Below are 44,073 nucleotides of genomic sequence, written 5' to 3'. Positions count from 1 at the left end.
CGGATTGCGCTTGTGCGGCATGGCCGACGAACCCTTCTGGCCAGGCGAGAAGAATTCCTCCACTTCCAGCACTTCGGTGCGCTGTAGGTGGCGGACTTCGGTGGCGAGGCGCTCGACCGAGGAGGCGATGACGCCGAGGGTGGCGAAGAACATGGCGTGGCGATCGCGCGGGATAACCTGGGTCGAGACCGGCTCTACCGCGAGGCCCAGCTTTTCAGCGACGTATTCCTCAACCGACGGATCGATGTTGGCAAAGCTGCCGATGGCGCCGGAAATGGCGGCGGTGGCGATTTCGGCGCGGGCATTGACCAGCCGGGTGCGGGCGCGAGCGAACTCGGCATAGGCCTCGGCCAGCTTGACGCCGAAGGTCGTCGGCTCGGCGTGGATGCCGTGGCTGCGGCCGATGGTGATGGTGTTCTTGTGCTCGAAGGCGCGGCGCTTGAGCGCGGCGAGCAGGGCATCGATATCGGCCAACATCAGGTCGGCGGCGCGGGCGAGCTGGACCGACAACGTGGTATCGAGCACGTCGGACGAGGTCATGCCCTGGTGCACGAAGCGGGCTTCGGGGCCGACGATTTCGGACAAGTGCGTGAGGAAGGCGATGACGTCGTGTTTGGTGGTGCGCTCGATCTCGTCGATGCGCGCGACATCGAAGTGATAATCGCCGAACTCGGCCTTGCGGGCGTTCATCACGTCCCAGATTTTCTGGGCGGACTCGGTAGGGACAACGCCCAGCTCGGCCAGCTTGGTGGTGGCGTGGGCCTCGATCTCGAACCAGATGGCGAAGCGGGTTTCAGCCGACCAGATGGCCACCATTTCGGGGCGGGAATAGCGCGGAATCATGGGCTTAGGCCTTGTGGTTCAGAATTTGAGTCAGGCGGTGACAGTCGAGGCGGCAGTGCGGATAGCGACGATGCGGGTGGCATAGGTGGAGACGTCGTTGCCGCCCAGAATGGCGGTGCCAGCGACGAAGATATTGATGCCAGCGGCGGCGAGGGCGCCGGCATTGTCGGCGCTGACGCCGCCATCAACTTCGAGATCGATGGGGCGGCTGCCGATCAGCGCATTGGCCTGGCGGATTTTTTCCATGGCGTGGGGAATGAAGGTCTGGCCACCAAAGCCGGGATTGATGCTCATGACGAGCAGCAGATCGATATCGTCGAGGATGTGCTCGACCGCCGAAAGCGGCGTGGCCGGATTGATGGCGACGCCAGCGCGCTTGCCCTCGGCCTTGATGGCCTGGAGGGAGCGCTGCAAATGCGGACCGGCCTCGGCATGGACGGTGATGCTATCGGCGCCGGCCTTGGCGAAGGCGGCGATATAGGGATCAACCGGGGCGATCATCAGGTGGACGTCGAAGACCTTGGTGGTCAGCTTGCGGATCGACTGCATGACCATGGGGCCGAAGCTGATATTGGGGACGAAATGGCCGTCCATGATATCGACGTGGAAATAATCGGCGCCGGCAGCGTCGAGCGCCCGCACTTCCTCGCCCAGGCGGGAGAAATCGGCAGACAGGATCGAGGGGGCGATGCGGATCGGTCTTGTGGTCATCGGGCCCTCACTGGCGGGAAATGGGCACCGGGCGGACCGGGCCTTCGCTGCCCCTGCCATAACGCCAAGTGTGTGCATTCGCAACTGGAAGGCGGCTAACCGGCTTGAGCGGCGAAGGCTTCACAAACCGGCGATGCGACGGGAGCGCGCATTGCTTTGTGGGTGGCAGGGGATACATAGGGCGGGCAATTGCGGGGAGCGTCGCGTTGGAGTTTTCGCTGATTACCGTGTTCGGGGCCGGGGTGTTGAGTTTTCTCAGCCCCTGCGTGCTGCCGCTGGTGCCGCCATATCTGACCTATATGAGCGGGGCGAGCTTCGACCAATTGCGTACCGAAGGCGCGAGCGCCGGCGCGTTGCAGCGCAAGGTGATGGTCACTTCGCTGTTCTTCATTTTGGGTTTCGGCGTGGTGTTCGTGACGCTAGGCGCGACGGCGACGGCGTTCGGGCAGGCGTTCCGGCAGTTGCTGCCAATCCTGACGCCGATTGCCGGGCTGATGATCATCGCGATGGGTCTGCATTTTCTCGGCGTGTTCCGGATTGCGCTGCTGGACCGGCAGATTCGGCATAATGGGCCGGGCGTGGCTAGCGGGCCACTGGGCGGGTTCCTGCTGGGGCTCGCTTTCGCCATCGGCTGGACGCCGTGCATCGGGCCGGTGCTGGCGGCGGTTTTGTCGGTGGCAGCGAGCAAGAACACCGCGCTGGAAGGCGCGTCGCTGCTGGGGGTCTATTCGCTGGGGCTGGGCGTGCCGTTCTTTCTGGCCGGCATCGCCATCGGACCATTCCTGACGTTCTTCAACACCTTCAAGCGGCATTTGCGGACCGTCGAGCGCGTGATGGGCGCGCTGCTGGTGGTGGCCGGACTGTTGTTCCTCACGGGCAATTTCAGCCGGATGTCGTACTGGTTTCAGGAGACGTTTCCGGTGCTCCAGAGTTTTGGGTAGGAGTGCTGGCAACAGCGAGCTGCCAGTTTTCCCCCGTCGCTTTCCATACCACCGGTCTTCCCGCGGGCTTGACCCGCGGGCCATTGGCCGCTTGTGCCGTGCTGATAGTGGCCCGCGGGTCAAGCCCGCGGGAAGGTCGGTGGGTGGGGTTGGATCAAGCTAAAGCTGAAGCCAGAACCAAAACGGTGGCAGGGGCAAGCTGCCGGCCGAACGTCCTAAAGCAGCTTTAGCCCCCGCAATGACGCATGCCCAGATTTGCCGATGATGATGTGATCGTGCAGCGTGATGCCAAGGGGCTTGGCGATGTCCGTAATTTCGCGGGTCATGCGCACGTCGGCCGAGGACGGGGCAGGGTCACCGGAGGGGTGATTGTGCACCAGGATCAAGGCCGTGGCGGAATGTTCTAACGCCCGCTTGATGACTTCGCGGGGGTAAACCGGGGTATGGTCGACGGTGCCGGTCTGTTGCACCTCGTCGGCAATCAGGCGGTTCTTCTTGTCGAGGAAGAGAATGCGGAACTGCTCGATGCTCTCGTAGGCCATCTGGGCGCGGCAGTAGTCGATCAGTTCGGACCAGGACGACAGCAGCGGCTTTTCCAGTTTGATGCGGTCGCGGCCGAAACGGACGGCGACAGACTGGATCACCTTGATGTGCGCCACCGACGTATCGCCCAGGCCATCGATCTTGGCCAGGCGCTCGGGGGCGGCGGAGAAGACGCCGGAGAACGAGCCGAATTCCTTGAGCAGGGCCTTGGCGAGCTTCTTGGTATCACGGCGCGGCACGACCAGCTGAAGCGCCAGCTCCAGCAGTTCATAATCCTCGAAAGCGTCGCCGCCCAGCTTGAGGAAGCGCTCGCGCACGCGCTGCCGGTGGCCGGCATTGTCGACCTCCGGCTTGGGGGATACATCGGAAATGGGATTGAAGGGGCTCTCGCCCAGGCTGCCCGGCGGCGTCTCCGGACCGGGCGCCATCAGGCGGCTTTCGCCGGCTGCATCGGGTTGAAAATGCCCCCCGGCGACAGGGTGAAAACCTCGTGGCCGGTTTCGGTGATGCCGATGGAATGCTCGCACTGGGCCGAGAGCGTGCGGTCGCGGGTCACGGCGGTCCAGCCGTCGGAGAGGATTTTGACGTGCGGCCGGCCCAGATTGATCATCGGCTCGATGGTGAAGATCATGCCGGGGCGGAGCGGCACGCCGGTGCCGGGGGTGCCGAAATGCATGATATTGGGCTCGTCGTGGAACAGCTTGCCCACGCCATGGCCAACGAAATCGCGGACCACGCTGGTGCGTTCGCCCTCCGCATAGGTCTGGATGGCGGCGCCGATATCGCCGGTGGTGTTGCCGGGAACGGCGGCGGCAAGGCCGGCCGCGAGGCTTTCATAGGTGACTTCGATCAGCCGCTCGGCCTTGCGGGTGATTTCGCCGACCGGATACATGCGGCTGCTGTCGCCATGCCAGCCATCGACCACCAGGGTCAGGTCGATATTGACGATGTCGCCTTCGCGCAGCGGGCGATCGTCTGGAATGCCGTGGCAGACGACGTGGTTGATCGACGTGCAGAGCGAGTGGCGGTAGCCCTTGTAGAACACCGTCGCCGGGACGGCGCCGTGATCGCGGGCGAATTCATAGGCAATCTTGTCGATGGTGGCGGTGGGCACGCCGGGCTCGACGAAGGGGGTCAGCACGTCGAGCGCCAATGCGGTCAGTGCGCCAGCCTTGCGCATGCCGGCAAAGCCTTCCTCGCCATGCAGCGGGATGACGCCGGCGGTGCGGCGGGCTTTGGCGGGGGCTTCGACATAGGTGATCATGGCAGACTCCGGAGCGGCAAAGCCAAAGGTAATCGCTGCGCGCGGCGATTGAAAGAGCCTGGGCAGGCACATGTCCTTGAATGCAGGCTCTAAAATCGGCGTGCCTTGCTTGACGGCGCGGGTTGGCGCGGGCATCCATTGGGCACCTCCTCAAAACGGCAACATCATGACCTCCTCCCCATCGGTTACCGCGGGCCTGCTCGTTATCGGCGATGAAATCCTGTCCGGGCGCACCAAGGACGTGAACATCGGTGCGACGGCCGATTTCTGCACCGATCTGGGGATCGAGCTCAAGGAAGTGCGGGTGGTGTCGGACGAGACCGACGACATCATCGCGGCGGTCAACGCGCTGCGCGAGCGCTATACCTATGTGTTCACCACCGGCGGCATCGGGCCGACGCATGACGACATCACCGCCGACGCCATCGCCAAGGCGTTCGGCGTGGCGCTGCCGATCAATGCGCAGGCGCGGGCCATGCTGGAGGCGCGCTGGAAAGAGACCGGCACCGAGGTCAACGAGGCGCGGCTGCGCATGGCGCGCATTCCCGAGGGCGCGGACCTGATCGTCAATTCGGTGAGCGCGGCGCCGGGTTTCCGGATCGGCAATGTGCATGTGATGGCCGGGGTGCCGGTGATCATGCGTGCCATGCTGGAGGCGCTGGCGCCGACATTGCAGGGCGGCAAGAAAGTATTGTCGATCACCGTCAAGGCGGCGGTGGGCGAGGGCACGGTCGGCGGGCCGCTGGGCGAATTGCAGAACCAGTATCCGGACGTGAAGATGGGCAGCTATCCGCAGATGGGCAAAGGCCGCCTGATGACCGAGCTGGTGCTGCGCTCGTCCGATGCGGTGCGGCTGGAGGAAGCGGCCGGGAAAGTGCGCGCCATGGTGGCGGCAGCGCATGAAAAGGCGGGGATTGCACCGCCCGAAGAGTAAGCATTTGGCGGCGGGCGTTGAGTTTGCTATGAGCCGTTCTTCGCCGGTGGGGGCGACTGCAGGAGACACGAGCGTGAACAATCCGAACCAGAAGTCGTTTCCGGTCAGCTGGGACCAGTTCCACCGCGATAGCCGGGCCTTGGCATGGCGGCTGACGGGGATGGGCTCGTTCGATGCCGTGGTGGCGATTGCCCGCGGCGGGCTGGTGCCGGCAGCCATCGTGGCGCGCGAACTCAATATCCGCACCGTCGAAACCGTGGCGGTCAAAAGCTACGACCATCAGAGCCAAAGCGGCATTCAGGTGCTCAAGCCGATCAGCCAGCCGATCCTCGACCTCGCCAAAAAGGGCGGCAAGATCCTGATCGTGGACGATCTCGTCGACACCGGCTCGACGGCCCGTGCCGTGCGCGAAATGCTGCCGGGCGCCCATTTTGCCACGGTCTATGCCAAGCCGATGGGGCGCGAGCTGGTGGATACATTCATCACCGAAGTCAGCCAGGACACCTGGATTTTCTTCCCGTGGGATTTGGACGTGGCGTACGCGGCCCCGATCGGTGGCGGCACCGACTAGGGTTCGGAAACTAATCCCACGCCGAAAGCGTGAACGCTTCCGTTCACGCTCTCTGTCGCCCACGGGGACGGCTAGATTCCTGGGATTCGTTAGTGCGCTGCTCGCCACGTCTAGAACGGGCGGGCAGCGGGCCGTCGGCTTTGCGAGCACAGTTTGCCAAGCGGCTCCCATTTCACCACGCAGGCCCACGTGGTGTACGTTCCAGATGCTATTCTGTTGTGCAGGCGACTTCCCCCTGCCGCTTATAATCGGCTTGGAAAGTGGGAATGCTGCCCTCACGGCCGCTTAAGTCCATATCGTCGGACCCCAGGGCCAGATACAGATAGGGCGTCTCATTTTCGGTCGTGACAAGACCAAGTTCCAGTTTCTTCTTGGCCTTTCCCCACCTGCCATGGCCAATTAGCTCTTCATCGGCCGTATCGGTGGTTAAAAATCGAAAGAGAACTTTACCGCACGAATTATCGTCGGCAACAGAAACGCCGCATAGATCTTGGCCACACGGGGAAAAATCGATTGTCTTATAGAGAATGCCTTTGGATGAATAAGCGGGCTTTTTATCGCTGACAGTCCAGCGGCCATAATATTGGTCGGTTGTTGCTGCATGTGCCAAGTTTCCGCTCAAGCAGAGGGCTAAGCCGACGGTAAGGGCTCTAATAATGTGGATGCGATGAGCCATCATGAACTCCGATTTGGATAAAGTTAGCCCGCGGATTGTGGCCGTTTGGCGATGGCTAATGCTAGCGCCTCTCGGTGTTTTTGTCATGTATGTTGCGGTACGCGGAATTTTTGAGAGTTTCGACAATGAGGGCTTTCCCGAAGCACTGGCGGTAAAACTAGAGCTCCTGCCGATTATTTTTCCCGTTCACATGGTGACAGGCGGGTTGGCGCTATTGCTGGTGCCGGTGGTTTTGTATTTGCGCGGCACGAGATGGCACCGTTTATTGGGGCGCATCGCGGCGATAGACATTCTTATCGCTGGTATCACCGCTATCCCAGTTGCCGTGATAATGCCGGTGACGAGCATTTCGGCGGCGGGGTTTGTGGCCCAGGGCATCACATGGATAGTGCTGCTGGGCCTAGGCATTTGGAATATCAGGTGTGGGCGTGTTGCTTCTCACCGCGCCTGTATGTTGATGTTGGCGGCGGTTACATCGGGGGCGCTGTTCTTTCGGGTTTATCTTGGCTTGTGGAAAGTGTTTGGCGCGTCAAAATATTTTGAGGCGTTTTATGCGCTTGATGCTTGGATAGCTTGGGGCTTGCCGCTTATCGGGATGGCAATTTGGCTGCATCTTTGTGCACCTCGCCGCCTATCCGCATGACTATCGAGGAGAAGGGCGCTCCTCCGCAAATGTCCTTGATGGGGTGGATTGCGGACTGTCCGGTTCTGGCATCCTGCCTGGGCCGACGCAGGGCTAGGGACCATCGGCACCATAAATCATCTCACGGCGAGGTTTCTTCGTCACGCTCCTTGCACTGATGCAGCGCCCGGACCATCGTGCTCGCATGAGCGAACTCATTTTCAGATACAGGCATGATCCCAGCTTCTTCGACAAGGACGCTGCTCCCGACGACTTTGGATATCTGACGATGTCGGTAACGACAGAGCGGTTCTCTGGCTGCGGCTCCTTCTGGGTTCAATGGCAAGACGTAGTCGAGTTCGGGCAGAGCCTTGCGACATTTCCCATACAGCTCGAGGCCCCCTTGGGCGGCAAATGGGGCGTCATGGATCAGGAGGGTGACAACCTCGCATTGGCAGTGCAGATAAAGCCCGCTAATTCGACTGGCGATCTACTTGTGACAGTAGAAATTGGCGAACTCCAACATAACGGCGACCGCGCCCGAATATCGTTCCTGACGAACTATCCGGACATTGAGAGATTTGCTCGGTCCCTTGCCCGTTTGATGGACGGTAAGATCGAGCAAGCAGTGTTGACCGGACAGTAACTTCCAATGTCCGCTTTTGGTTAGCAACCTCATTCGTTGTTCCGGCCGATATGGGGTCGAAAACAACTTTGCGCAGGTCCGATACGAAGCAGCGCCCCGGGTTTACAGTGGAAGTAACATTCATCCGCCGTTCAACCGAACCAATCTAGGCGGGAAGCTTCACCCGGATTGGAATGCCCATGTCTTCGATTCTTCTACTGCGCCTAACCTCCGTGACGTGGGGTCTGCTTTCCCTCTTGCTGGCCTTCATGCTCTTCACCGGTCTCTCGATGCTCGGTTTTCCAGATGGCTACATATCGCCATATGACACCGCAACCAGACAACTTCAGGAGGTCTTGGCTTGGCTCGTTGTAGCCCAAGGCGCGTACTTCCTGTTGATCGGGGTGGTTGCCAAGTGCCTGCGCCCGGCTGGTCTGTTACTACAAATTCTCGTCACCGGGACGCTTGTTTTCGTGCCGATAAATGTCGTGGAGTCCTGTCCCCGATGGGATAGTTGCACCAGCGCCTATCAGGCAATAACAGGCAATTTTATGGATGACGGGACTGGGGGTTAGCACTCGCTTGAAGGGTAGTGGATCTGCTAGCCCCGCTGATCTCGAAAAACTCGCTATCGCAGGTGCGCTTTCAGTCTTCCCCTGCCGACCTCTCAAATGGCCGAAATGGGGTCGGTAGCGGACGAGCGCATTATGACAAAATCGGCTGTACCCACTCAGTTCGGTACCTTTTCTCGAACTCTGTGAGCACCATTTCCAGTGTTGCCTCGAAAGCGCCTCGATCGAACATCGTCGATTTAGGCTCATGGATATAGCGCCAATCGGTAAACGCATCTTTGTGCTGATACAGCACGTGACGAATGCTGTAGTCGCTGTAAAAGCCGCTGGGATAGTACGGGGCTACGGATCTCTTAAACTCGGCGTCGAGCTTCTCCTGACTTTCGGGCTTAAGCTTGTCAAACAGCTTAGCGAGGTCGTGTGATTTGGCGACTTTCGGATCATCGAAGTCAAAAACGAACCAGGCTTTGAGTGCCAACTCCATCGAAAGCGCCAGAAGCATCGGTTCAACGCCCATATCTCTCATGTCGCGCCAGGCTTCACGCTCCGCCAACTCTCGGTCGGGAAAGCTCTGAGTCTTTCGCAATACCGCCCTTGCTGTGTCTCCAATCCTAATGGCTGTCGTTAAACGAGCACTCATTCCTGGCCCCTGAATTGATGTGGACTGACTCTGGAAGCCAAGGGAAGCCATGGCAAGAACGCAATCGGCAAGACCGTGGCCGGAGCGCCCCAAGCTTATGATGTCGCCCACTGAGACGATAGTTCGCTATCAGTTGGACCCAGAAAGTCGATGGATGACCAACGTGGGGTCGGAAACGGACCTATTGCGAGCGGCTCGATTGAATGCAGGGGGCGTGGTCAGGTCATGGCTGGAGCGGGTGGAGGCATTCGGCTCTCTTTGCTGAGAACTTATCCCCGCACCTTGCTCCCCGATTATCATACCCCCATTCCCGCCGCTCACGTGGCACCGACGAAGTGCTGGGCGGGGAGCTGGCTGCATGGGGTCGCCCAGGCACGAGCGTGATGCTGACAACCGGCCGGACGTAATCGTCCAACCCGAAAGGGCGGCCGCTCGATGTGCGCGCGGGAAACCCAGATCGTGTGAAGCGGCTTTCGCCTCTTCAACTAACCAATTGGGGCGCAAGCCCTCGGGGCGAAAGCCGCTTTACACCGTGTCTCCGCGACGCCGCAAGGCCGGGCGGCGCGTTCTGCTGTCCGAACCGCCGAAGACGTTGGCAGGCGACGGGAGGCATGCTAAGCGCCACTGCGCTGCGGGCGTGGTGGAATGGTAGACACACAGGACTTAAAATCCTGAGGGGGTATCCCCGTGCGGGTTCGAGTCCCGCCGCCCGCACCAGATTTCGGCCTGTGCGTCAGGCCCGCCCACTCAGCACCGCGAACCGCCAGGCTTTGAACGTGCAGTCGACCTGGCTGAGGCCGGCGGCGCGCATCCAGAGGAGTTGGTCTTCGACGGAGGCGCAGCGGTCATGGGACATGCGCTCATGGGCCTTGGCGATTTCGGCTTCGGGGACTCCGGCGGCTTTGATCTGGTCGAGCCAGATACGGGCGTAGCGGTTCTGGGTGACGGGATCGCGGGCGATGACTTGCTCGGCGTTGACGAACAGGCCGCCGGGACGCAGGGCGGCGCGGATGCGGGCGAAGAGGCCGCGTTTGTCGTCGTCGGCGAGATGGTGGATCGCGAGGGCGGAGATGATCAGGTCCCAGGGGCCGGCGAGATCGGCACTGGCCATGTCGGCAATGCCGTAGGTGATGGCCGGATTGTGGGCGAAGCGCTGGCGGGCCTGGTCCAGCATCTTGTCGGAGGCATCGACGAGGTGGATTTGGGCGTGGGGGTGGCGGGTGAGGACCATGGCGGAGAACAGGCCGGTGCCGGCGCCCAGATCGAGCACGCGCAGGGTTTGCGGCGGTTGCCACTCGTCGATCAGGTCGAGCGCGGTGCCGTAGAACATGTCGAAGCAGGGGATGAGGCCGCGGCGGATGGCGTCGTAGCCGGCGGCGTCGCGATTGAAGGCGGGGGCGGAGGAAACGTTCAGATCGGCCATGATGGGTTCCGGCTTGCCATATCTGCCAAAAGGCATGGCGCGATTTAGGGCGGAATCGGGTCGGGCGTCGATGGCCGTTGCGTTGGAACAGGCGTTGGTCGCGGCGATTGACCGGGCAAAGCGCGGCGTGCCATGACCGTGGCAGGGCTGTTGGGGATTTGGATGATGGCGCAAGAGCTTAAATATCGGCTGGGTGGCGCGGTGCTGCTGGCGGTGGGGCTGGGCGTAGCGTGGTTTTTCCTGTTGGGGCCGTTGCAGGAAGCGCAAAGCGGGGCGCCGGAGGTGAGCTATCAGCTCAAGGCGTTCGTGCTGGTGCCGCTGTGCGTGGTGTTCGGCTTGGGCTTTCTCGTCGCCGGGTCGCGGCTGGAATACCGGACGGCGGACCACAAGAATTTCACCGTCGTTGGATGGGTGCTGTTCATTGTTGCGGCGGCGTTGACGGCGGCGGGGTATTTCTGGTTCCAGCAGCAGTTTGCGGCGCTGGGCTATGTCTGAGGAGCGCGGCATGATCGAGCGGATCGAAACGGGAATTGCGCCATCGTCGTCGCCGGTGAACGACGCCATTCGAGCCGGCAAGCAGGTTTGGCTGGTGGCGATCGCGGAGGACCCGGTGACGGGCGATATCGTTGACGGCGATATCGGTGTGCAGACGCGGCGGACGGTTCAGAACCTCGATATTGCCATTCGGGCGGCGGGCGGAACGCTGGCCAATATCGTGCAGGTGCAGGTGTTTTTGATCGACAAGGCGGATGCGAAGGGGATGAACGCGGTTTATGCCGAATTCTTCAAGCCGCCTTATCCTGTGCGGGCGACGGTGGTGGTCAAGGAACTTTTGGCCAGCGGCTTGCGGGTGGAAATGCTGGCGACGGCGGTACTGGGCTAATTTTCGCGGATCAGGCGAGTGAGAGCCTCGCTCGCCAATGTGTCCGGGGTTCCCAATTCGAGCACGATGCTCATGTGATTGGCGCCGGGCAGGGTTGTGACCGGGCCAGCGTTCAGACGCTGCGCCAGTGCGGCTGCCTGAGCGTGGAATGGCGCGGTCTCGGCTTCGCCAACGAGGATGGCGGTGTGTGTCGTTGTTGTCAGGCCGAGATGCAGGGGCGAATAGCGGGCGACTTCGGTATCGGTGAGCCCGATTTCGGCTTGCAGGAATGATGTTTGCAGGGGCTTGAGATCATAGACGCCGCTGACGAGCAGGGCGGCTTTGATTGGCGCTGACTGTGGGTTGAGCAGGAAGCAGCAGAGATGGGCGCCGGCGGAGTGGCCGGACATGGTGAGGCGGGTCGCGTCGCCGCCGAAATCGTCGGCATTGTCGGCGATCCAGGTTGTGGCGCGGCGGATCTGGTCGATGATGGTGACCATGCGCACGGCGGGCATCAGGGAGTAGTCGATGATCGCGGCGATGCCGCCGGCGGCAGTGACGGGGTCGGCGATGAAGGAATAATCCTCCTTGGCGAACATGCGCCAATAGCCGCCATGGATGAAGATGTGCACGGGGGCGGGGCCGGACTGAGTTTCGGGGAAGAACAGGTCCAGGCGCTCGGTGGGGGCATCGCCATAGGCGACGTTGATCTGCGAGCGCAGCGTCGCGCGGGTGGCGAGGCTGCGGCTGGCGTATTCGGTCCTGTAGCGTTCGAAATCGGGCACGAAATTGCGCGTGCGGAACAGATCGATCTCAGTCATCAGAATGCCGTCGCGATGTATTTGGCTTCCCCGAGGTCGCCGGTGAGGGCGGCATGCAGCAAGAGGTCACGCGGCATCCGTAGGGCGGCTAACAGGCTCATGGGCGATATCCTGGCGGTATGGACGCAGGCCAGTATAGGCCTCTGCGAGAGCGGAGAGAAAGGCAAGTTGAACAGCGCCGCGGCGGTGGAAAACCGGATCGGCGGTTGTGTCGCGTTTCGGGCGGCGGCATGGTGCGGGAAATTGATCCGGGGCCAGGCTGATGCTGCTGAAACGCGAACTTTTGGAAGAGATCAAGGCGGGGAAAGTCGACGTAGTCTTCCGGCGCTGGAGCCGGCCGAGCGTCAAGCCGGGCGGAACGCTCAAGACCAAGGTGGGGCTATTGGCCATCAAGGCGATGGACGAGATGTCGCCCGATGACGTCAGCGAGACCGATGCGAAGCGGGCAGGATTTGCCGATGTGGCGGGGTTTCGCAAGTGGCTCGATACGATGAAGGCCGGGGAGTATTTTCATCGGATCGAGGTGGGGTATTTGGGGGAGTCTTAAAACGGCACCGGCGCCGTGAAGTGGCAGAGTTCGCCCGTCGTCGGGTGGGTGAAGCTGAGTTCGGCGGCGTGCAACTGCAATCGGTCAGCGGCCGCGAAGGCCTCGGGATCGGCGTAAAACGCATCGCCCAGAATCACATGGCCGATGGCCTTCATGTGAACCCTGAGCTGATGCGTGCGGCCGGTGAGGGGGATGAGGCGGAGGCGCGTGGCATTGCCTTCGCGCTCCATGACGCTCCATTGCGTCTGGGCGGCACGGCCGGTCTCGTAGTCGACCTTCTGGCGGGGCTTGTTGTCCCAATCGGTGGCGAGGGGAAGATCGACCAGGCCCTCGTCGGCCTCGACATTGCCCCAGACGCGGGCGATGTAGCTCTTTTGCGTCAGGCGATTTTCGAACTGGGCGCCGAGCTTTCCATGGGCGCGCTTATTGAGCGCCATCAGGATGATGCCGGAAGTGTCCTTGTCGAGGCGATGCACCATTTCGGCGGTCGCCCACTTCTGGCGGGCGCGGTGGCGAATGCTGTCCCAGAGCGATGGGTCCTTGCCGGGCACGCTGAGCAGGCCGCTGGGCTTGTCGAACACCAGCAGGTCGTCATCGCCGTAGATGAGATTGAGATAGGGCTCGAGGGGCGGAAAATAATCGAGCAATGTGGGCATGGGACCGGGCATGGCGCCTGTTAGCAGGTTTGGGGCAGGTGGCCAATTTGTAATGCAACGTCCGTCGTGGTGGCCCGTTGATGGTGCAGCACAGGCAAAGGAGTTTTGCGATGCACAAGGACGAAGTTAAAGGCGCCGGCAAGCAGGTCAAAGGCGCAGTCAAGGACGCGGTTGGCGGCCTGACCGGCAATGAACGCCTGCAGGCCGAAGGCAAGATCGACAAAGCTGCCGGCAAGATCCAGCAGAAGGTCGGCGAGGCCAAGGATCGCACACGCGACGCGCTCAAGCATTAGTCGATCGCAGATCGAGAAAAGAGGCCGCCCTTCGGGGCGGCTTTTTGTTTGGCTCAGCCGAAGCGATAATGCAGGCGGGCGCAAACCGAGCCGATGGCCTGGGCGGAGATCAGTTTTGGGCTGAGGCGCGCGCCAGTGGCGGGGAACAGAGGAATGCCGCCACCGATGATCTCCGAGATCACGTAGATTTCGATTTCGTCCAGCGCGCCGCGCCTCATGAATTCCATTTGTAGCTTGCCGCCGCCGAGCATCCAGACGTCACCGTCTTCGAGCGCGCGCAGTTCGGCGATCAGGGCGTCGACGTCGGAGCGGGTTTCGAGCGGGCCCTTGGGATTTTTGATTGGGCGCGAGGTGACGACGATGACGCGTTTGCCTGCATATTCCCAGGCGCCGTCGTAACGGGCGATCCAGTCATAGGTGCCCCGACCCATAACCACGGTTTGGACGCGGTTGATGAATTGGCGGTAGTCATGCTCGCCCAGATCGAGCTCCGGCTGCTGGGTTAGCCAATCGAGGCTTTCATCGGTGGTAGCGATGAAGCCGTCGAGGCTGGTGGCAATATATCCGAGGATTCTAGCCATTGGGGATCTCCTTTGGTAAGGTGGTCAAGATATATAAATGAACGTTCGTTTACAAATGGACTTTGCATGGCGCGGCCAAGAACGGTGACCGATGAAGCGATCCTTGATGCTGCCATGGCGTTGATGCATCGCGAGGGTCCGGAGGCGCTGACCTTTGCTGCGGTCGGTAAGGCGGTGGGGCTGGCGCCGGCGACGCTGGTTCAGCGCTATCCCAGCAAGGAGGCGTTTTTGCGGGCGGCGTTGTTGCGGGCCTGGGATGGGCTGGATGCGCTAACCGCGACGGCGGACCGGGAGGAGCGGGTGACCGTCGAGGGCGCCATCGCCATGCTGGTGCGCATGTTTCCGACCGGGACGGGCGAGACCGATTATGCCGAGGGGCTGCTGATCCTGCGCGAGGACATGCGCGATCCGGTATTGCGGGCGCGGGGCACGGCGTGGGGCGAAGTGCTGGCGCTGGCGCTGGGCAGGCGGCTGACGCAGGACTGGGTGGACCAGATGCGGCTGGGCCGGCTGATGGCCAGCCAATGGCAAGGCGCGCAAATCTGGTGGGCGTTTTCGCGGCGTGGCGATCCGGCTGTGGTGATCGCGGAAGAATTGCGCGATTGGTGCGCGGTGGTTCTGAAGCCCAGGGCTAATAAATGATGTTCTTGTTTTGTTTGCATTTGGTGTAGCATCGGCGTAGCTTTTCCATAGCTGGAACTGCCGCGAGGATGACGTGGGACAACGGGCGGGAAGTGCCGATCTGCCGCTGCATAATGGGCTGGTGCCGAAATGGCTGGCCGACCGGATGACCAAGCTCGGCACCATCATCAGCGAAGCCATCGTGCTGGAATATGGCCGCGACGAACTTTTGGCGCGGCTAGCGCATCCGTTCTGGTTCCAGTCGTTCGGCGCTGTGATGGGGATGGATTGGCACTCCTCGGGCATTACCACCAGTGTCATCGGGGCGTTGAAGCGCGGGCTGACGCCGCTGGCGGGGGAATTGGGCATCCATGTCTGTGGCGGGCGCGGCAAGCATTCGCGGCAGACGCCGGCGGAATTGCTGCGGGTCGGCGAAAAGGTGGGGCTGGATGGCGTGGCGCTGGGGCAGGCCAGCCGGCTGGTAGCCAAGGTCGATAGCGCGGCGGTGCAGGATGGGTTCGACCTCTATCTGCATAGTTTCATCGTCACTGATGACGGCAAATGGGTAGTGGTGCAGCAGGGCATGAATGGCGATAGCCGAGTGGCGCGGCGCTATCACTGGCATTCGGAAGGGCTGACCAGTTTCGTCAATGCGCCGCATGCGGCCATCGAAGGCAAGGGCCAGGGCAATATCGTCAACCTGACGGATCGGCGGGCGGACGCGTCGCGCGTGGGGCAGCTTGATCTGCTGGCGTCGCTGGGCCCTGACGGGATTGCGCGCGAGCTTGGCAAGATGACCCCGCAGGCCGCGGTCGAGGAGCTGGCGCAGATGGCGCTGCCCTATCTGGTGATGCCGGCGCATCACGATGTGCGGCCCAAGGATGTGATCACGCGGCGGCTGCATGGGGCATTGGCGGCGGCGGCGGATCGGGGGCCGAAGGATTTCGCGGAGCTGCTGATGGTGCCGGGCGTTGGCGCACGGACTGTCGAGGCGCTGGCCATGGTGGCCGAGGTGGTGCATGGCGCGCCCTGCCGGTTCAGCGATCCGGCGCGGTTTTCCTTCGCCCATGGTGGCAAGGACCGGCATCCGTTCCCGGTGCCGATCAAGGTCTATGACGAAACCATCGGCATCCTGAAATCGGCGGTGCAGAAGGCTAAACTCGGCCAGAGCGAGGCGCTGGACGCGATGAAGCGGCTGGATGATCAGTCGCGGCTGATGGAGCCTTACGCAAAGGGACCGTCGGTGGAGTCGTTCATCGCGCAGGAGCGCTGGCGCTCGCATGGCTATGGCGGGCGGAGCGTATTCGGCGAGGAGCCACCGCCGGAGGATCTTGCGGCGGCGATGCACGAAGGGGTGCGCTAGTTCGGCGCGTCAATATCGGGTTGTCCGGGGCGGGCGAAGGAGGGTAAGCCGGACGAATGCAGATCTGTGTTTTTGAAACCGAGCTTGGCGTGTTCGGCCTTGGCTGGACCGAGGCAGGCATTGCGCGGGCGCATTTGCCGGGGCTGTCGGGCGAGACAGTGGAGGCGCGGCTGCTGCGGCATGGGGCGGAAGTGGCCGAGCCGCCGGCGGCGATCCAGGGCGTGATGGCGATGGTGCGCGACTATGCGCGCGGTGTCGCAGTGGATTTTTCGGGTGTGCCGCTCGATCTCGAGGGACTGCCGGAGTTTCATCGCCGGGCTTATGAATTGCTGGTGCAGATCGGCTATGGCGAAACGACAACCTACGGCGCGCTGGCGCGGCAACTGGGCGATGTGAGCCTGTCGCGGGCGGTGGGCCAGGCGATGGGCGCCAATCGCATCCCGCTGATCATTCCCTGCCATCGGGTGCTGGCCAGCGACGGCAAGCCGGGCGGGTTTTCGGCACCGGGCGGCGCGGCATCCAAGCTGCGCATGTTGGCGCTGGAGGGTGTGCAGGTCGGGCCGCCGGATACCGGGCAGCAGTCCTTCGCGTTTTAGGGTGCGATCGACATTCGGGTTTGCGGGTGTGGGAGGGCTCCGGTTGGCTCTCTGCCCTTTGATGGAGCCGAAGCAACCGGAGGAGGCAAGCCACTCCAGTGGAGCGATTTGCGTGCCGGACGATCGAGCGGCGAGGGCTGGAGTAGGGTTTTGCTCGCTTCGAAACCCAAATTGGTGAGCGTGCGCTGGACCTTCAGAACCCTTCGGCCTCAATCGCCATTTGAGCGTAGCTCCGATGGCCTCCTTGCTTAAATCGCTTGCCGAAGTGATTTGTCTCCATGCGCCGCCCGGCAGCCGCGCAAGGGAGGCGGCGGCGGTGGTAGGGCGACGACAGATTTGAATGCCGCTTGGTGCTGCTCCTGGTTGTCGCAGGCGCGTTGGCGAAATGGTCGGTAGGTCCTTTTGGCGGCTTGCGTTAGTGCGTGGGGGCTGCAACCGATCATCGGGGTGAAGGTTTGCCCTTGTTGATTCTGACACGGAGAGGTCGGATGTCGTTTGCCTTCGAGACGGACGATGGCAATGTCGAGCGCGGCCTGCGCCGGATCGCCATCGAGCAGATCGACAAGGCGCTGCTTGAGGCATCGGCGTCGCAGGCGGAATTCGACGACACGGTGCATCAGTTGCGCCGGCGCTGCAAGAATTTGCGCGGCCTGTTGCGGATCGTGCGGCCACAGTTGAAGGCGTTCAAGGCTGAGGACGGCGCGGTCGCGAGTGCGGCTTCGCAGCTATCGCATGCGCGCGATGCGGCGGTGATGGTAGCGACATTTGATGGCCTCGTGGCGAAGAGGCAAGATGCCGACGAACTGCAGCAATTGCGCAATATGCTGACCGAACGCAGCCGGGGGCTGACGCTGCATATCGACGAGCAGGCCTTGCTGCGTGAGTTCTGCGAGGCCGTGCTGGCGATGCGCGAGCGGGTGGGCGGCTGGACGCTGAAGCGCAAGAAGTTCGGGGCGATCGCGGGCGGCGTGGAGGACACGTATCGGCGTATGCGGCAAAGCATGCGCGAGGCGGCGAAGGATGGCTTGCCGGAGACACTGCATGCGTGGCGCAAGCAGGCCAAATATCATCGTCACCATATGCTGCTGCTGCGCCGCCACGCGCCCGACATGCTCGATGGGCGTAGCAAACTATTGGCGGAACTCGCCGATCTGTTGGGCCAGCATCACGATCTGGCTGTGCTGGTCGATGTACTCAGTGGCCGGGTCGCCGGCGCATCGGCGGCGCTGAATTCGATTATCGAGCTGGCGAACGAGCGGCAGCATAACCTGCAGGAGCAGGCCTTCGCGCTGGGCCGGCAGATCGCGGCGGAGAAGCCGGGCGCGTTGACCGAACGCCTGCAGCGCTATTGGACGCTGGAGGGCGTATAGCGATGGCCAAGGAAATCGAACGGAAATTCCTCGTGCATTCGGACGCCTGGCGGGCCGCCGCCAGCGGCAGCGAGGGGATTGTGCAGGGCTATCTGACGCGCGGGGGCGGAGTGACCGTGCGGATCAGAATTTTCGACGACGCGCGGGCGGTGCTGACCATCAAGGCGGGCGGGACGGCGCTGTCGCGCGACGAATATGAATACGAGGTGCCGCTGGCCGATGGCCGCGAATTGCTGGCGCATGCGGGCGGGCAGGTGCTCGAGAAGCGGCGATATGGGGTGCCCTATGGCGGGCGTGACTGGGAGGTCGACGTGTTCGAGGGCCGGAATGCGGGGCTGGTGCTGGCCGAAATCGAGATGGAAAGCGAGGACGCCAAGGTCGACCTGCCTGACTGGGTGGGCGAGGACGTGACAGGCGACCCGCGCTATTACAATTCGAGCCTGGCGGGCGCTTGACCCTGACGCGACGTCAGAGCGTATCGCAATGTCCATGCGGAGACGTGGACGGATGAAAACCTATACGGTCAATCAATTGGCGCAACTGGCCGGCATCTCGGTGCGGGCGTTGCATCATTATGATGAGATTGGCCTTCTGAAGCCCGCGTTCACCGGCGACAATCGCTATCGCTATTACGGGGACGAGGAGTTGCTGCGGCTGCAGCAGATCCTCATTCATCGGGAGCTCGACATTCCTTTGGGGGAAATCGGCGCGCTGCTCGATGCCCCGGGATTCGACCGGCTCAAGACGCTGCAGCAGCAGCGCGAGCGGCTGGCCGAGCAGGCGGAGCGGTTTGCCGGCATGGTCAGGACGATCGACCGCACGATCGCCCGATTGCAAGGAGATCGCGAGATGAAAGACGCGGATTTGTACAGCGGCGTGGTGTCGCCGAAAAAGCAGGCGGAATATCACGCCTGGCTGGAGCAGCGCTTTGGCGAGGGGGCGCGTGAGAGCATCGCGGCCGAGAAGAAGCGGCTGGCCGGATTGGCCAGGCACGACAGCGAGGCCGAGATGGCCGAATTGCGCGAGATCGAGCAGGGATTGGCCGAGGCGATGCGGCTCGGTGTGCCGCCGCAGGCGGCGCAGTTGGAGCCGCTGATCGAACGGCACGCGCAGTGGGTCGGCGGCCGATGGGGGCGGACGGTGACGCCGGAGGCCTATCTGGGCCTGACTGAGATCTATCTCGGCCATCCTGATTTCGTCGCCCGCTACGAGCAGATCGAGGCCGGCTTCACCGATTACCTGGCCAGCGCGATGCGAAGCTGGGCTCAGCGGCAAGACTGACCGATGGGGGCGCGTCCGAAGCGGCGCGCCTCCGCCTACAAGTCGAGGGTCAGCATGCCTTCGGATTCGCCATCGACTGGGTCATCGGACCACGGGCGCGTCATTGGCAGTTCGAGCGTAAGCGGCTGAGGGGCCAGGCGTTCAGCTTCGGCAGGTTTGAGATCGGCAATCATCCAGGCCGGCAGGTTCGGCGCCGCGGGGCGGCCGGAGCGGGCATCGGTCGGGATCGTGCGAGAGAGCTTGCTCATGTCACATCCTCGATTGGCGGCCGGGTCTTGCCGGCCATACCAATAGTAAGCGCCGATCGGCCTAACCAATCGTGAACGGCGCGTTCAGGAGCGCTATTGCCAGCGCTTGAAGGTCTTGAGGTGGTCGAGTTCCTTGACCACCGAGACGGTGAGTTTCTCGACTGGATCGGTCACCGGCAGGACGAGGACATTCTCCGTGGCGGGGTTGGGCGGCTCAAGGGTGGCGAACTGGCTGTCGAGCAGGCTGGTCGGCATGTATTCGTGATGGCGGCGGGCCATGCGCTCGGCGATGACTTCGCGCGTGCCGGAGAGATGAACGAATAGAATCGGTTCGCCGGCTTTGTTCGTCAGATACTCGCGGTAGCTTTGGCGCAGGGCGGAGCAGGCGCCGACGGCGGCGCCCTTCTTGTCGGCGGCTTCGTGCAGGGCCAGAGCCAGGCGTTCCAGCCAGGGCCAGCGGTCCTCGTCGGTCAGGGGAGTGCCGGCGCGCATTTTCTCGACATTGGCGGGCGGGTGATAGCCGTCGCCGTCGAGGAAGGGCACGTGCAGGCGGCGGGCAATCGACTGGCCCACCGTGGATTTTCCCGACGAGCTGACGCCCATGACGATGATGATGCGGGCGGGGATCAAGCTCATTGATGCCTCCTACACCGTCGCGGTGAACGCGCCATCGACATAGAGGATGTGGCCGTTGACGAATTTGGCCGCGTCGGAGGCGAGGAAAATGGCGGCGCCGCCCAGTTCGTGCGGCTCGCCCCAGCGGCCCATGGGGGTGCGGGTTTCAATCCAGGCGTTGAACTTTTCGTCCTTGGTCAGGGCTTCGTTCAGTTCGGTGGCAAAATAGCCGGGGGCGATGCCGTTGACGTTGAGACCGTGCTTGGCCCAATCGACCGCCATACCGCGTGTCAGGTTGGCGACGGCAGCTTTGCTGGCGGCGTAAGGGGCGATCGAGGGGCGGGCGAGCTCGGACATCAGCGAGCAAATGTTGATGATCTTGCCGGCGCCGCGGCTGATCATGTGGCGGGCGACGGCCTGGCCGACATTGAACACCGAGGTGACATTGGTGGTGATGAGCTGGTCGAATTTTTCCGGCGGAAAGGCTTCGAGTGCACTGCGGAACTGCATGCCCGCATTGTTGACCAGGATATCGATGGGGCCGATTTCATCTTCACAATAGGCGATAGCGTCGTTGACGCTGTCGCGGCTGGTGACGTCGAAGGCGACGGCCTTGACGCGGGCGCCGGTCGCAGCCAGTTCGCTGGCCGCGGCGCCTAAAGCGACGTTGTCGCGGGCGTTCAAAATGATGGAGGCGCCGGCATCGGCGAGGGCCGCGGCGATGGCAAAACCTAGCCCGCGGCTGGAGCCGGTGACCAGGGCGCGCTTGCCCGTCAAGTCGAACTGAGAAAGCTTGGCCATGGGGTCCTCCGGCAATCGGCGCGACCGTATTCCAAGGCGGGGTGATCCGGCAATACAATCTGCCATACAAGAGGCCGTCATGCTCAAAAAGCATGCTTATACGACTTCCGTCTAGCCGCGGTTTGTGGTCATGTGCGCCCGCGACGACAGTAGCATGCGGCGACTTGACGCATTAGATTTCTCGGAAGGACTTACGGATGTCGACAGCGGATATCGGCCTTATTGGCCTTGCGGTCATGGGCTCGAACCTGGCGCTGAATATTGCCGAAAAGGGCTACACTGTCGCAGTGCATAACCGCAGCGCGGGACGCATCGACGAATTCGTGGCGATGGCCAAGGAGCAGGGTCTCGACGGCAAGGTGATCCCCAAGGCGGACCTGGCCGAGTTTGTTGCGGCGGTGAAACGCCCGCGCTCGATCATCATCATGGTCAAAGCCGGCGCACCGGTCGATGAAATGATCGAACACCTGCTGCCGCATCTGGAACAGGGCGACGCGATCATCGAGTGCGGAAACTCCCTTTTCACTGACACACAACGCCGCTTCGACTACCTCAAGCCCAAGGGCATTGGCTATCTCGGCGTCGGCGTTTCGGGCGGCGAAGAGGGCGCGCGGCACGGGCCATCGATCATGGTGGGCGGCTCCAAGGAGCAGTGGCACAATGCCGAGCCGGTGCTGACCGCGATCGCGGCGCAGTTCAATGGCGAAAGCTGCTGCGCTTACCTGGGCGAGGGCGGCGCGGGCCACTTCGTCAAGACCATCCACAACGGCATCGAATATGGCGACATGCAGATGATCGCCGAAGTTTATGGCGTGATGCGCGATGGTCTGGGGATGAGCCCCAAGCAGGCGTCGGACGTGTTCAAGGAATGGAACAAGGGGCCCCTCAATTCCTATCTGATCGAGATTACCGGCCATGTGCTGGCTGCGGTCGATAGCGAATCGGGCAAGCCGCTGGTCGAGCTGATCCTCGACAAGGCGGGCCAGAAGGGTACCGGCGTGTGGTCGGCGATCGCGGCCCAGCAGATGGGCGTGCCAGCAACGGCGATCGAGGGCGCGGTGGCGGCTCGCTCGATCTCCTCGCGTAAGGACGAACGCGTGGCGGCCGAGGCCATCTATGGCAAGCGCAATGCGACCAAGGCCAACATCACGCTGGCGGACCTCGAAAAGGCGCTGCTGGCTGGCAAGATCGTCAGCTATGCGCAGGGCTTTGCGGTGATCGCCAAGGCATCGGACGAGAACGGCTGGAACCTGCCGTTGTCGACCATCGCCAAGATCTGGCGCGCCGGCTGCATTATCCGCTCGCGCTTCCTCGATCAGATGGCGGCAGCCTATTCCAAGGGCGGCAATACCAATCTGCTGGTGGTGCCGGACTTCGTGACGTTGATGAAGGACAGCCATCCGTCCCTGCGCAAGGTCGTGGCGGCGGCGGCGGTCGGGGAATTCCCGATGATTTGCCTGTCGGCGGCACTGAGCTATTTCGACAGCTTCCGCCAAGCACAGGGCACCGCGAACCTGATCCAGGGGCAGCGCGATTTCTTCGGTGCGCATGGTTTTGAGATCGTGGGCCGCGGTGGTGACCTGCACGGCACCTGGCCGAGCACCCTGGGCAAGTAAGGTCTGCTAGATGCGCGATTTGGCGTAGATCACTTGATCTGCGCCAAATCGGATCAGTCTTTGAACAGGCGTCATGCCTATTCGCAAGAGCATGGCACAGGACCGCTGGTTCGCGGCCTGTGTTTCGGCGACGATCCTGTCGAGTTCCGGATGAATCTCAAAGCAGCGGGCGATTGCGGCAGCGACAATTTCGGCGGCAAGGCCTCGGCCCCGGTATTCCGGCAGCAAGAGGTACGATACTTCGGTGTCCCTGCCATCGTGGTGGGGCCCGAAAAGCACTATTGCAATCGGATCCTGATTTTCCAGTAGTGTCGCCACGTAGGCCGCAACCGCGCTGTCGGCCAGGAGCGCAGCAAAATCGCGCTTCATGCTATCCAGGCCATGCGTTCCGCCCAAAAACTGCCTTACCTCGGCGTCACGATTCAGAGCCGCAAACAGGGCAAAATCGTTCTGCGTTAGCATGGCTAACCGGCAACGATTGGTTTGGAACGGCATGGTCAAAGCGTTTTGTACATCACGTAGCTGTCCACATAGCCGTGGGACGGGTGGCTGAACGCGCCGGGCAATGTGCCGACGATGTCGAAGCCCAGCTTTTGCCAGAGGGCCACGGCGCGGGTATTGGTGGAGACGACGTGGTTGAACTGCATGGCGCGGAAGCCGCGTTCGGCGGCGCGCAGCAGCGAGTGCTCGCACATGGCACGGGCCACGCCTTTGCCCTGAGCGGCTGGCGCAGTCATGTAGCCGCAATTGGCGACGTGGGCACCGCCACCGGCCTGGTTGGCCATCAGATAGTAGGTGCCAAGAATGACGCCGTCGTCCTCGGCGACGAAGACTTCGTGACTGGGCGCGAACCAGTAGGCGAGGGTTTGCGCGTCAGTGAGGTCGTTTGCAATCGCATAGGTTTCGCCAGCGCGCAGGACTGGCGCGACGATGGCGAGGATGGCGGCGTGATCGGCCTCAGCGGCGGGGCGAATTTGCATTGGGGTCATCCGGGATGCCATCGCCGTCTTCGTCGGGGAAGGGGATATCGATCTGGCCTGGTGGGCTCATATCCGGGCGCATCGGCTTGTTGGCGATGCTGGGGCGATGCGCCAGATCGAACTTGAAGGCCGCAACCACAAAGATCACCAAGGCCAGGACCACCGAAGCGGCTGCCGCGACAAAAGGGGCGCCGGGGAAATAGCCCGGCGAGGCGGGTGCGTTGGTGAAGTAGGAAAAAATCTGGGTGGCGGCGAGCGGGCCGATAATGGTGGCCAGCGAATTGGCGGCGTTCACCGCGCCCTGCAGTTCGCCCTGGGTATTGTCGGGCACCTGGCGCGACAGCACGCCATTGATGGCGGGAGCCGCAAGGCCGCTGACGGCCCCGATCATGATGAAAAGGTAGAGGTAGTAAACCTCGCTGGTGAAGGCGACGCCGGCGAAGGCGGTGACCGCAGCCAGCAAGCCCAGGATGACGACCGGCGTTTCGCCGAGCCGCTTGACGAACGGGCCGACAAGGAAGGCCTGGCAGATGGCGAAGCCGACGCCGAAGGCGCCAAGCGAGCGGCCGATATTGGAGGAGGTGAAGTGGAACACCTCGACGGTGAAATAGCTGAACACGGAGGGTAGCGCCTGGGCGGCCAGCGAGAAGGCGAACAGCACGCCCAGCAGCCACAGCACGATGGGATATTTGCGCAGTGCGACCACGGCGCCGAAGGGATTGGCGCGGCGAATGTCGAACTTGCGCCGATTGGCCCTAGGCAGGCTTTCGGGCAGCACGAACAGGCCGAACAGCAGATTGGCGAAGGCCAAGCCGGCGGCGGCAAAAAATGGCGCTCGGGGTCCCAGTTCGCCCAATTCGCCGCCGATGACCGGGCCGATGATGAAGCCGAGCCCGAAGGCGGCGCCGATCAGGCCGAAGCGGTGAGTGCGCTTATGGGGCGGGGTGATATCGGCCATATAGGCCGTGGCGGTGGCGACGGCGGCGCCCGCGATGCCGGCGATGATGCGGCTGACGAACAGGTACCAGACGACGGGCGCTATGCTCATCATCAGGTAATCGAAAGTCAGGCCGGCCAGCGAGCAGAGCAGCACCGGGCGGCGGCCGAAGCGGTCGGAAAGGTTGCCAAGCACAGGCGAAAACACGAATTGCATGAAGGCATAGGCAAACACCAGATAGCCGCCGATGACCGCAGCCTGGGCCACGCCGCCGCCGGTCAACTCTTCCAGCAATTCGGGCAGGACCGGCACGATGATGCCGACGCCGATCATGTCGAGGAGAATTGTGACGAGGATACAGGCGAGGGTCAGTCGTGAGCGTGTCGCGGCTTGCATAGAGTGGTCGCTACCCTTTCAATCTGTCGCGCAGTTGACACAGGCGCACCAGCCAAAGCAAGGCCGGAGGGTGGTTTGTGTGCTGGAGGATTTGCCTTTGAAGCGCGAATTCCAGCTATCGATCAAGGGCTTGCAGCGCGGGGACGAGAGATTGATTCAGGATGAAGCGGGGAATTTGCCGCGCATCGTGGCCGCGGCGTCGTAGCCGTAGAGCCAATCGAGACGCTTGAGATGGGCGCGGCCGCCCTGCGCCGCGATCACCAGGTTCCGCGCAGTGCTGAACGGCCACTTCATGTGGAAGATAGCGCCATTGGTGTGCGAGAGCTTGGCGACGCGCTCGACGCGGGGGCGGCGCAGGGCTTCGAATTTGGCGAAGGCGGCCTCGGCATCGGGGTTGGCGATCAGCAGTGGGGCGAGAATTGCGGCGTCCTCGATACCCATGGCGGCGCCTTGCGCCTGGAAGGGCTCCATGGCGTGGGCGGCGTCGCCGATGAGGCCGATATTGCCGCGGTGCCAATGCGGGGCCTGCACGGTGTAAAGTGGCCAAGGGGTCCAGGACGTGCCGGCGGCGGCCAGAATCACGTCGAGACGCGGGCTGCGGCGAAGCGGCCTGGGCAGGGCCAGTTTTGCGTCGTCGGAGCGGGACGTTGGGCCTTTGGCGAAGAGCGCAATATTGACCTGGCGGCGGTGGGGCAGCGGGTAGCAGACCATGTGGTAGGCGGGGGCGAAGAACACCGAGACCCGATCGAGCGCGACCTGGCCGGCCATGACATCGAAGGGGAGCAGGGTGCGCCAGGCGGCTCGGCCGCGGTAATCGGCGGCTGGGCCATGGAGTAGGCTGGTGCGGATGGTGGAGTGGACGCCGTCGGCGCCGATCAGCGCGTCGGCGCGGCCGGTGCGCGATTGGCCACTGGCGTCCTCGATGGTGACGGACACGCCACGGTCGCTGGGGACGGCGTTCCAGGCGCGGACGCCGAACAGCATGTCGATATTGGCGAAGCGGCGGCAGGCCTTGTAGAGCGCATCGGCGAGATCGGCGCGGTGCATGACGGCATAGGGCGCGCCGAACTTCTCGCGGATGGTGGCGCCGAGCTCGAGAGTGACGAGCGGGTTGGGGCGGCGATAGGGGTAGATGTCGATACCGGAGGGCTCGAGGCTATGGGCGGTCAGCGCCGCGTCGAGGCCGAGGTCGTTCAGCACATGGCGGGCATTGGGGCTGATCTGCAGGCCGGCGCCGAATTCGGACAGCACCGGGCTGCGTTCGAGCACCACGACATGGGCGCCGAATTTGGCGAGCGCCAAGGCGAGGGTGAGGCCGGAAATGCCGGCCCCCACGATATAGTAGATGTGGCCCTTACCGGGCATGGCGAAAACCCGTCAGGCGGCGTCGGCCTGGAAGACGGCGGACAGCGGGTTGGCGGTGCCGGCGGCGAGGCGAGAATTGAACACGAAATGGGTGGAGCAATAGGGGCAAACCGCTTCGTTGTCCTTGCCCATATCGATGTAGATGTGGGGATGATCGAACGGGGGCAGGGCGCCAACGCACTGGAATTCCTTGGAGCCCACCTCGATCTGGCGAAGACCCTCGGTATTGTGGAAATGGGGCGTTGTGCCGTGAGCCATGGTGCAGACCTGCGTAGGTGGAGTGATTTGGGGCGGACCTTATCCAAATGGGGGGGGATTTGGAAGGGCGTCGGGGGGCCGGTACTTCATTCGCCCACTCTCTGTCCTTCCCGCGGACTTGATCCGCGGGGCGCTCTCGGCGAACGCGTGGGTCAGGGGCGTGGTGAGGGGCCCGCGGGTCAAGCCCGCGGGAAGGAAGCGCCCGGATGTGGGTGGGGCGAGACTGGGGTTCCGCAACGGCGCTTGGCGTTCTAAAAGCCGGTGCATCACTACATGAGGTTGTCGCCTTGCCCACATTCCAATCCGATGGCCTGACCCTGGCTTATGAGGTGTTCGGCACGGGCCAGCCGGTCCTTTGCATTCATGGCTTTGCCTCGAGCGGCAAGGTGAACTGGATCGATACCGGGTGGGTGGAGACGCTGACCGGGGCGGGATACCGGGCGATCCTGATCGACAATCGCGGGCATGGGGATTCGGACAAGCCGTATGATCCGGAGCGCTACCATCCGCAGGACATGGCACGGGACGCGGTGCGGCTGCTCGATCATCTGGGGATCGAGCGGGCGGCGCTGCTGGGCTATTCGATGGGCGCGCGGATTGCGGCTTTCGTGGCGTTTCAGGTGGAGGCGCGGGTGGCTTGTGTCGTGTTCGGCGGCATGGGGATGAACCTGATCAACGGGCTGAGCGACGGCAATGACATCATCGCCGGGCTGCGGGCGCCGACGTTGGCGGAACTGAGCCATCCGACGGCGCGGCAGTTCCGGATTTTCGCCGACCATACCAAGGCCGATCGGGAAGCGTTGGCGGCCTGCATGGAGACTTCGCGCGAGCCGATGGCGCGCGCAGACGTGCGGCGAATCGCGGTGCCGGTGCTGGTGGCGGTGGGCGAGGCCGATACGATGGCCGGGCCGCCCGAGGCGCTGGCTGACCTTTTGCCCCAGGGCGAGGCCTTCGTCATTCCCAAGCGTGATCACATGCGCGGCACCGGCGATCCCAAATTCAAGGCGGCAGCGCTGGAGTTTTTGAGCAGGAATTTCGCCGTGGTGAGATGAACGTGAACCAAACAAGCCGTTGGGGCTTTGTTTTGGAGCATGGGATAGCTTATATCGACGGACTTGAATGTGGGAGTGACGTGCCATGAGCGCGAACGCCAAGAAATCCGCCAGCGTCCAATCGATGGATCCCGTATGGGATGCCGTGCGGGCCGGAGCGCGACAGGTCATCGCCACTGAGCCATCGCTGGCCAATCTGGTGATCTCGGCAGTCCTCAATCACGAAACCTTCGAGCAGGCTTTGGCGCACCGCATTGCGGCGCGGCTGGATCATGAAGACGTGTCGGCCGATATCATAAGGCAGACTTTTGCCGAAGTGATCGCCGATACGCCGAAGATCGGCACGGATGCGCGGGTCGATCTGGCGGCAACGCTGGAGCGCGATCCGGCCTGCCACCGCGCGGTCGAGCCGCTGCTGTATTTCAAGGGCTACCAGGCGATCCAGACGCATCGGTTTGCCCATGCGCTGTTCCTGGCGGGGCGGCGCGATTTTGCGCTCTATCTGCAGAGCCGGGCCAGTATCGTATTTCAGGTGGATATCAATCCGGCCGTGCGGATCGGGCAGGGTATCATGCTCGATCACGGCACGGGGCTGGTGATCGGCGAGACAGCGGTTGTCGGCGATAATGTGTCGCTGCTGCAGGGCATCACGTTGGGCGGCACCGGCAAGGCCGACCAGGACCGGCACCCCAAGATCGGCAATGGCGTGCTGATCGGCGCGGGCGCCAAGGTGCTGGGCAATATCAAGGTGGGCGATTGCTCCCGCATTGGCGCCGGCTCGGTGGTGCTCAAGGAAGTACCGCCGCGCACCACGGTCGCCGGGGTTCCGGCCAAGGTGATCGGCGAAGCAGGCTGCGCGCAGCCGGCGCTGGTCATGGACCAGATGATCCTCGTGCACGACCTCGAAACTACGCCTTCCACTGCTAATTCGGACAGCCCAGGGGTTGCCCCAAGCGCCTGAGGCCCTACATTGCGGCCTTAGCCAAACAATAGGACGCGTGACAGTGAATCAGCCCGAGATCCTCAAGCTGCAGAAGTTTTTGCAGGTGAAGTTCAACAACAAGAACATCGACGTGCGGCCGCGCCACAAGCTCAACGATTCGGTGGAAGTGTTCATCGGCGATGAATCGGTCGGTCTCATCCACCTCGACGACGAGGACGGCGACAAGTCATATATCTTCAACATGTCGATCTTGGACATCGACTTGGAAGACATAGGCTGAAAACTACTCTGCTGAGCTTTGGGGCGCGCCCTCGTGGTTCGAGGCTCGCAAAGGGCTCGCACCTCACCATGAGGGCTACTGCTCGACTTGGGGTTTTTAAGTAGTCCTCATAGTGAGGTGGCAGCGGAGCGACCCTCGAACCACGAGGGCGTGCCACCATGCCTAGGTTGGCCGGGGTCAATGGCCCCTACCAAGCCCCGATCTGACCCAGCCATTTTTGCATTTCGGAATCGAACTGGCGCCAGGATTGCAGGGCGCTGGCGTCGAAGGCGTAGACCGCCGCGATGCCGCTGGGCAGGAACACCGTGCGCAGGCATTGCACCGGCTCATCCTTGCGGACGGGCGCCAGGCATTTGGCGACGAATGGATTGGCTGCCAGCGCATCGTACCAGACGCTTTCGCCGGTAAAGCCATCGCCATCGTGCAGCGGCTTGCCGACTAGGCCCGCGACACCGCTCAGGGTGTCATCGTCAAATTGATGTAGATAGACGCCATCGAGCAGGATGGCGCTCGGGCGGACGCGGCTACGCGGCAGCAGCGTCACATCGACCGGTATGGCGCTTTCGCCCAGCAGCACGTGCAAGTCGATCTGGTTGACGAATCCGCCGCGCAATTGCTCGCCGTAACGAAACCATGATGACGGTATCGTCAGTTCCTTGCCGGCAACAGCAATGGCGACGGTGTTTTTGTCAGTGAGGCTCGGCGGCGCGGCGCGGTTGTTCTTGCCCAGAATGTCGACCACGTAGGCGGCGCCGACGGCCAGCAACAGCACCAGAACGGCAATGCCGGCAAGGTTGAAGCCGAGCGAGCTGGGCTGCGGTGCGGCCGCATGGGTGCGCATGACCAGAATTAACCAGTTCAGCCGAGGAGAGGTGACATGGCATAGAGCCCGCAATATGCTTAATGAAGGGTTAACAGTGGCCGATTTCCAGGGATCGGCCAGCGGGGGCGTTGAGTATGGGTCGCGAATTGCTTGCTGCAGCAATAATCATCGGCGTGGGTTTGTGCGTCGCCGGGGCCGGCACCCATCTCTATCAGTGGCGCCTGCGCCAGCCGGCGATATTGCGCTATGACGGGGCAACCGTGTTCGCGTCCATGGGACATCTGGTGATGAGCTTTTTCTGCGGCCCCTACATCATGCTGCAGATGGGCTGGAACCATGAAGAAAACAATGCAGTCACAATGGGTTCGGCACTGGTGTCTGCCATCGTGGCTTTCGGCTGGGCCTTCGTCACCGGTCTGCTGATCATGGGCGTCTACGTCTTCGTGCAGCACTAATCTCGACGTCCATTCGCGAATGGCAATGAGGCCAGCTTCAAAAAAGAAGCTGGCCTCATTCGTTAGCGACTACCTTCACATTGGCGGCATCTTTTCGAATTTCGGTACGGTGGGGTCGAGGTGATCCCAGGCGTGGCCGCGCATGGTGTAGGTCGCCATTTGTGGCCGGTATCGGGCTGGATCGTCGAGGCTTGCGGCATGGATGGTGAAGAGATCCGGCATGGCCGAGAAGGTCAGGTAGACGGGAGAACCGCAGGCGGGGCAGAAACCGCGCGTCTTGGTGTTGCCGCTGTCGCCGATCATGTCCCAATGGGTGGCTTTGCCAGTGAGGGTCACCGCCTGGCGGCTCGGGAACGTCAGGTAGGAACCGTGGCCGGTGCCGCTCGTGCTCTGGCAATCGCGGCACTGGCAATCGTTCATCGCTATCGGCTCGGCCGAGATTTCGTAGCGGATCACGCCGCAGGCGCATCCTCCGGTGTAGGGCTGGCTCATCTGCTAGTCCTCAGGCCTGCTCGTCGATGATGGTGGTGAGGCGGGGGACGATTTTCTTCCAGCCCTCACTCATGTTCTGGAACGCGACATCGTTCACCGGCATGACGAAGCCGGAATGGACGAGGCGAAGGCGGGTGCCGCCGTCGACCTTGGAAAGAATGAACGTGACCCGTGTGTCGAGCCGCGAACCGTAGCCCTGATTGCTCTCGTGGCCGCCTTTCCAGGCGTAGACGAAACGCTCGTTGGGGATCACCTCCAATACCTGGCATCGAATGACGCCATCCCAAAGACCGGCCGGCGTGGTCTGATAGGTGAAATGGGTACCAGGGACGGGCGCGAACCCTTTTGGCGCCATCAGCCAGCGCTCAATGAGCGCGCCATTGGTCAGCGCATTCCAGATGGTCTCGGGTGTGTGTGGGAAGACTTCGTCGACGACGATGTCCTGCGTGGCGGGTTTCAACGCGGCGTCGGTCATGGATCGATTTCCTTGAGAAGAGTGCGAAGATTGGCGAAGCGCTCGCGCCAGAACACGCCGTAATGGCTCATCCAATCGACCAGCGGGGCGAGGCCCTCAGGCTCGGCGCGGTAATAGACATTGCGACCCTCGGGGCGCTCGGCGACCAGGCCGGCCTGCTTGAGGGCCTTGAGGTGTTGGGAAACGGCACCCTGCGTCACGCCGCTGCCGCGCGTCAGTTCGACGACGGTGATCTCATTGGCGCTGACGATTTGCTCGAACACGGCTCGCCGCGTGGGATCGGCGAGGGCGCGCATGACGGCGTTGATGGGGGCGGCTTGGGTCATAACGAACCAATAGCGAACGCTAATTGATGAGTCAATGCTAATTGGTTTGCTAAAACAATGAGGCCAGTTTCGCTTACGCGGAACTGGCCTCATTCATCGGGCCCCTATCAGGGATAGGCTTTTGGCGGGACCCGGAAACTTCTGTCTTTAGTTCGCCGCGGCCACGATGACTGGGCGGTCGTCGATCATGTCGACCCATTTGCCGGCATCGGCCTGGGATTGGCGCTTGATGTAATGGTAGGGCGTTTCGCTCCAGAGGCTCACTTCGCCTACCTGGTTGTCGAGGACGAGATCGCCGCGGTCGGTGCGCACCATCAGTACGGCATGGCCGTCGCCATTGCGTTCGCGAACCACGGCCATCAACAGGGTGCTGGCGGGCCAGCCGGCGGCGATCAGGTCGCGGCGCTTTTCCAGCGCGATGTCTTCGCAATCGCCATAGCCGTTGGGATAGGTCCAGAATTCGGAGACGTTGTAGAGGTCCTGATCGGTCACCGGCACCACGGTCTGGTTGACGGTAGCGTTGACGGTGAGCAACTGGCTCCAGGAGGCTTCGTCCAGGTTGACGGCAGGCACGACCACGGCATTAGGCCGGCATTCATCGCGGTGGGTCTTGCAGAACTCGGCGGCGCCGACCGGAATAGAGGTAGTGGCATCGAGCGTCTGGATGAAAGCGACGTTGGACGTGTCGAAGGCGTGGGCCGGCGCGATGACCGCCGCCAGAGCCAGAACTGCGCCAATCAGCGCCGCCGGCAGTCCCTTTTGAGTGAATGACATTGTTGATCTCCCTGATGGAGACCAACCTAGGGGGACCGAATTTCGTCGGTCCGAAAACTACAATGCAGTTTTGAATCGAGTTTTATCGACCTGATTCAGGCGCGATTAACTATGCGGAACAGGGGCTTGGGTGGTGGCGCTCAGTTTCTGAGTCCGCAGGATTTTCTCCATGGCCTTGCCCTTGGCCAGTTCGTCCACGAGTTTGTCCATGTAGCGGATTTCGCGCATGAGGGGTTCTTCGATATCCTCCACGCGAATGCCGCAGACGACGCCGGTGATCAACGACCGGGACGGGTTCATGTGCGGAGCCTGGGCGAAAAAGTCCTCGAGATTGGTCTTGTTGACCAATTCCCGCTGCAGCGTTTCGGGGTTGTGGCCGGTGAGCCAGCAGATGACCTCTTCCAGCTCGGACTGGCTACGCGCCTTTTTCTCGACCTTCGTCACATAGTGCGGATAAACACTGGCGAGGCTGATCGAATAGATCCGGTGCTTTTGCTTTGTGTCCATGCGTCCTCCTTCGCCAAGCAGGCTAGCGGCTGAGGCGGTCGGGGCGCAAGACCGATGAGGTGGCTAGTTCATGCGCAGGTTCTGCTGCACCACGGTCAGCATTTCCTGGGCGGAGGCGAATTCGACGGCGACGCCATTCTGGAAATGGCGGACCACGCGGGCGCGCATGCGGCCCAGGGTGACGGGCGTGCCCATGGCGGGGCGCACATCGAGTTCGATGGCGGCGCCGGAGAGCGAGATATCGATGATCTTGCAGTTATAGCGACGGCCATCGTCGAGCACGACGGTGGAATGGCGGTTGTCGGGCACGACGCGTTCGTGGCGGCGATCCTCGGGCAGATTGAGGACGTCCTTGTTGGCCAGCCAGGTGAGCTGGGCGGCCATCCTGTCACGCTTGCGCGGGGAGGCGGCCACTTCCATCAGGAAACCACCCTCGACCTGTTCGATGATGGTGCCTTCGATGCGCCCGATATGATCGATATAGGCGATGACGCGCTCACCGACGACGCCGGAGACCGGCGCGATAACCATGGCTTCGCCGGGCGACATCTCCAGCACCTGGCAGGGGAACTCACGGCGATCGGCCAGCATGTAGCGGCCGAGCACGGAAACCTTCACGCGCTGGAAGCGCACTTTTTCGGCGCGCGTCCGCAACGGGGCGATGAACTGCGGAGATGGAATATCGTCGCTGAGCATGCGCATGACCGATAAAAAGCTGTGACTCTATGATCACGCTATCGGGTTTTGGTTAACGCATGGTTGTATCTGCCGGCATTGAAGCGCGGCAAATCAGGTTCAAATTGGTCGTCGCCGCGCAGCAGTTTGCTTACTGACGGCCACCATCGATGACCGCCAGATGGGCATAGCGGCGAGCGCTGCGCCCGAACACTACTGCGGGCATGGCGACCGGCGAGGAGTAGCCGATATCGCTGTTGACCGTGGTGGCCACGTCGCTGGCAACGTCCTGCATCGCCACGTCGTCCGGCCAGATCAGGCGCAGTCCGGTGATGCGCTGTTCCATGATCGGCTGCACGCCGAGCCAATAGGGCTCATCAAGGGCGGTCATGGCGCCAAGCATGCGGGTATGGGTCGAGCCGTTGTGGCGCAGCGGCATCAGGATGGTCTCGAAGCTGGTCTTGGTGTTGATCGCGGTGGTGCCCTGGAAGGTCACGAGGGCGACGGCATGATCTTCGGTGACGGCGCGCATCAGGGTATCGAGCGCGTCCTTGTCGCGTTCATGCCAGAGGCCGGAGAAGGAGCGGCCCTTGAGTTCGCGCGAATAGGCAGTGCAGAGGTGCGAGCCAGCCAGGCGGAACGAGAATTTCTCGTCTTCATCCAGTTCCAGGATGAAGGTATTAGCCAGGGCTTCGCGAATGCGGGTTGGGTCGATATCCTTGCGGTCGGGAGCGCTGCGCGCACCGCGAATGCCGTTCCAATATTCGTAGAGCGTCTTGGTGCTCGTCTTTTGCATTCGTCATGACCCAAATGGACTCGCGCTCGACCCCAAAGGGAACGCTTCCGCCGTGGGATGACATTGGCAAAAGGGCGGGGCAAAAGCGCCATTAAAGGATAGTTAAGGTTAACGTGGGTGTCCCAATGTGGAAAAGAAGTGCCAGAGCGGCGTGGCGCCTGCGAGTCGGAGCGAAGTGATGAGTGAACAAGGACCACACGCGCCGGGCTCGGAAAATGTCAGGGCGAGCGGGCGCGAGCCGGTTTTCCTGCTGCCGGGCGTGATTACGGCGATGATCGGCGTCATGGTCGCCATTCAGGCGGCGTCAACCTTTGTTCTTAACCAGGATGGATATGGGCAACTGATTTTCTGGTTCGCGTTTCTGCCGCTGCGCATAGTGGCGGCCGGAGACAACCTGTCGCTGGGGCTGCCGCTGATCTGGACGCCGTTTACCCATGCGCTGCTGCATGGCGGCTGGGACCACCTGCTGATCAACATGGCGTGGCTGGCGATTTTCGGAACGCCGATCGCGCGGCGCTATGGGGCGGGGCCGACGCTGATTCTGTTCTTTGTGTCCTCAGCGGCCGGTGCGGCGCTCTTCGCGGCGACGACGCTGTGGAGCGGAGCCTATCTGGTGGGTGCATCGGGCGGGATAGCCGGCCTGACGGGGGCGGCGGTGCGGTTCATTTTCCAGCCGGTGCTGGTGATGCAGAATCCCGAGACGGGCGAGCGCGTGCCGGTGGGGCGGCGACTGGCGAGTTTCGCCGATCTGGCCAAGGACACGCGGGCGCGCATGTTCATCCTAATCTGGGTGGTGCTGAACGCCGCCGTGCCGCTGCTCCCGATTTTCACCGGCACCAATGTGCAGGTGGCCTGGCAGGCGCATCTGGGCGGGTTTTTCGCGGGGTTCCTTCTTGTCGGTCTGTTCGAACGACGTCAGTAAACGTCCTTGGGGTCGAAGAGTTTGGGTAGGCCGGTGTCTTCCAGCGTCGCGGCCCCGTCCTTGGTGACCACGCGGCGGTAGAAGCAGGATTTGCGCCCGGTGTGGCAGGCGGCGCCGCGGCCGGTTTGTTCGACCAGCAACACGATGGCGTCCTGGTCGCAATCGACGCGCAATTCGACCACGCGCTGCAATTCGCCGGAGCTTTCGCCCTTTTTCCAGATTTTGCCGCGCGACCGGGACCAGTAATGCGCGAAGCCGGTTTCCAGCGTCAGTGCCAGGGCCTCGGCATTCATATGGGCGAGCATCAGCAACTCGTTGCTGCCGGCCTCCATGGTGACGGCGGTGACGAGGCCGTTCGCATCGAAGGCGGGCGCGAGGGTGGCGCCTTCTTCGAGTTCGGCATGGCTGAGGGTTTTGGCGTCGGCAAAGGTGAGGGTCATGGCGCGGTTTTTATACCGCGCCATGAGATTGCGCCAGATCAGGCCTTGAGGCCGAACCAGATTTCGATGTCGCCGGCGCCGGTGGCCGTATCGAAGGCGGGGCCGTAATATTCGAGGAAGGCGACGGGGGCGTCGCTCAGCTCCCGGCCGGCATTGGCGAGCCATTCGGAGGCAGCGCCGATGGTCGCGCGGATGGTAGTGACGTCGCCCCGATGCACGAAACGTGCCCAGTTCAGGGCAGGAGTGGTGATGCGCTTGAGTTCGGGCTGAACATCGACGCCTTCGCGCACCTCGACGGCGACGATATAGTCAAAATCGCCGTCTTCTATGCCACAGACTATACCATAGGCGGCGTCGGAGACGGCCCCCTCGACATTGCCGATATAGGCCTGGAACTGCTGCCATTGGGCCGGAATACCGGCCGGATTGTTCATGGGATGGCGCTGGGCGATGCCGGCGAAGTGCATGCGCGAGCGGGTTTCGAAACGGGGCGGGGCGATATCGATTGTTGCGGTGGTATCCATGCGTTGAGGCTCCACAAGTTGGATGCTGTCCAGATTACGCCCGCGGCGAAGTTCGTCCGGCGTGAGGCCGAACTGATCGCCGAAAGCGCGGGTGAATGCCTCGTGCGAGCCGTAGCCGGCATCGAGCGCTACCGACAGAATATCGGGAGCACCATCGGCCAGCTTCCGGGCTGCTTCGGTGAGCCGTCGGGCCCGCATATACCCTGAGATCGAATAGCCGGTGGCCAGCGGAAAGGCGCGCGACAGGTAGGATTTCGACCGGCCGGTGACTTCCACCAGATCATCCAGCGATACCGGTTCGGTGAGCCGGCTTTCGAGGACCCAGAGCATTTTGGCGACGTCGGACATGGGCAGAACTCGCTTGAGACGCCGATTCTATGCCACGGCGCGAGCCGACGCATTTGATCGCGCATGCACAGCGAGTCTAGCGCAGGATCAACGCTTGATCATGGCGAAGAAGCGATCCTGCTCGACGCGGTCTTCGGCAAAGACGCCGGTGAAGCGGTGGGTGATGGTGGCGACGCCGTGGGCGCGCACGCCGCGCATGGTCATGCACATGTGCTCGGCCTCGAGCATCACGGCGACGCCGCGCGGGCCCAGATGCTCGTTGAGCGCGTCGATGATCTGTGCAGTAAGATTTTCCTGGGTCTGCAGGCGGCGCGCGAACACCTCCACGAGCCGGGCGAGCTTGGACAGGCCGACGACGCCGTCGTGGGGCAGGTAGGCGATGTGGGCCTTTCCGACGAAGGGCACCATGTGGTGCTCGCAATGCGAATGGAACGGGATATCGCGCATCAGCACGATATCATCGTAGCCGCCGACTTCCTTGAAGGTGCGGCTGAGGATTTCCTTGGGGCTCTGGTCGTAGCCGGCAAACAGCTCGCCATAGGAGCGGGCGACGCGGGCCGGAGTTTCCAGCAGGCCCTCGCGAGTCGGATCATCGCCGGCCCAGGCGATCAGCGTGCGCACCGCGGCCTCGGCCTCGGCCTGGCTGGGACGAAGGCGTGTGGGCAAGGCAGTCGGCTCGGTATCGAGGGGCTGTACACGGGCGTCCATAAGTCGGTTCCTTGGCTTGGCACAACTTCAGATGCGCTGACGTGGATAGGGTTCCCGTGAGCAATGATAATTCTTTGCCATGGCAGCCCACGCGGGACACCCTATATAAGTGGGTAGACCCAAGCCGACAAGAAACAGATTTGTGCGTTTCATGGACCTTAGCGATCTCTATTCCGAAAAAATCCTCGATCTGGCTGCAAACGCCGTGCAGCCGGCGCGGTTGGCTGCGCCCGATGCGTCGGCCCGCAAGGTGAGCCGGGTTTGCGGCTCGGTGATCGAGGTGGACCTGGCGGTGCGCGACGGCGTCGTGGTCGAATATGGGCATGATATTTCCGCCTGCGCGCTGGGGCAGACCTCGGCAGCAGTTGTGGCGCGTGAAATCGTTGGCACGCCGGTGGACGAGGTTCGGGCGCTGCGGGCGCAGATGCACGCCATGCTCAAGGAGAATGGGGCGCCGCCGACGGGCAAGTGGAGCGACCTCAAATATCTCGAGCCGGTGCGTGAATATCGGCCGCGGCATACCTCGACGCTGCTGGTGTTCGACGCGATGGTCGACGCGCTGGATAAAATCGAGTCGGTGGAATCGGTTAGAGCCGCCGGTTGATGGGTAGAGTCATCGACATGATGTGGCGGGTGATCGACTGGCCGTTCAAGCTGGTCGCGGTCACGCTGATCCAGATCTATCGCTATACGCTTTCGGCTTTCGTGGGGCGGACCTGCCGGCACGCGCCAACCTGCTCGGAATATACCCGCGACGCCATCTGGCAGCACGGGTTTTGGCCCGGCGGGTGGATGGGGCTGGCCCGGGTGGTGCGGTGCCGGCCGGGCGGAACGCATGGCTATGATCCGGTGCCGGTTGTCGCGCCGGAGCGGGCGCACTGGTTTGCGCCATGGACCTATGGAAGCTGGCGTTGAAGCGGACGTTTGCTATGGCGTGCGAACTTGCGCCAGCCGCTCGATCAGGCTTTCGATTTGGCGGTCACCCCGTGCCTCGAGCCGACTTTCGACGTTGGTAAGCCGCCCACCAATTTCGGATTTGATCATAAGTTCCAAATCCGAAGGCATGTCGACAAGTCGGCGGTCGAGCCGACGGTTTTGTTCGGCGAGACCGACCACCAGCGTCCTGACGTCGCCCATTTCCTGACGCAGCGCCCTTTGCTCATCGAGGATGCGCTCCAACTGGCGCCCGATAAACTGCAAATCGACTATTTGATCGGTCATTTTTGCTCCTGACACCAATATATGACGCCAATTGCCAACTGCCTAGAGGCTGGATTTGGCGGAGAACCGTGCTAGACAAGCCGCCTTGCAGCAAAGGTCGCTGCATCAATCCAATTTCTGGAGATTTGAAAATGACGATCAAGGTGACGTTCCCCGACGGTGCAGCTCGCGACTATGCGCGTGGCACCACCGGGACCACCATCGTCGAAGGCATCTCCAAGAGCCTGGCGAAGAAGACGGTCGCAATGCGCTGGAATGGCGTGTTGAGCGATCTGTCCGACGCGCTGGACGCCGACGGCAAAATCGAATTCGTGACGCGCGATAGCGGGTCGGCGGACGTGCTGGAACTGATCCGGCACGACACGGCGCATGTGCTTGCCGAAGCGGTGCAGGAGCTGTGGCCGACGACGCAGGTGACGATCGGGCCGGTGATCGAGAACGGCTTCTACTACGACTTCAAGCGCGACGAGCCGTTCAGCGAGGACGATTTCCCGGTCATCGAAAAGAAGATGGCCGAGATCATCGATCGCGGGGCGGCGTTCACCAAGGAAGTGTGGACGCGCGACCAGGCCAAGGCGTTCTTCAATGCGCGCGGCGAGAACTTCAAGGTCGAGTTGGTCGATGCCATTCCGGCTGACCAGTCGCTCAAGATGTACAAGCAGGGCCAGTGGATCGACCTCTGCCGTGGCCCGCATATGCGCACGGTCAAGGATATCGGCAACGCGTTCAAGCTGACCAAGGTGGCCGGCGCCTATTGGCGTGGCGATAGCAATAATCCTGTGCTGAGCCGGATTTACGGCACGGCGTTTGCTACCAAGGAAGAGCTGGACGCGTATCTCCACATGATGGCAGAGGCCGAGAAGCGCGATCACCGAAAGATCGGGCAGGAGATGGATTTGTACCATTTCCAGCCGGAAGCGCAGGGGTCGGTGTTCTGGCATCCCAAAGGTTACGTGCTCTACAACCAGATGGAGACCTATATCCGTCGCCGGCTGAACTCGTCGGGCTATGTCGAGGTGAAGACGCCGCAATTGATGAGTTCGAAGTTCTGGGAAGCCTCCGGCCACTGGGGCAAGTATCGCGAAAACATGTTCGTGGTGCCTGACGAAGTGCCCGGCACGGAAGAGGAAGGCCCGGTTTTGAGCGGCAAGAGCGACCTGATGGCGCTCAAGCCGATGAACTGCCCGGCCCATATCCAGATCTTCAACCAGGGCATCAAGTCTTATCGCGATCTGCCGCTGCGGATGGCCGAATTCGGCTGCTGCCATCGCAATGAGGCGCATGGCGCACTGCATGGGCTGATGCGCGTGCGGCAGATGACGCAGGACGATGCGCACATCTTCTGCCGCGAGGACCAGATCCAGAGCGAAACCGAGCATTTCGTGCATCTGCTCTATTCGGTCTACGCACACATGGGCTTTTCGGATGTGGTGATTAAGCTCGCCACGCGGCCGGAGAAGTTCGGCGGCACCGTCGAGCGTTGGGACGCGGCCGAGAAGGCGCTGGGCGATGCTCTGCGCGCGACCGGCTATGACTTCGAGATCGCCGAGGGCGAGGGCGCGTTCTATGCGCCCAAGCTGGAATTCCACCTCAAGGACGCCATCGGGCGTTCGTGGCAGGTGGGAACGTTGCAGCTCGACTATGTGCTGCCGGAGCGGCTGGACGCCACCTACGTGGCCGAGGACGGTTCGCGCAAGTATGCGGTGATGCTGCACCGGGCGATCCTTGGGTCGCTGGAGCGGTTCATCGGCATGATGATCGAGTCCTATGCGGGCAAGATGCCGATGTGGCTGGCGCCGGTGCAGGTTGTGGTCGCCACCATCGTTTCGGAGGCCGACGAGACCGCCGAGAAGCTGGTGCGGCAGTTGCGCTCGGCCGGTATCCGGGCGGAGCTGGACGTGCGAAACGAGAAGATCAACTACAAGGTGCGTGAGCACTCGGTGGGCAAGGTGCCGTTGATGTTCGTCGTTGGCAAGCGCGAGGCCGAGGAGGGCACTGTGTCGGTGCGCCGCCTCGGAACCGAAGGGCAGAAGGTTGTGCCGTTCATGGATGCGCTGGTTGAGTTGATGGCGGAAGCGACCCCGCCGGACCTCAAGGCCAAGGCTGCCTGATCGATGCCGCAGCGTCCGTCCAATCGCGAGATCAAGGCGCTTACCCATCTGGGTGAGGAGAACGCGCTTGGGCCGGACGATTTCAAGGATATCGGCGAGAAGACTTTCGCCGGTATGCTCAAAAAAGGCTGGGTGGTCCCTGCAGAGGGGCTGCCCGGCAAATACAGGGCGACCATCAAGGGCCTCACGATCCACGAGGGTGAGATCATTTTTGCCGGTCGATACCGGAACTAGATGATGCGATGCCCGATCCGATAGAGATCACACCCCGGATCAGCATCGACTCCAGCGAGCTGGAGGAGACGTTCGTGCGCAGTGCCGGGCCGGGCGGGCAGAATGTCAACAAGGTGTCGAGCGCGGTGCAACTGCGGTTCGATCTGATGAATTCGCCCAATATTCCCGAGCCGATGAAGCGGCGCGTTGCGGTGCTGGCGGGGCGCAAGCTGACCAAGCAGGGCGTGCTCGTCATCACCGCCAATTCGCACCGCGACCAGCCGATGAACCGCGCCGACGCGCAGGAGCGGCTGGTGGCGCTGCTCAAGGAAGGCGCGGTCGCGCCGAAATTCCGGGTGGCGACGCGGCCGACATTAGCTTCGAAAAAGCGGCGACTGGAGGGGAAATCGATCCGTTCCGTCACCAAGACGATGCGGCGCGACATTCCGGATGGGGATTGATGGATAGTGTGAAATTCGGCACCAGTGGGTTGCGTGGGCTGGCGGTTGACCTGCAAGGGCAGGCGGCGCGGCGCTATACGGCGGCGTTCCTGCGGCATCTGAAGGGCCTTGGGGCGCTCGTTAGCGACCGGGTGTATCTGGCGCGCGATTTCCGGGCGTCGAGTGCTGCGATCACGGCGGACTGCGCGGCCGCAATTGAAGCGCATGGATTGCGGCCAATAGACTGCGGAGCACTGCCGACGCCGGCACTGGCTCTACACGCAATGGCGGCGCAGAGCCCATCGATCATGATCACCGGCAGCCATATTCCGGCGGATCGGAACGGGCTCAAGTTTTACACCCCGAGCGGCGAAATCAGCAAAGCCGATGAGGCGGGGATTCTGGCGGCGCTGCGGGATGAGCAGATTGCGGACGCCGCGCTGCCGGTTGCGCATGAGCATGTGGCGGCGATCGAGCGCTATGTTGCGCGGTTTGCCGATCTGGCGCCGGCAGGCTCGCTGCGGGGTTGGCGGATCGGTGTGTTCGAGCACTCCACGGTGGCGCGGGACATTCTGGGCGCCATCCTGCACCGCGCTGGTGCTGAAATTGTGCCGCTGGGCCGGGTGGATGGGTTTGTAGCGGTCGATACCGAGGCATTCGGCGATGCGGTGTTTGCGCCGCTCAAGGGTTGGATTGCTTCCGAAAAGCTGGACGCCATTGTCTCGGCCGATGGCGATGGCGACCGGCCGTTGCTGATGGACAAGCAGGGCGCGTTCGTGCGGGGGGATGTGCTGGGGCTGCTGGCGGCGCGCTATCTTGGCGCGGATGCGGTGGTGACGCCGGTGACGTCCAATAGCGCTATCGAGAAGACTGGGTTTTTCCCGAAGGTGATCCGCACCAAGGTGGGGTCGCCCTTTGTGGTGGCGGGCATTGCGGAGGCGATTGTGGGGGGAGCGTCTGTCGTCGTGGGGTTCGAGGCGAATGGCGGGACGCTGCTCGGCACGCCGGCGCTTGTCGGGGGCGGCGAGATTTCGGCATTGCCAACGCGGGATGCGGTGTTGCCACTGCTCAGTGCGCTGGCATTGGCGGCGCGGCAGGGTGTGAACCTGGCGGAATTGGTGGCGAGCCTGCCGCTGCAATTTGCGGCGAGCGATCGGCTGGAGCATGTGCCGGGCGAGAAAAGCACGGCGCTGCTGGGGCGGCTGGCGGATGATGCGGACTATGCTGCGGCGTTTTTTGCGCCGGATCATGAGATCGAGCGGTTGTCGCAGATCGATGGGCTGCAGTTCTGGACGCGGGCGGGGGAGATGGTGCATTTCCGGGCGTCGGGCAATGCGCCGGAGTTGCGCTGCTATGTCGAGAGTGGGTCGGAAGCGGGCGCACGGGCCTTGCTGCAGTGGGGTTTGGGGGCAGCCGCTGGCGCGCTGAAGGAATTGCCGTGAACATATTCGTGACGGGTACGGCCGGCTTTATCGGGTTTCACCTGGCGCGGCGGTTGTTGGCCGATGGGCATAGCGTCACCGGCTATGATGGGATGACGCCGTTTTATGACGATGGGCTGAAGGCTGGGCGGATGGCGCTGCTGTCGAACCAGGCGGGTTTTCATGGCGTGCGGGGTATGCTCGAGGACGCCGCGGGGCTGACCGAGGCGCTGCGGGCCAGCCAGGCTGAGATCGTGGTTCATCTGGCGGCGCAGGCGGGGGTTCGCTACAGCATCGAAGCGCCGGAGACCTATATCAGCTCCAATCTGGTGGGCACTGCGAACCTGCTGGAGGCGGTGCGGGCGCATCGACCGCGACATCTGGTGTTTGCCTCGACCAGCTCGGTCTATGGCGGCAATCTGAAAATGCCATTCGCCGAAACCGATCATTCCAATAATCCGGTCTCGCTCTACGCCGCCACCAAGAAGGGCGGCGAGGCCATGGTGCATGCCTATGCGCACCTATGGGGCATCCCGGCGACCAGCATGAGGTTTTTTACCGTCTACGGGCCCTGGGGGCGTCCGGATATGGCGGCGCTGAAATTCGTGCGGGCGATCGAGGCGGGCGAGGCCATCGAGGTCTATGGCGAAGGCCGGATGCGGCGTGATTTCACCTATGTCGATGATCTGGTCGAGGCCATCGCGCGGATCATCGACCGACCGCCGGTGGCGGGTGAAGCGCTGGAGGGTGACACCCTATCGCCGGTAGCGCCGAGCCGGATCGTCAATCTGGGTGGCGGGCAGCCGCGCGAATTGATGGATTTCATTGCGGCAATCGAAGCGGCGCTGGGCAAGAAGGCCAGGCTCGATTTCCTGCCGATGCAGCAGGGCGACGTGGTGGAAACCTATTCGGATGTGTCGCTGCTGCGGCAGTTGATCGGAGCGGTGCCGCAGACCTCGATCGAAGAGGGCGCCGCCCGGCTGGTTGAGTGGTACCGGCAGTTCTACAGGTAGGCGGCCCCGTCGGAGCGGGGCCGCTATGGTCGATTACTCGGAAGTCGCTGAGATATTGGTCTTCTGCAGCAGGACCGTGGGGTCTTCCTGGGCGGCCATGAAATCGGCGAGGCCGAGGCCGGCAGGATCCTTGGCGGTCATTTCGATAGTGAGTGCCTTGGCATCGCCGCTGATGAAGGCGCTGACGGCCTTGCCGACCTTCTGGGCCTCGGCAGCACCGGCGAGCATGCCCAGAATGGTGCCTTCAGCCAGGCCCGCATAGATTGGACGCATGGTGGCGGCATCCGAGCCCTGCTCGGTGGAGACGCGCTTCAGGATGATGTCGGCGAGGCCGGCATCGACCACGTTGACCTTGAGGTTGTTGATGACGACGCCCATGGCGGCGGCGAGCGAAGTATCCGGATCGATATCGAAAAGGGCCTCGGTGGCATTGCCGATGGTGCCGGCGAGCTTGACGGTGGCGAGATCGGCACCGCTGACCGAGACATCCTCGATATTGATGGCGTTGGTGGCCTCATCCCAGGCGGCCTTGACGGCAAAAC

Annotated in this window: 60 protein-coding genes and 1 tRNA gene (1 of these 61 running past the window's edge); 30 read left to right on the top strand and 31 right to left on the bottom strand. The window is 62.6% G+C overall.

Annotated features, from left to right (window positions below; all coding sequences use genetic code 11):
• Together JWR51_RS08375 and rpe are read right to left on the bottom strand one after the other, a co-directional pair.
• Nucleotides 1-843, bottom strand: an 843-nt coding sequence (locus tag JWR51_RS08375) for a lyase family protein (RefSeq protein WP_299746213.1), incomplete at its 3' end; no start/stop codon positions are given.
• A gap of 30 nt (nucleotides 844-873) precedes the next feature.
• Nucleotides 874-1,554, bottom strand: coding sequence for a ribulose-phosphate 3-epimerase (gene rpe / locus JWR51_RS08370; protein WP_299746211.1), 681 nt, complete (start codon nucleotides 1,552-1,554; stop codon nucleotides 874-876).
• Between the two features lie 206 nt (nucleotides 1,555-1,760).
• Here rpe and JWR51_RS08365 point away from each other — a divergent pair, with 206 nt between their 5' ends.
• A complete protein-coding gene (locus JWR51_RS08365; RefSeq protein ID WP_299746186.1) occupies nucleotides 1,761-2,495 on the top strand; it encodes a cytochrome c biogenesis protein CcdA in 735 nt (244 codons plus the stop codon).
• 215 nt (nucleotides 2,496-2,710) lie between these two features.
• Here JWR51_RS08365 and radC read toward each other — a convergent pair whose 3' ends face one another.
• Together radC and map are read right to left on the bottom strand one after the other, a co-directional pair.
• A complete protein-coding gene (gene radC / locus JWR51_RS08360) occupies nucleotides 2,711-3,466 on the bottom strand; it encodes a DNA repair protein RadC (RefSeq protein ID WP_299746184.1) in 756 nt (251 codons plus the stop codon).
• On the bottom strand, nucleotides 3,466-4,302 hold the full coding sequence (gene map, locus JWR51_RS08355; RefSeq protein WP_299746182.1) for a type I methionyl aminopeptidase: 837 nt from the start codon (nucleotides 4,300-4,302) through the stop codon (nucleotides 3,466-3,468). The genes radC and map overlap by 1 nt, the downstream gene beginning before the upstream one ends.
• Before the next feature lie 166 nt (nucleotides 4,303-4,468).
• Between map and JWR51_RS08350 the strand changes: the two genes are divergently transcribed.
• A complete protein-coding gene (locus JWR51_RS08350) occupies nucleotides 4,469-5,236 on the top strand; it encodes a molybdopterin-binding protein (RefSeq protein ID WP_299746180.1) in 768 nt (255 codons plus the stop codon).
• 73 nt (nucleotides 5,237-5,309) lie between these two features.
• Nucleotides 5,310-5,807 carry a xanthine phosphoribosyltransferase gene (gene gpt, locus JWR51_RS08345; RefSeq protein WP_299746178.1) on the top strand — a complete coding sequence of 166 codons (498 nt, stop codon included), beginning with the start codon at nucleotides 5,310-5,312 and terminating at the stop codon, nucleotides 5,805-5,807.
• Between the two features lie 208 nt (nucleotides 5,808-6,015).
• Here gpt and JWR51_RS08340 read toward each other — a convergent pair whose 3' ends face one another.
• Entirely contained in the window at nucleotides 6,016-6,483 is a 468-nt protein-coding gene (locus JWR51_RS08340; RefSeq protein WP_299746176.1) for a hypothetical protein, read from the bottom strand.
• 1 nt (nucleotide 6,484) lies between these two features.
• Here JWR51_RS08340 and JWR51_RS08335 point away from each other — a divergent pair, with 1 nt between their 5' ends.
• The 3 genes from JWR51_RS08335 (at nucleotide 6,485) to JWR51_RS08325 (ending at nucleotide 8,305) form a co-directional block, all read left to right on the top strand.
• Nucleotides 6,485-7,126, top strand: a complete 642-nt coding sequence (locus tag JWR51_RS08335; protein ID WP_299746174.1) for a DUF2306 domain-containing protein — start codon at nucleotides 6,485-6,487, stop codon at nucleotides 7,124-7,126.
• A 184-nt stretch (nucleotides 7,127-7,310) separates the two neighbouring features.
• Complete coding sequence (locus tag JWR51_RS08330; RefSeq protein WP_299746172.1) at nucleotides 7,311-7,751, top strand: hypothetical protein; 441 nt, start codon at nucleotides 7,311-7,313, stop codon at nucleotides 7,749-7,751.
• 179 nt (nucleotides 7,752-7,930) lie between these two features.
• Complete coding sequence (locus tag JWR51_RS08325) at nucleotides 7,931-8,305, top strand: hypothetical protein (RefSeq protein ID WP_299746170.1); 375 nt, start codon at nucleotides 7,931-7,933, stop codon at nucleotides 8,303-8,305.
• A gap of 130 nt (nucleotides 8,306-8,435) precedes the next feature.
• On the opposite strand, the gene JWR51_RS08320 is transcribed toward JWR51_RS08325, so the two are convergent.
• Complete coding sequence (locus JWR51_RS08320; RefSeq protein ID WP_299746168.1) at nucleotides 8,436-9,053, bottom strand: hypothetical protein; 618 nt, start codon at nucleotides 9,051-9,053, stop codon at nucleotides 8,436-8,438.
• A 520-nt stretch (nucleotides 9,054-9,573) separates the two neighbouring features.
• On the opposite strand from JWR51_RS08320, the gene JWR51_RS08315 reads away from it, so the two are divergent.
• Nucleotides 9,574-9,659 (top strand) — tRNA-Leu (locus JWR51_RS08315).
• Between the two features lie 16 nt (nucleotides 9,660-9,675).
• Here JWR51_RS08315 and JWR51_RS08310 read toward each other — a convergent pair.
• Nucleotides 9,676-10,365 carry a class I SAM-dependent methyltransferase gene (locus JWR51_RS08310; RefSeq protein WP_299746165.1) on the bottom strand — a complete coding sequence of 230 codons (690 nt, stop codon included), beginning with the start codon at nucleotides 10,363-10,365 and terminating at the stop codon, nucleotides 9,676-9,678.
• A 165-nt stretch (nucleotides 10,366-10,530) separates the two neighbouring features.
• On the opposite strand from JWR51_RS08310, the gene JWR51_RS08305 reads away from it, so the two are divergent.
• Together JWR51_RS08305 and JWR51_RS08300 are read left to right on the top strand one after the other, a co-directional pair.
• Nucleotides 10,531-10,860, top strand: a complete 330-nt coding sequence (locus tag JWR51_RS08305; protein ID WP_299746163.1) for a hypothetical protein — start codon at nucleotides 10,531-10,533, stop codon at nucleotides 10,858-10,860.
• A 10-nt stretch (nucleotides 10,861-10,870) separates the two neighbouring features.
• Nucleotides 10,871-11,248, top strand: coding sequence for a Rid family hydrolase (locus tag JWR51_RS08300; RefSeq protein ID WP_299746161.1), 378 nt, complete (start codon nucleotides 10,871-10,873; stop codon nucleotides 11,246-11,248).
• Here the strand turns inward: JWR51_RS08300 and JWR51_RS08295 are convergent.
• Nucleotides 11,245-12,048 carry an alpha/beta hydrolase gene (locus JWR51_RS08295; protein ID WP_299746159.1) on the bottom strand — a complete coding sequence of 268 codons (804 nt, stop codon included), beginning with the start codon at nucleotides 12,046-12,048 and terminating at the stop codon, nucleotides 11,245-11,247. The genes JWR51_RS08300 and JWR51_RS08295 overlap by 4 nt on opposite strands.
• A 262-nt stretch (nucleotides 12,049-12,310) precedes the next feature.
• Between JWR51_RS08295 and JWR51_RS08290 the strand changes: the two genes are divergently transcribed.
• Nucleotides 12,311-12,595 carry a hypothetical protein gene (locus tag JWR51_RS08290; protein WP_299746157.1) on the top strand — a complete coding sequence of 95 codons (285 nt, stop codon included), beginning with the start codon at nucleotides 12,311-12,313 and terminating at the stop codon, nucleotides 12,593-12,595.
• Here the strand turns inward: JWR51_RS08290 and JWR51_RS08285 are convergent.
• Nucleotides 12,592-13,251: an RluA family pseudouridine synthase gene (locus JWR51_RS08285; protein ID WP_299746156.1), complete on the bottom strand. Its 660-nt coding sequence runs from the start codon at nucleotides 13,249-13,251 to the stop codon at nucleotides 12,592-12,594. The genes JWR51_RS08290 and JWR51_RS08285 overlap by 4 nt on opposite strands.
• Before the next feature lie 110 nt (nucleotides 13,252-13,361).
• On the opposite strand from JWR51_RS08285, the gene JWR51_RS08280 reads away from it, so the two are divergent.
• Nucleotides 13,362-13,544 carry a CsbD family protein gene (locus tag JWR51_RS08280; RefSeq protein WP_299746153.1) on the top strand — a complete coding sequence of 61 codons (183 nt, stop codon included), beginning with the start codon at nucleotides 13,362-13,364 and terminating at the stop codon, nucleotides 13,542-13,544.
• A gap of 53 nt (nucleotides 13,545-13,597) precedes the next feature.
• Here JWR51_RS08280 and JWR51_RS08275 read toward each other — a convergent pair whose 3' ends face one another.
• Nucleotides 13,598-14,125: a dihydrofolate reductase family protein gene (locus JWR51_RS08275; RefSeq protein ID WP_299746150.1), complete on the bottom strand. Its 528-nt coding sequence runs from the start codon at nucleotides 14,123-14,125 to the stop codon at nucleotides 13,598-13,600.
• 66 nt (nucleotides 14,126-14,191) lie between these two features.
• Between JWR51_RS08275 and JWR51_RS08270 the strand changes: the two genes are divergently transcribed.
• The 6 genes from JWR51_RS08270 (at nucleotide 14,192) to JWR51_RS08245 (ending at nucleotide 19,356) form a co-directional block, all read left to right on the top strand.
• The gene (locus tag JWR51_RS08270; RefSeq protein WP_299746148.1) at nucleotides 14,192-14,767 is read left to right on the top strand and encodes a TetR/AcrR family transcriptional regulator; all 576 of its coding nucleotides are present in this window, start codon (nucleotides 14,192-14,194) and stop codon (nucleotides 14,765-14,767) included.
• A 73-nt stretch (nucleotides 14,768-14,840) separates the two neighbouring features.
• The gene (locus JWR51_RS08265) at nucleotides 14,841-16,109 is read left to right on the top strand and encodes a DUF763 domain-containing protein (RefSeq protein ID WP_299746146.1); all 1,269 of its coding nucleotides are present in this window, start codon (nucleotides 14,841-14,843) and stop codon (nucleotides 16,107-16,109) included.
• Nucleotides 16,110-16,165: 56 nt separating this feature from the next.
• Entirely contained in the window at nucleotides 16,166-16,705 is a 540-nt protein-coding gene (locus JWR51_RS08260; RefSeq protein ID WP_299746145.1) for a methylated-DNA--[protein]-cysteine S-methyltransferase, read from the top strand.
• Between the two features lie 488 nt (nucleotides 16,706-17,193).
• Complete coding sequence (locus JWR51_RS08255) at nucleotides 17,194-18,075, top strand: CHAD domain-containing protein (RefSeq protein ID WP_299746144.1); 882 nt, start codon at nucleotides 17,194-17,196, stop codon at nucleotides 18,073-18,075.
• Between the two features lie 2 nt (nucleotides 18,076-18,077).
• On the top strand, nucleotides 18,078-18,530 hold the full coding sequence (locus JWR51_RS08250) for a CYTH domain-containing protein (protein WP_299746142.1): 453 nt from the start codon (nucleotides 18,078-18,080) through the stop codon (nucleotides 18,528-18,530).
• A gap of 52 nt (nucleotides 18,531-18,582) precedes the next feature.
• Nucleotides 18,583-19,356 (top strand): MerR family transcriptional regulator, encoded by a 774-nt coding sequence (locus tag JWR51_RS08245; RefSeq protein ID WP_299746139.1) that lies wholly within the window; start codon nucleotides 18,583-18,585, stop codon nucleotides 19,354-19,356.
• A gap of 35 nt (nucleotides 19,357-19,391) precedes the next feature.
• Here JWR51_RS08245 and JWR51_RS08240 read toward each other — a convergent pair whose 3' ends face one another.
• The 3 genes from JWR51_RS08240 to JWR51_RS08230 form a co-directional block, all read right to left on the bottom strand.
• Nucleotides 19,392-19,604 (bottom strand): hypothetical protein, encoded by a 213-nt coding sequence (locus JWR51_RS08240; RefSeq protein ID WP_299746136.1) that lies wholly within the window; start codon nucleotides 19,602-19,604, stop codon nucleotides 19,392-19,394.
• Between the two features lie 93 nt (nucleotides 19,605-19,697).
• Nucleotides 19,698-20,240: a gluconokinase gene (locus JWR51_RS08235; RefSeq protein WP_299746132.1), complete on the bottom strand. Its 543-nt coding sequence runs from the start codon at nucleotides 20,238-20,240 to the stop codon at nucleotides 19,698-19,700.
• A 9-nt stretch (nucleotides 20,241-20,249) separates the two neighbouring features.
• Nucleotides 20,250-21,020, bottom strand: a complete 771-nt coding sequence (locus tag JWR51_RS08230) for a glucose 1-dehydrogenase (RefSeq protein WP_299746130.1) — start codon at nucleotides 21,018-21,020, stop codon at nucleotides 20,250-20,252.
• A 197-nt stretch (nucleotides 21,021-21,217) separates the two neighbouring features.
• Between JWR51_RS08230 and gndA the strand changes: the two genes are divergently transcribed.
• Entirely contained in the window at nucleotides 21,218-22,636 is a 1,419-nt protein-coding gene (gene gndA / locus JWR51_RS08225) for an NADP-dependent phosphogluconate dehydrogenase (protein ID WP_299746128.1), read from the top strand.
• 6 nt (nucleotides 22,637-22,642) lie between these two features.
• Here gndA and JWR51_RS08220 read toward each other — a convergent pair whose 3' ends face one another.
• The 5 genes from JWR51_RS08220 to JWR51_RS08200 all read right to left on the bottom strand — a co-directional run bounded on the left by JWR51_RS08220 (nucleotide 22,643) and on the right by JWR51_RS08200 (nucleotide 26,572).
• Nucleotides 22,643-23,131, bottom strand: a complete 489-nt coding sequence (locus JWR51_RS08220; protein ID WP_299746126.1) for a GNAT family N-acetyltransferase — start codon at nucleotides 23,129-23,131, stop codon at nucleotides 22,643-22,645.
• A 2-nt stretch (nucleotides 23,132-23,133) separates the two neighbouring features.
• Nucleotides 23,134-23,616, bottom strand: a complete 483-nt coding sequence (locus JWR51_RS08215; protein ID WP_299746125.1) for an N-acetyltransferase — start codon at nucleotides 23,614-23,616, stop codon at nucleotides 23,134-23,136.
• Nucleotides 23,594-24,949, bottom strand: coding sequence for a TCR/Tet family MFS transporter (locus tag JWR51_RS08210; protein ID WP_299746124.1), 1,356 nt, complete (start codon nucleotides 24,947-24,949; stop codon nucleotides 23,594-23,596). Before JWR51_RS08210 ends, JWR51_RS08215 begins: the two co-directional genes overlap by 23 nt.
• 156 nt (nucleotides 24,950-25,105) lie before the next feature.
• Nucleotides 25,106-26,314 (bottom strand): FAD-dependent monooxygenase, encoded by a 1,209-nt coding sequence (locus JWR51_RS08205; RefSeq protein WP_299746123.1) that lies wholly within the window; start codon nucleotides 26,312-26,314, stop codon nucleotides 25,106-25,108.
• Between the two features lie 12 nt (nucleotides 26,315-26,326).
• Nucleotides 26,327-26,572, bottom strand: coding sequence for a zinc-finger domain-containing protein (locus JWR51_RS08200; RefSeq protein WP_299725288.1), 246 nt, complete (start codon nucleotides 26,570-26,572; stop codon nucleotides 26,327-26,329).
• 287 nt (nucleotides 26,573-26,859) lie between these two features.
• Here JWR51_RS08200 and JWR51_RS08195 point away from each other — a divergent pair, with 287 nt between their 5' ends.
• The 3 genes from JWR51_RS08195 to JWR51_RS08185 all read left to right on the top strand — a co-directional run bounded on the left by JWR51_RS08195 (nucleotide 26,860) and on the right by JWR51_RS08185 (nucleotide 28,847).
• Nucleotides 26,860-27,624, top strand: coding sequence for an alpha/beta hydrolase (locus JWR51_RS08195; RefSeq protein WP_299746122.1), 765 nt, complete (start codon nucleotides 26,860-26,862; stop codon nucleotides 27,622-27,624).
• A gap of 85 nt (nucleotides 27,625-27,709) precedes the next feature.
• Nucleotides 27,710-28,585: a serine O-acetyltransferase gene (gene cysE / locus JWR51_RS08190; protein ID WP_299746121.1), complete on the top strand. Its 876-nt coding sequence runs from the start codon at nucleotides 27,710-27,712 to the stop codon at nucleotides 28,583-28,585.
• Between the two features lie 43 nt (nucleotides 28,586-28,628).
• Nucleotides 28,629-28,847 (top strand): DUF3126 family protein, encoded by a 219-nt coding sequence (locus JWR51_RS08185; protein ID WP_299746120.1) that lies wholly within the window; start codon nucleotides 28,629-28,631, stop codon nucleotides 28,845-28,847.
• A 187-nt stretch (nucleotides 28,848-29,034) separates the two neighbouring features.
• Here JWR51_RS08185 and JWR51_RS08180 read toward each other — a convergent pair whose 3' ends face one another.
• Nucleotides 29,035-29,688 (bottom strand): hypothetical protein, encoded by a 654-nt coding sequence (locus JWR51_RS08180; protein ID WP_299746118.1) that lies wholly within the window; start codon nucleotides 29,686-29,688, stop codon nucleotides 29,035-29,037.
• 116 nt (nucleotides 29,689-29,804) lie between these two features.
• On the opposite strand from JWR51_RS08180, the gene JWR51_RS08175 reads away from it, so the two are divergent.
• On the top strand, nucleotides 29,805-30,125 hold the full coding sequence (locus JWR51_RS08175) for a hypothetical protein (protein ID WP_299746116.1): 321 nt from the start codon (nucleotides 29,805-29,807) through the stop codon (nucleotides 30,123-30,125).
• Between the two features lie 75 nt (nucleotides 30,126-30,200).
• On the opposite strand, the gene JWR51_RS08170 is transcribed toward JWR51_RS08175, so the two are convergent.
• The 7 genes from JWR51_RS08170 to JWR51_RS08140 all read right to left on the bottom strand — a co-directional run bounded on the left by JWR51_RS08170 (nucleotide 30,201) and on the right by JWR51_RS08140 (nucleotide 34,170).
• Nucleotides 30,201-30,617 (bottom strand): GFA family protein, encoded by a 417-nt coding sequence (locus JWR51_RS08170; RefSeq protein ID WP_299746114.1) that lies wholly within the window; start codon nucleotides 30,615-30,617, stop codon nucleotides 30,201-30,203.
• A gap of 10 nt (nucleotides 30,618-30,627) precedes the next feature.
• The gene (locus JWR51_RS08165; RefSeq protein WP_299746112.1) at nucleotides 30,628-31,092 is read right to left on the bottom strand and encodes an SRPBCC domain-containing protein; all 465 of its coding nucleotides are present in this window, start codon (nucleotides 31,090-31,092) and stop codon (nucleotides 30,628-30,630) included.
• A complete protein-coding gene (locus tag JWR51_RS08160) occupies nucleotides 31,089-31,418 on the bottom strand; it encodes a metalloregulator ArsR/SmtB family transcription factor (RefSeq protein WP_299725304.1) in 330 nt (109 codons plus the stop codon). The genes JWR51_RS08165 and JWR51_RS08160 overlap by 4 nt, the downstream gene beginning before the upstream one ends.
• Before the next feature lie 147 nt (nucleotides 31,419-31,565).
• Nucleotides 31,566-32,192 carry a transglutaminase-like cysteine peptidase gene (locus tag JWR51_RS08155; RefSeq protein WP_299746110.1) on the bottom strand — a complete coding sequence of 209 codons (627 nt, stop codon included), beginning with the start codon at nucleotides 32,190-32,192 and terminating at the stop codon, nucleotides 31,566-31,568.
• 105 nt (nucleotides 32,193-32,297) lie between these two features.
• Nucleotides 32,298-32,699 (bottom strand): DUF2200 domain-containing protein, encoded by a 402-nt coding sequence (locus JWR51_RS08150; protein ID WP_299746107.1) that lies wholly within the window; start codon nucleotides 32,697-32,699, stop codon nucleotides 32,298-32,300.
• Between the two features lie 63 nt (nucleotides 32,700-32,762).
• The gene (locus JWR51_RS08145; RefSeq protein WP_299746105.1) at nucleotides 32,763-33,395 is read right to left on the bottom strand and encodes a PilZ domain-containing protein; all 633 of its coding nucleotides are present in this window, start codon (nucleotides 33,393-33,395) and stop codon (nucleotides 32,763-32,765) included.
• 130 nt (nucleotides 33,396-33,525) lie between these two features.
• Entirely contained in the window at nucleotides 33,526-34,170 is a 645-nt protein-coding gene (locus JWR51_RS08140; protein WP_299746103.1) for a PAS domain-containing protein, read from the bottom strand.
• A gap of 178 nt (nucleotides 34,171-34,348) precedes the next feature.
• Between JWR51_RS08140 and JWR51_RS08135 the strand changes: the two genes are divergently transcribed.
• Nucleotides 34,349-35,092, top strand: coding sequence for a rhomboid family intramembrane serine protease (locus JWR51_RS08135; protein WP_299746102.1), 744 nt, complete (start codon nucleotides 34,349-34,351; stop codon nucleotides 35,090-35,092).
• Here JWR51_RS08135 and hisI read toward each other — a convergent pair.
• The 3 genes from hisI to folE form a co-directional block, all read right to left on the bottom strand.
• Nucleotides 35,086-35,532: a phosphoribosyl-AMP cyclohydrolase gene (gene hisI / locus JWR51_RS08130; RefSeq protein WP_299746221.1), complete on the bottom strand. Its 447-nt coding sequence runs from the start codon at nucleotides 35,530-35,532 to the stop codon at nucleotides 35,086-35,088. The genes JWR51_RS08135 and hisI overlap by 7 nt on opposite strands.
• 38 nt (nucleotides 35,533-35,570) lie before the next feature.
• Nucleotides 35,571-36,404, bottom strand: coding sequence for an AraC family transcriptional regulator (locus JWR51_RS08125; RefSeq protein WP_299746100.1), 834 nt, complete (start codon nucleotides 36,402-36,404; stop codon nucleotides 35,571-35,573).
• 87 nt (nucleotides 36,405-36,491) lie between these two features.
• Complete coding sequence (gene folE / locus JWR51_RS08120; RefSeq protein ID WP_299746098.1) at nucleotides 36,492-37,112, bottom strand: GTP cyclohydrolase I FolE; 621 nt, start codon at nucleotides 37,110-37,112, stop codon at nucleotides 36,492-36,494.
• A 151-nt stretch (nucleotides 37,113-37,263) separates the two neighbouring features.
• Here folE and JWR51_RS08115 point away from each other — a divergent pair, with 151 nt between their 5' ends.
• Complete coding sequence (locus JWR51_RS08115; RefSeq protein WP_299746097.1) at nucleotides 37,264-37,716, top strand: iron-sulfur cluster assembly scaffold protein; 453 nt, start codon at nucleotides 37,264-37,266, stop codon at nucleotides 37,714-37,716.
• The gene (gene yidD, locus JWR51_RS08110; RefSeq protein ID WP_366525564.1) at nucleotides 37,716-38,027 is read left to right on the top strand and encodes a membrane protein insertion efficiency factor YidD; all 312 of its coding nucleotides are present in this window, start codon (nucleotides 37,716-37,718) and stop codon (nucleotides 38,025-38,027) included. The genes JWR51_RS08115 and yidD overlap by 1 nt, the downstream gene beginning before the upstream one ends.
• A 12-nt stretch (nucleotides 38,028-38,039) precedes the next feature.
• Here the strand turns inward: yidD and JWR51_RS08105 are convergent, their stop codons facing one another.
• Nucleotides 38,040-38,333, bottom strand: a complete 294-nt coding sequence (locus JWR51_RS08105; RefSeq protein ID WP_299746095.1) for a hypothetical protein — start codon at nucleotides 38,331-38,333, stop codon at nucleotides 38,040-38,042.
• 131 nt (nucleotides 38,334-38,464) lie between these two features.
• Between JWR51_RS08105 and thrS the strand changes: the two genes are divergently transcribed.
• From thrS to JWR51_RS08080, 5 genes are read left to right on the top strand one after another with little or no spacing between them, the layout of a single operon-like run.
• Nucleotides 38,465-40,444: a threonine--tRNA ligase gene (gene thrS, locus JWR51_RS08100; RefSeq protein ID WP_299746093.1), complete on the top strand. Its 1,980-nt coding sequence runs from the start codon at nucleotides 38,465-38,467 to the stop codon at nucleotides 40,442-40,444.
• A gap of 3 nt (nucleotides 40,445-40,447) precedes the next feature.
• Entirely contained in the window at nucleotides 40,448-40,678 is a 231-nt protein-coding gene (locus JWR51_RS08095) for a hypothetical protein (RefSeq protein WP_299746091.1), read from the top strand.
• Nucleotides 40,679-40,686: 8 nt separating this feature from the next.
• Nucleotides 40,687-41,118, top strand: a complete 432-nt coding sequence (gene arfB, locus JWR51_RS08090) for an alternative ribosome rescue aminoacyl-tRNA hydrolase ArfB (RefSeq protein ID WP_299746089.1) — start codon at nucleotides 40,687-40,689, stop codon at nucleotides 41,116-41,118.
• Nucleotides 41,118-42,539 carry a phosphomannomutase gene (locus JWR51_RS08085; protein WP_299746088.1) on the top strand — a complete coding sequence of 474 codons (1,422 nt, stop codon included), beginning with the start codon at nucleotides 41,118-41,120 and terminating at the stop codon, nucleotides 42,537-42,539. The genes arfB and JWR51_RS08085 overlap by 1 nt, the downstream gene beginning before the upstream one ends.
• Nucleotides 42,536-43,531 carry an NAD-dependent epimerase/dehydratase family protein gene (locus JWR51_RS08080; RefSeq protein WP_299746085.1) on the top strand — a complete coding sequence of 332 codons (996 nt, stop codon included), beginning with the start codon at nucleotides 42,536-42,538 and terminating at the stop codon, nucleotides 43,529-43,531. Before JWR51_RS08085 ends, JWR51_RS08080 begins: the two co-directional genes overlap by 4 nt.
• 33 nt (nucleotides 43,532-43,564) lie before the next feature.
• On the opposite strand, the gene JWR51_RS08075 is transcribed toward JWR51_RS08080, so the two are convergent.
• A protein-coding gene (locus JWR51_RS08075) for a hypothetical protein (protein WP_299746082.1) crosses the window boundary here: on the bottom strand, nucleotides 43,565-44,073 show its 3' end. Its footprint extends 1,294 nt past the window's final position; 509 of the gene's 1,803 nt are visible here — the last part of the coding sequence; the start codon falls outside the window, past its right edge; its stop codon occupies nucleotides 43,565-43,567.

This window comes from Devosia sp. (assembly GCF_028290625.1).
Classification (GTDB): Bacteria; Pseudomonadota; Alphaproteobacteria; order Rhizobiales; family Devosiaceae; genus Devosia.
Note: the sequence above shows the minus strand (reverse complement) of the source record. Positions and strands in the feature narration are given on the sequence as shown.

Excerpts from the sequence above, each read along its gene's own strand:
- JWR51_RS08305 (WP_299746163.1), top strand. The coding sequence starts at position 10,531 with ATGGCGCAAGAGCTTAAATATCGGCTGGGTGGCGCGGTGCTGCTGGCG.
- JWR51_RS08255 (WP_299746144.1), top strand. The coding sequence starts at position 17,194 with ATGTCGTTTGCCTTCGAGACGGACGATGGCAATGTCGAGCGCGGCCTG.
- JWR51_RS08330 (WP_299746172.1), top strand. The coding sequence starts at position 7,311 with ATGAGCGAACTCATTTTCAGATACAGGCATGATCCCAGCTTCTTCGAC.
- JWR51_RS08295 (WP_299746159.1), bottom strand. The coding sequence starts at position 12,048 with ATGACTGAGATCGATCTGTTCCGCACGCGCAATTTCGTGCCCGATTTC.
- JWR51_RS08170 (WP_299746114.1), bottom strand. The coding sequence starts at position 30,617 with ATGAGCCAGCCCTACACCGGAGGATGCGCCTGCGGCGTGATCCGCTAC.
- JWR51_RS08180 (WP_299746118.1), bottom strand. The coding sequence starts at position 29,688 with ATGCGCACCCATGCGGCCGCACCGCAGCCCAGCTCGCTCGGCTTCAAC.
- JWR51_RS08290 (WP_299746157.1), top strand. The coding sequence starts at position 12,311 with ATGCTGCTGAAACGCGAACTTTTGGAAGAGATCAAGGCGGGGAAAGTC.
- JWR51_RS08210 (WP_299746124.1), bottom strand. The coding sequence starts at position 24,949 with ATGCAAGCCGCGACACGCTCACGACTGACCCTCGCCTGTATCCTCGTC.
- JWR51_RS08260 (WP_299746145.1), top strand. The coding sequence starts at position 16,166 with ATGCAGATCTGTGTTTTTGAAACCGAGCTTGGCGTGTTCGGCCTTGGC.
- JWR51_RS08200 (WP_299725288.1), bottom strand. The coding sequence starts at position 26,572 with ATGGCTCACGGCACAACGCCCCATTTCCACAATACCGAGGGTCTTCGC.
- JWR51_RS08115 (WP_299746097.1), top strand. The coding sequence starts at position 37,264 with ATGGACCTTAGCGATCTCTATTCCGAAAAAATCCTCGATCTGGCTGCA.
- JWR51_RS08300 (WP_299746161.1), top strand. The coding sequence starts at position 10,871 with ATGATCGAGCGGATCGAAACGGGAATTGCGCCATCGTCGTCGCCGGTG.
- map (WP_299746182.1), bottom strand. The coding sequence starts at position 4,302 with ATGATCACCTATGTCGAAGCCCCCGCCAAAGCCCGCCGCACCGCCGGC.
- JWR51_RS08230 (WP_299746130.1), bottom strand. The coding sequence starts at position 21,020 with ATGGCCAAGCTTTCTCAGTTCGACTTGACGGGCAAGCGCGCCCTGGTC.
- JWR51_RS08175 (WP_299746116.1), top strand. The coding sequence starts at position 29,805 with ATGGGTCGCGAATTGCTTGCTGCAGCAATAATCATCGGCGTGGGTTTG.
- JWR51_RS08085 (WP_299746088.1), top strand. The coding sequence starts at position 41,118 with ATGGATAGTGTGAAATTCGGCACCAGTGGGTTGCGTGGGCTGGCGGTT.
- yidD (WP_366525564.1), top strand. The coding sequence starts at position 37,716 with ATGGGTAGAGTCATCGACATGATGTGGCGGGTGATCGACTGGCCGTTC.
- JWR51_RS08250 (WP_299746142.1), top strand. The coding sequence starts at position 18,078 with ATGGCCAAGGAAATCGAACGGAAATTCCTCGTGCATTCGGACGCCTGG.
- JWR51_RS08350 (WP_299746180.1), top strand. The coding sequence starts at position 4,469 with ATGACCTCCTCCCCATCGGTTACCGCGGGCCTGCTCGTTATCGGCGAT.
- JWR51_RS08335 (WP_299746174.1), top strand. The coding sequence starts at position 6,485 with ATGAACTCCGATTTGGATAAAGTTAGCCCGCGGATTGTGGCCGTTTGG.
- JWR51_RS08275 (WP_299746150.1), bottom strand. The coding sequence starts at position 14,125 with ATGGCTAGAATCCTCGGATATATTGCCACCAGCCTCGACGGCTTCATC.
- JWR51_RS08240 (WP_299746136.1), bottom strand. The coding sequence starts at position 19,604 with ATGAGCAAGCTCTCTCGCACGATCCCGACCGATGCCCGCTCCGGCCGC.
- JWR51_RS08310 (WP_299746165.1), bottom strand. The coding sequence starts at position 10,365 with ATGGCCGATCTGAACGTTTCCTCCGCCCCCGCCTTCAATCGCGACGCC.
- JWR51_RS08105 (WP_299746095.1), bottom strand. The coding sequence starts at position 38,333 with ATGACCGATCAAATAGTCGATTTGCAGTTTATCGGGCGCCAGTTGGAG.
- JWR51_RS08155 (WP_299746110.1), bottom strand. The coding sequence starts at position 32,192 with ATGTCATTCACTCAAAAGGGACTGCCGGCGGCGCTGATTGGCGCAGTT.
- arfB (WP_299746089.1), top strand. The coding sequence starts at position 40,687 with ATGCCCGATCCGATAGAGATCACACCCCGGATCAGCATCGACTCCAGC.
- JWR51_RS08160 (WP_299725304.1), bottom strand. The coding sequence starts at position 31,418 with ATGACCCAAGCCGCCCCCATCAACGCCGTCATGCGCGCCCTCGCCGAT.
- JWR51_RS08325 (WP_299746170.1), top strand. The coding sequence starts at position 7,931 with ATGTCTTCGATTCTTCTACTGCGCCTAACCTCCGTGACGTGGGGTCTG.
- JWR51_RS08205 (WP_299746123.1), bottom strand. The coding sequence starts at position 26,314 with ATGCCCGGTAAGGGCCACATCTACTATATCGTGGGGGCCGGCATTTCC.
- JWR51_RS08285 (WP_299746156.1), bottom strand. The coding sequence starts at position 13,251 with ATGCCCACATTGCTCGATTATTTTCCGCCCCTCGAGCCCTATCTCAAT.
- JWR51_RS08145 (WP_299746105.1), bottom strand. The coding sequence starts at position 33,395 with ATGCTCAGCGACGATATTCCATCTCCGCAGTTCATCGCCCCGTTGCGG.
- JWR51_RS08095 (WP_299746091.1), top strand. The coding sequence starts at position 40,448 with ATGCCGCAGCGTCCGTCCAATCGCGAGATCAAGGCGCTTACCCATCTG.
- folE (WP_299746098.1), bottom strand. The coding sequence starts at position 37,112 with ATGGACGCCCGTGTACAGCCCCTCGATACCGAGCCGACTGCCTTGCCC.
- radC (WP_299746184.1), bottom strand. The coding sequence starts at position 3,466 with ATGGCGCCCGGTCCGGAGACGCCGCCGGGCAGCCTGGGCGAGAGCCCC.
- JWR51_RS08135 (WP_299746102.1), top strand. The coding sequence starts at position 34,349 with ATGAGTGAACAAGGACCACACGCGCCGGGCTCGGAAAATGTCAGGGCG.
- JWR51_RS08220 (WP_299746126.1), bottom strand. The coding sequence starts at position 23,131 with ATGCCGTTCCAAACCAATCGTTGCCGGTTAGCCATGCTAACGCAGAAC.
- cysE (WP_299746121.1), top strand. The coding sequence starts at position 27,710 with ATGAGCGCGAACGCCAAGAAATCCGCCAGCGTCCAATCGATGGATCCC.
- JWR51_RS08215 (WP_299746125.1), bottom strand. The coding sequence starts at position 23,616 with ATGCAAATTCGCCCCGCCGCTGAGGCCGATCACGCCGCCATCCTCGCC.
- JWR51_RS08270 (WP_299746148.1), top strand. The coding sequence starts at position 14,192 with ATGGCGCGGCCAAGAACGGTGACCGATGAAGCGATCCTTGATGCTGCC.
- JWR51_RS08165 (WP_299746112.1), bottom strand. The coding sequence starts at position 31,092 with ATGACCGACGCCGCGTTGAAACCCGCCACGCAGGACATCGTCGTCGAC.
- JWR51_RS08340 (WP_299746176.1), bottom strand. The coding sequence starts at position 6,483 with ATGGCTCATCGCATCCACATTATTAGAGCCCTTACCGTCGGCTTAGCC.
- JWR51_RS08150 (WP_299746107.1), bottom strand. The coding sequence starts at position 32,699 with ATGGACACAAAGCAAAAGCACCGGATCTATTCGATCAGCCTCGCCAGT.
- thrS (WP_299746093.1), top strand. The coding sequence starts at position 38,465 with ATGACGATCAAGGTGACGTTCCCCGACGGTGCAGCTCGCGACTATGCG.
- hisI (WP_299746221.1), bottom strand. The coding sequence starts at position 35,532 with ATGACCCTCACCTTTGCCGACGCCAAAACCCTCAGCCATGCCGAACTC.
- JWR51_RS08140 (WP_299746103.1), bottom strand. The coding sequence starts at position 34,170 with ATGCAAAAGACGAGCACCAAGACGCTCTACGAATATTGGAACGGCATT.
- gndA (WP_299746128.1), top strand. The coding sequence starts at position 21,218 with ATGTCGACAGCGGATATCGGCCTTATTGGCCTTGCGGTCATGGGCTCG.
- JWR51_RS08280 (WP_299746153.1), top strand. The coding sequence starts at position 13,362 with ATGCACAAGGACGAAGTTAAAGGCGCCGGCAAGCAGGTCAAAGGCGCA.
- JWR51_RS08125 (WP_299746100.1), bottom strand. The coding sequence starts at position 36,404 with ATGTCCGACGTCGCCAAAATGCTCTGGGTCCTCGAAAGCCGGCTCACC.
- JWR51_RS08235 (WP_299746132.1), bottom strand. The coding sequence starts at position 20,240 with ATGAGCTTGATCCCCGCCCGCATCATCATCGTCATGGGCGTCAGCTCG.
- JWR51_RS08245 (WP_299746139.1), top strand. The coding sequence starts at position 18,583 with ATGAAAACCTATACGGTCAATCAATTGGCGCAACTGGCCGGCATCTCG.
- rpe (WP_299746211.1), bottom strand. The coding sequence starts at position 1,554 with ATGACCACAAGACCGATCCGCATCGCCCCCTCGATCCTGTCTGCCGAT.